This window comes from Pseudomonas sp. LB3P25 (genome assembly GCF_054897985.1).
Genome location: NZ_CM142711.1, coordinates 1668987 through 1726657 on the forward strand (window position 1 = coordinate 1668987; position 57671 = coordinate 1726657).

53 protein-coding genes, 1 tRNA gene and 1 pseudogene (2 of these 55 cut by a window edge) are annotated in these 57671 nt (G+C 59.6%); 37 read left to right on the top strand and 18 right to left on the bottom strand.

From position 1 onward, the window contains the following. From aspS to nadA, 16 genes are all read left to right on the top strand, one after another. On the top strand, positions 1-1348 hold the 3' portion of the coding sequence (gene aspS, locus ACYZTW_RS07225; protein WP_462004317.1) for an aspartate--tRNA ligase. Its footprint begins 428 nt before the window's first position; the window shows 1348 of its 1776 coding nt (coding positions 429-1776); the start codon falls outside the window, past its left edge; it ends in the stop codon at positions 1346-1348. 124 nt (positions 1349-1472) lie between these two features. Continuing rightward, on the top strand, positions 1473-2219 hold the full coding sequence (locus ACYZTW_RS07230; protein ID WP_462004318.1) for a YebC/PmpR family DNA-binding transcriptional regulator: 747 nt from the start codon (positions 1473-1475) through the stop codon (positions 2217-2219). A 227-nt stretch (positions 2220-2446) separates the two neighbouring features. After that, positions 2447-2971, top strand: coding sequence for a crossover junction endodeoxyribonuclease RuvC (ruvC, locus tag ACYZTW_RS07235; RefSeq protein ID WP_008147379.1), 525 nt, complete (start codon positions 2447-2449; stop codon positions 2969-2971). A gap of 116 nt (positions 2972-3087) precedes the next feature. Further along, positions 3088-3705: a Holliday junction branch migration protein RuvA gene (ruvA, locus tag ACYZTW_RS07240; RefSeq protein WP_007897033.1), complete on the top strand. Its 618-nt coding sequence runs from the start codon at positions 3088-3090 to the stop codon at positions 3703-3705. Further along, positions 3706-4767, top strand: a complete 1062-nt coding sequence (gene ruvB / locus ACYZTW_RS07245) for a Holliday junction branch migration DNA helicase RuvB (RefSeq protein ID WP_461955385.1) — start codon at positions 3706-3708, stop codon at positions 4765-4767. 127 nt (positions 4768-4894) lie between these two features. Further along, positions 4895-5362, top strand: coding sequence for a tol-pal system-associated acyl-CoA thioesterase (gene ybgC / locus ACYZTW_RS07250; protein ID WP_348127405.1), 468 nt, complete (start codon positions 4895-4897; stop codon positions 5360-5362). Beyond that, positions 5352-6047 (top strand): protein TolQ, encoded by a 696-nt coding sequence (gene tolQ, locus ACYZTW_RS07255; RefSeq protein WP_462004319.1) that lies wholly within the window; start codon positions 5352-5354, stop codon positions 6045-6047. Before ybgC ends, tolQ begins: the two co-directional genes overlap by 11 nt. A 23-nt stretch (positions 6048-6070) precedes the next feature. After that, positions 6071-6523 (top strand): protein TolR, encoded by a 453-nt coding sequence (tolR, locus tag ACYZTW_RS07260; protein WP_161807482.1) that lies wholly within the window; start codon positions 6071-6073, stop codon positions 6521-6523. Then, positions 6523-7602 carry a cell envelope integrity protein TolA gene (tolA, locus tag ACYZTW_RS07265; protein WP_462004320.1) on the top strand — a complete coding sequence of 360 codons (1080 nt, stop codon included), beginning with the start codon at positions 6523-6525 and terminating at the stop codon, positions 7600-7602. The genes tolR and tolA overlap by 1 nt, the downstream gene beginning before the upstream one ends. Next, complete coding sequence (gene tolB / locus ACYZTW_RS07270) at positions 7599-8900, top strand: Tol-Pal system beta propeller repeat protein TolB (protein ID WP_462004321.1); 1302 nt, start codon at positions 7599-7601, stop codon at positions 8898-8900. The genes tolA and tolB overlap by 4 nt, the downstream gene beginning before the upstream one ends. A gap of 52 nt (positions 8901-8952) precedes the next feature. Then, positions 8953-9450, top strand: coding sequence for a peptidoglycan-associated lipoprotein Pal (gene pal / locus ACYZTW_RS07275; protein WP_003178634.1), 498 nt, complete (start codon positions 8953-8955; stop codon positions 9448-9450). Between the two features lie 6 nt (positions 9451-9456). Beyond that, the gene (ybgF, locus tag ACYZTW_RS07280; RefSeq protein WP_462004322.1) at positions 9457-10296 is read left to right on the top strand and encodes a tol-pal system protein YbgF; all 840 of its coding nucleotides are present in this window, start codon (positions 9457-9459) and stop codon (positions 10294-10296) included. Positions 10297-10462: 166 nt separating this feature from the next. Beyond that, the gene (queE, locus tag ACYZTW_RS07285; protein ID WP_462004323.1) at positions 10463-11110 is read left to right on the top strand and encodes a 7-carboxy-7-deazaguanine synthase QueE; all 648 of its coding nucleotides are present in this window, start codon (positions 10463-10465) and stop codon (positions 11108-11110) included. Position 11111: 1 nt separating this feature from the next. After that, the gene (gene queC, locus ACYZTW_RS07290; RefSeq protein ID WP_462004324.1) at positions 11112-11804 is read left to right on the top strand and encodes a 7-cyano-7-deazaguanine synthase QueC; all 693 of its coding nucleotides are present in this window, start codon (positions 11112-11114) and stop codon (positions 11802-11804) included. Between the two features lie 63 nt (positions 11805-11867). After that, positions 11868-11943 (top strand) — tRNA-Lys (locus ACYZTW_RS07295). A 272-nt stretch (positions 11944-12215) separates the two neighbouring features. Continuing rightward, positions 12216-13274, top strand: coding sequence for a quinolinate synthase NadA (nadA, locus tag ACYZTW_RS07300; RefSeq protein ID WP_462004325.1), 1059 nt, complete (start codon positions 12216-12218; stop codon positions 13272-13274). A gap of 131 nt (positions 13275-13405) precedes the next feature. Here the strand turns inward: nadA and ACYZTW_RS07305 are convergent, their stop codons facing one another. The 8 genes from ACYZTW_RS07305 to ACYZTW_RS07340 form a co-directional block, all read right to left on the bottom strand. Beyond that, the gene (locus ACYZTW_RS07305; protein ID WP_462004326.1) at positions 13406-13894 is read right to left on the bottom strand and encodes an RDD family protein; all 489 of its coding nucleotides are present in this window, start codon (positions 13892-13894) and stop codon (positions 13406-13408) included. A 96-nt stretch (positions 13895-13990) separates the two neighbouring features. Next, entirely contained in the window at positions 13991-14203 is a 213-nt protein-coding gene (locus ACYZTW_RS07310) for a cold-shock protein (protein ID WP_003175786.1), read from the bottom strand. Positions 14204-14606: 403 nt separating this feature from the next. Next, positions 14607-15731 (bottom strand): glycine cleavage system aminomethyltransferase GcvT, encoded by a 1125-nt coding sequence (gene gcvT / locus ACYZTW_RS07315; RefSeq protein ID WP_462004327.1) that lies wholly within the window; start codon positions 15729-15731, stop codon positions 14607-14609. Between the two features lie 38 nt (positions 15732-15769). Next, positions 15770-17146: an L-serine ammonia-lyase gene (locus tag ACYZTW_RS07320; protein ID WP_462004328.1), complete on the bottom strand. Its 1377-nt coding sequence runs from the start codon at positions 17144-17146 to the stop codon at positions 15770-15772. Between the two features lie 201 nt (positions 17147-17347). Continuing rightward, the gene (gene gcvP, locus ACYZTW_RS07325) at positions 17348-20200 is read right to left on the bottom strand and encodes an aminomethyl-transferring glycine dehydrogenase (protein WP_462004329.1); all 2853 of its coding nucleotides are present in this window, start codon (positions 20198-20200) and stop codon (positions 17348-17350) included. Between the two features lie 11 nt (positions 20201-20211). Then, the gene (gene gcvH, locus ACYZTW_RS07330) at positions 20212-20595 is read right to left on the bottom strand and encodes a glycine cleavage system protein GcvH (RefSeq protein WP_462004330.1); all 384 of its coding nucleotides are present in this window, start codon (positions 20593-20595) and stop codon (positions 20212-20214) included. A 435-nt stretch (positions 20596-21030) separates the two neighbouring features. Next, positions 21031-22539: a sigma-54-dependent transcriptional regulator gene (locus ACYZTW_RS07335; RefSeq protein ID WP_462004331.1), complete on the bottom strand. Its 1509-nt coding sequence runs from the start codon at positions 22537-22539 to the stop codon at positions 21031-21033. Between the two features lie 273 nt (positions 22540-22812). Further along, positions 22813-23178, bottom strand: a complete 366-nt coding sequence (locus ACYZTW_RS07340; RefSeq protein WP_462004332.1) for a DUF5064 family protein — start codon at positions 23176-23178, stop codon at positions 22813-22815. Positions 23179-23368: 190 nt separating this feature from the next. On the opposite strand from ACYZTW_RS07340, the gene ACYZTW_RS07345 reads away from it, so the two are divergent. Then, positions 23369-24232, top strand: coding sequence for a DNA-3-methyladenine glycosylase family protein (locus ACYZTW_RS07345; protein WP_462004333.1), 864 nt, complete (start codon positions 23369-23371; stop codon positions 24230-24232). Between the two features lie 221 nt (positions 24233-24453). On the opposite strand, the gene ACYZTW_RS07350 is transcribed toward ACYZTW_RS07345, so the two are convergent. The 5 genes and pseudogenes from ACYZTW_RS07350 to gap form a co-directional block, all read right to left on the bottom strand. Beyond that, positions 24454-25785 (bottom strand): CoA transferase, encoded by a 1332-nt coding sequence (locus ACYZTW_RS07350; protein ID WP_462004334.1) that lies wholly within the window; start codon positions 25783-25785, stop codon positions 24454-24456. Between the two features lie 129 nt (positions 25786-25914). After that, positions 25915-26670 carry a methyl-accepting chemotaxis protein gene (locus ACYZTW_RS07355; RefSeq protein WP_462005717.1) on the bottom strand — a complete coding sequence of 252 codons (756 nt, stop codon included), beginning with the start codon at positions 26668-26670 and terminating at the stop codon, positions 25915-25917. Positions 26671-26772: 102 nt separating this feature from the next. Beyond that, positions 26773-28365: pseudogene (locus tag ACYZTW_RS07360) on the bottom strand (methyl-accepting chemotaxis protein); the annotation flags it as partial. A gap of 28 nt (positions 28366-28393) precedes the next feature. Then, complete coding sequence (locus ACYZTW_RS07365) at positions 28394-28858, bottom strand: methylglyoxal synthase (RefSeq protein ID WP_462004335.1); 465 nt, start codon at positions 28856-28858, stop codon at positions 28394-28396. 215 nt (positions 28859-29073) lie between these two features. Continuing rightward, positions 29074-30075 (bottom strand): type I glyceraldehyde-3-phosphate dehydrogenase, encoded by a 1002-nt coding sequence (gap, locus tag ACYZTW_RS07370; RefSeq protein WP_140676771.1) that lies wholly within the window; start codon positions 30073-30075, stop codon positions 29074-29076. Between the two features lie 220 nt (positions 30076-30295). Between gap and edd the strand changes: the two genes are divergently transcribed. The 11 genes from edd to ACYZTW_RS07425 all read left to right on the top strand — a co-directional run bounded on the left by edd (position 30296) and on the right by ACYZTW_RS07425 (position 43905). Beyond that, positions 30296-32122 carry a phosphogluconate dehydratase gene (edd, locus tag ACYZTW_RS07375; protein ID WP_046049478.1) on the top strand — a complete coding sequence of 609 codons (1827 nt, stop codon included), beginning with the start codon at positions 30296-30298 and terminating at the stop codon, positions 32120-32122. Further along, on the top strand, positions 32119-33069 hold the full coding sequence (locus tag ACYZTW_RS07380) for a glucokinase (RefSeq protein ID WP_462004336.1): 951 nt from the start codon (positions 32119-32121) through the stop codon (positions 33067-33069). Before edd ends, ACYZTW_RS07380 begins: the two co-directional genes overlap by 4 nt. Before the next feature lie 156 nt (positions 33070-33225). Next, positions 33226-33957 (top strand): response regulator, encoded by a 732-nt coding sequence (locus tag ACYZTW_RS07385; protein WP_092278869.1) that lies wholly within the window; start codon positions 33226-33228, stop codon positions 33955-33957. Then, the gene (locus tag ACYZTW_RS07390) at positions 33947-35416 is read left to right on the top strand and encodes an ATP-binding protein (protein WP_462004337.1); all 1470 of its coding nucleotides are present in this window, start codon (positions 33947-33949) and stop codon (positions 35414-35416) included. Before ACYZTW_RS07385 ends, ACYZTW_RS07390 begins: the two co-directional genes overlap by 11 nt. 228 nt (positions 35417-35644) lie before the next feature. Then, on the top strand, positions 35645-36904 hold the full coding sequence (locus ACYZTW_RS07395) for a D-mannose isomerase (protein WP_462004338.1): 1260 nt from the start codon (positions 35645-35647) through the stop codon (positions 36902-36904). Between the two features lie 117 nt (positions 36905-37021). Then, positions 37022-38329, top strand: a complete 1308-nt coding sequence (locus tag ACYZTW_RS07400; RefSeq protein ID WP_462004339.1) for an ABC transporter substrate-binding protein — start codon at positions 37022-37024, stop codon at positions 38327-38329. Positions 38330-38485: 156 nt separating this feature from the next. Then, the gene (locus ACYZTW_RS07405; protein WP_007902369.1) at positions 38486-39394 is read left to right on the top strand and encodes a carbohydrate ABC transporter permease; all 909 of its coding nucleotides are present in this window, start codon (positions 38486-38488) and stop codon (positions 39392-39394) included. Further along, positions 39387-40232, top strand: coding sequence for a carbohydrate ABC transporter permease (locus ACYZTW_RS07410; RefSeq protein ID WP_462004340.1), 846 nt, complete (start codon positions 39387-39389; stop codon positions 40230-40232). Before ACYZTW_RS07405 ends, ACYZTW_RS07410 begins: the two co-directional genes overlap by 8 nt. Before the next feature lie 4 nt (positions 40233-40236). Continuing rightward, a complete protein-coding gene (locus tag ACYZTW_RS07415) occupies positions 40237-41397 on the top strand; it encodes an ABC transporter ATP-binding protein (RefSeq protein ID WP_462004341.1) in 1161 nt (386 codons plus the stop codon). A 190-nt stretch (positions 41398-41587) separates the two neighbouring features. Then, positions 41588-42934: a carbohydrate porin gene (locus ACYZTW_RS07420; protein WP_462004342.1), complete on the top strand. Its 1347-nt coding sequence runs from the start codon at positions 41588-41590 to the stop codon at positions 42932-42934. 116 nt (positions 42935-43050) lie between these two features. Then, the gene (locus ACYZTW_RS07425) at positions 43051-43905 is read left to right on the top strand and encodes a D-hexose-6-phosphate mutarotase (protein ID WP_462004343.1); all 855 of its coding nucleotides are present in this window, start codon (positions 43051-43053) and stop codon (positions 43903-43905) included. Between the two features lie 192 nt (positions 43906-44097). On the opposite strand, the gene ACYZTW_RS07430 is transcribed toward ACYZTW_RS07425, so the two are convergent. Beyond that, positions 44098-44958 carry a MurR/RpiR family transcriptional regulator gene (locus ACYZTW_RS07430; protein WP_177318169.1) on the bottom strand — a complete coding sequence of 287 codons (861 nt, stop codon included), beginning with the start codon at positions 44956-44958 and terminating at the stop codon, positions 44098-44100. 242 nt (positions 44959-45200) lie between these two features. On the opposite strand from ACYZTW_RS07430, the gene zwf reads away from it, so the two are divergent. From zwf to ACYZTW_RS07450, 4 genes are all read left to right on the top strand, one after another. Continuing rightward, positions 45201-46670, top strand: coding sequence for a glucose-6-phosphate dehydrogenase (zwf, locus tag ACYZTW_RS07435; protein WP_134417595.1), 1470 nt, complete (start codon positions 45201-45203; stop codon positions 46668-46670). Next, the gene (gene pgl / locus ACYZTW_RS07440; RefSeq protein ID WP_462004344.1) at positions 46657-47370 is read left to right on the top strand and encodes a 6-phosphogluconolactonase; all 714 of its coding nucleotides are present in this window, start codon (positions 46657-46659) and stop codon (positions 47368-47370) included. Before zwf ends, pgl begins: the two co-directional genes overlap by 14 nt. Before the next feature lie 17 nt (positions 47371-47387). Next, on the top strand, positions 47388-48053 hold the full coding sequence (locus ACYZTW_RS07445) for a bifunctional 4-hydroxy-2-oxoglutarate aldolase/2-dehydro-3-deoxy-phosphogluconate aldolase (protein WP_347804636.1): 666 nt from the start codon (positions 47388-47390) through the stop codon (positions 48051-48053). 339 nt (positions 48054-48392) lie between these two features. After that, the gene (locus ACYZTW_RS07450) at positions 48393-49118 is read left to right on the top strand and encodes an intradiol ring-cleavage dioxygenase (RefSeq protein ID WP_462004345.1); all 726 of its coding nucleotides are present in this window, start codon (positions 48393-48395) and stop codon (positions 49116-49118) included. Between the two features lie 2 nt (positions 49119-49120). On the opposite strand, the gene ACYZTW_RS07455 is transcribed toward ACYZTW_RS07450, so the two are convergent. Continuing rightward, positions 49121-50302, bottom strand: coding sequence for an aminotransferase class V-fold PLP-dependent enzyme (locus ACYZTW_RS07455; protein ID WP_462004346.1), 1182 nt, complete (start codon positions 50300-50302; stop codon positions 49121-49123). Positions 50303-50319: 17 nt separating this feature from the next. After that, positions 50320-50556 carry a DUF3820 family protein gene (locus tag ACYZTW_RS07460; protein ID WP_007949456.1) on the bottom strand — a complete coding sequence of 79 codons (237 nt, stop codon included), beginning with the start codon at positions 50554-50556 and terminating at the stop codon, positions 50320-50322. Between the two features lie 203 nt (positions 50557-50759). Here ACYZTW_RS07460 and ACYZTW_RS07465 point away from each other — a divergent pair, with 203 nt between their 5' ends. The 4 genes from ACYZTW_RS07465 (at position 50760) to ACYZTW_RS07480 (ending at position 54447) form a co-directional block, all read left to right on the top strand. Beyond that, positions 50760-51227: a ferritin-like domain-containing protein gene (locus tag ACYZTW_RS07465; protein WP_462004347.1), complete on the top strand. Its 468-nt coding sequence runs from the start codon at positions 50760-50762 to the stop codon at positions 51225-51227. Between the two features lie 158 nt (positions 51228-51385). After that, positions 51386-53374, top strand: coding sequence for an FUSC family protein (locus tag ACYZTW_RS07470; RefSeq protein ID WP_462004348.1), 1989 nt, complete (start codon positions 51386-51388; stop codon positions 53372-53374). Then, on the top strand, positions 53361-53567 hold the full coding sequence (locus tag ACYZTW_RS07475) for a DUF1656 domain-containing protein (RefSeq protein WP_462004349.1): 207 nt from the start codon (positions 53361-53363) through the stop codon (positions 53565-53567). The genes ACYZTW_RS07470 and ACYZTW_RS07475 overlap by 14 nt, the downstream gene beginning before the upstream one ends. A gap of 10 nt (positions 53568-53577) precedes the next feature. Further along, entirely contained in the window at positions 53578-54447 is an 870-nt protein-coding gene (locus tag ACYZTW_RS07480; RefSeq protein WP_462004350.1) for an efflux RND transporter periplasmic adaptor subunit, read from the top strand. Between the two features lie 233 nt (positions 54448-54680). Here the strand turns inward: ACYZTW_RS07480 and ACYZTW_RS07485 are convergent, their stop codons facing one another. Continuing rightward, the gene (locus tag ACYZTW_RS07485; protein WP_046049496.1) at positions 54681-55151 is read right to left on the bottom strand and encodes a MaoC family dehydratase; all 471 of its coding nucleotides are present in this window, start codon (positions 55149-55151) and stop codon (positions 54681-54683) included. 40 nt (positions 55152-55191) lie between these two features. Further along, positions 55192-56136, bottom strand: a complete 945-nt coding sequence (locus ACYZTW_RS07490) for a lysophospholipase (RefSeq protein ID WP_462004351.1) — start codon at positions 56134-56136, stop codon at positions 55192-55194. 241 nt (positions 56137-56377) lie between these two features. On the opposite strand from ACYZTW_RS07490, the gene fadD2 reads away from it, so the two are divergent. Continuing rightward, positions 56378-57671, top strand: partial view of a long-chain-fatty-acid--CoA ligase FadD2 gene (fadD2, locus tag ACYZTW_RS07495; RefSeq protein WP_462004352.1) — the 5' portion only. Its footprint extends 395 nt past the window's final position; the window shows 1294 of its 1689 coding nt (coding positions 1-1294); it begins with the start codon at positions 56378-56380; the stop codon falls past the right edge of the window.

The following is a 57671-nucleotide window of genomic DNA, read 5'->3' on the forward strand; positions in this document are numbered from 1 at the left end:
GCGTTCGCGCATGACCACCAGCATCCGCCGTTACCTGGACGAGAACGGCTTCCTCGATGTCGAGACGCCGATCCTGACCCGCGCTACCCCGGAAGGTGCTCGCGATTACCTGGTGCCGAGCCGTACTCACGCAGGTAGCTTCTTCGCCTTGCCGCAATCGCCGCAACTGTTCAAACAACTGTTGATGGTTGCCGGCTTCGATCGCTACTACCAGATCGCCAAGTGCTTCCGCGACGAAGACCTGCGTGCCGACCGTCAGCCTGAATTCACTCAGATCGACATCGAAACCAGCTTCCTCGATGAAAAAGACATCATCGGCATCACCGAAGGCATGATCCGCAACCTGTTCAAGGAAGTGCTGGACCTGGAATTCGGTGAATTCCCGCACATGACCTTCGAAGAAGCCATGCGCCGTTACGGTTCCGACAAGCCGGACCTGCGTAACCCGCTGGAACTGGTGGACGTTGCCGACCAACTGAAAGAAGTCGACTTCAAGGTGTTCAGCGGCCCTGCCAACGACCCGAAATGCCGCGTTGCCGCTCTGCGTGTTCCAGGCGCGGCGAGCATGCCGCGCAAGCAGATCGACGACTACACCAAGTTCGTCGGCATCTACGGTGCCAAGGGCCTGGCGTACATCAAGGTCAACGAGCGCGCCAAAGGCGTTGAAGGTCTGCAATCGCCGATCGTCAAGAACATCCCTGAAGCCAACCTCAATGTGATCCTTGATCGCGTTGGCGCGGTTGACGGTGACATCGTGTTCTTCGGTGCCGATAAAGCCAAGATCGTCAGCGAAGCCTTGGGCGCGCTGCGGATCAAGGTCGGTAACGATCTGAACCTGCTGACCTGCGAGTGGGCACCGATGTGGGTTGTCGACTTCCCGATGTTCGAAGAGAACGACGACGGCAGCTTCACTGCGTTGCACCACCCGTTCACCGCGCCGAAGTGCACCCCGGAAGAACTGGAAGCCAACCCGGCGACCGCTCTCTCTCGTGCCTACGACATGGTACTGAACGGCACCGAGCTGGGTGGCGGTTCGATCCGTATCCACCGCAAGGAAATGCAACAGTCGGTATTCCGTCTGCTGGGTATCAGTGAAGCGGAACAGGAAGAGAAGTTCGGCTTCCTGCTCGACGCCCTGAAATACGGCGCACCGCCGCACGGTGGCCTGGCCTTCGGTCTGGACCGTCTGGTGATGCTGATGACCGGCGCCCAGTCGATCCGTGAAGTGATCGCCTTCCCGAAAACCCAGAGCGCCGCTTGCGTCATGACTCAGGCCCCGGGTGTGGTAGATGCCAAGGCATTGCGCGAACTGCACATTCGTCTGCGCGAAACGCCTAAAGCTGAGTAAGGCTGACCAGAAGGGCGCATCTTCGGATGCGCCCTTTCCTTTATAGAATGGTCGAGATTTTTATTTGCCGGCTGGCGCGTCATGGCGCGGCGGGCAATGTTTCAAAGAGAATTCGGAGCGAGATATGGCGGGTCATTCCAAGTGGGCGAACATCAAGCACCGCAAAGAACGTCAGGATGCCAAGAAGGGCAAGATTTTCACCAAGTGGATTCGTGAACTGACCGTTGCTGCCCGTCAGGGCGGCGCTGATCCGGGTTCCAACCCGCGTTTGCGTCTGGCGCTGGACAAGGCCCTCGGCGCGAACATGAGTCGCGACATCATCGATCGCGCGGTCGCCCGCGGCGCCGGTGCTGCCGACACCGACGACATGGTCGAACTGAGCTACGAAGGTTACGGCCCGGGCGGCGTGGCGGTGATGGTCGAGTGCATGACCGACAACCGCAATCGCACCGCAGCCGCTGTTCGCCATGCGTTCAGCAAGTGCGGCGGCAACCTTGGTACGGACGGTTCGGTGGCCTATCTGTTCGAGCGCAAGGGGCAGATTTCCTTCGCTCCGGGCGTCGATGAAGACGCGCTGATGGAAGCGGCGATGGAAGCCGATGCCGATGACGTGGTGACCCACGAAGACGGTTCCATCGACGTGTTCACCTCGTTCGCCGGTTTCTACTCAGTGCGTAATGCCCTGGAAGCGGCTGGTTTCAAAGGTGATGACGCGGAAATCGTGATGCTGCCCACCACCAGTGCCGAACTGGACCTGGAAGGCGCCGAGAAGGTTCTCAAATTGATCGACATGCTTGAAGACCTGGATGACGTGCAGAACGTCTATTCCAACGCGGACATTCCTGAGTCGGTAGCCGCGCAGCTCGGTTAAGGGCGACTAAGATTCAATGTGGGAGCGAGCAGTGGCGAGGGGATTCATCCCCGTTCGGCTGCGAAGCAGTCGCAGACCCAGTGAATACGGTTTTTCTGAAATCTTCGTATTCACAGGTTCAGGGCCGCTTCGCGACCCAACGGGGATGAATCCCCTCGCCACAGTTCGCTCCCACATTTGTTATTCGCTGTATTGAATATCGTGCTCTTACCAAACCCGCAGGCGTTATGACTTTAATTCTAGGTATCGACCCCGGTTCGCGCATTACCGGTTATGGCGTGGTGCGTGATACCGGGCGTGGTTGCGTGTACGTGGCGTCGGGCTGCATTCGCACAGGTTCCGGCGAGCTGCATGAACGCCTGCAAATCGTCTATCGCGGCGTGCGCGAAGTCATCCAGACCTACGGCCCGGTGACCATGGGGATCGAAAAGGTCTTCATGGCGCGCAACGCCGACTCTGCATTGAAACTTGGCCAGGCCCGCGGTGCAGCCATCGTCGCCGGTGCTGAAGAAAGCCTGGAAATCGCTGAATACACCGCGACCCAGGTCAAGCAGGCGGTGACTGGGACCGGCGCGGCGAATAAAGAACAGGTGCAAATGATGGTCATGCACATGCTGAAACTGACCAGCAAGCCGCAAATCGATGCCTCGGACGCCCTGGCCATCGCCATTTGCCATGCTCACACCCGTTCCAGCCTGTTGCCTCATGGCCTGGGCACGGCACGCAGTCGTGGCGGGCGCCTGCGTCTCTGATAGCATCAGCAATCATTTTTTATGGAGCGAGGGTTTTGCGCCTGTGTCGTCGGCGCAAAACCCTTGCTCTGTCAGTCGCCAGCTGCTGAGCTGGCCAACGCTCAAGGATCTGAAACGTGATTGGACGCTTGCGCGGCACACTGGCTGAGAAACAGCCGCCGCACCTGATTCTGGATGTGAACGGTCTGGGGTATGAGCTGGAAGTGCCCATGACCACGCTTTATCGCTTGCCGTCGGTCGGTGAACCGCTGACCTTGCACACCCATTTGGTCGTACGCGAAGACGCGCAGTTACTCTATGGCTTCTTCGGCAAGCGCGAGCGAGACTTTTTTCGCGAGTTGATCCGTCTCAATGGTGTAGGGCCGAAATTGGCCCTGGCCCTGATGTCGAGCCTGGAAGTCGACGAACTGGTCCGCTGCGTGCAGTCCCAGGACACCTCGGCGCTGACCAAGGTGCCGGGCGTGGGCAAGAAGACTGCCGAGCGTTTGCTGGTGGAACTCAAGGATCGCTTCAAGGCCTGGGAAACCGTGCCGGCGATGTTCGCGTTGGTGCCAAACCAGCCGGGTGGGCCAGATGCGCCAGCTCCGGTCGCCACCGCCGAAAATGACGCGGTCAGCGCGCTGATCTCCCTGGGCTACAAGCCGCAGGAAGCCAGCAAGGCGATTTCCGCGATCAAGGAGAAAGGTTTGAGCAGTGAAGACATGATTCGTCGTGCCCTGAAGGGAATGATCTAAGTGATTGAAGCTGATCGTCTGATTACCGCCACACCTGGCCCTCGTGACCGCGAAGAAGTCCAGGATCGGGCGATTCGTCCCGTCAGTCTGGCTGAGTACATTGGCCAGCCGACTGTTCGCGAGCAAATGGAGTTGTTCATCCAGGCTGCCCGTGGGCGCAATGAATCCCTGGACCACACGCTGATTTTCGGTCCGCCGGGGCTGGGTAAAACTACCTTGGCCAACATCATCGCCCAGGAAATGGGGGTCTCGATCAAGAGCACCTCGGGCCCTGTGCTTGAACGCCCGGGTGATCTGGCTGCGCTGCTGACCAATCTTGAGCCGCACGACGTGCTGTTCATCGACGAAATCCATCGGCTCTCGCCAATCGTCGAAGAAGTGCTGTACCCGGCCATGGAAGATTTCCAGCTCGACATCATGATCGGCGAAGGGCCGGCCGCGCGCTCGATCAAGCTTGATCTGCCGCCGTTCACCCTGGTCGGTGCGACGACGCGGGCGGGGATGCTGACCAATCCACTGCGCGACCGTTTCGGGATCGTCCAGCGCCTGGAGTTTTACAACACCGCTGACCTGGCAACGATTGTCAGTCGTTCGGCTAACATCCTCGGCTTGCCCCTGGACCCGGAAGGCGCTTTCGAAATCGCCCGTCGTGCCCGTGGGACGCCGCGGATCGCCAACCGTTTGTTGCGCCGGGTTCGGGATTTCGCCGAAGTTCGCGCCAAGGGTCACATCACCAAACCGATTGCCGACCTGGCCTTGAACCTGCTGGATGTCGACGAACGTGGCTTCGATCACCAGGATCGACGTCTGTTGTTGACCATGATCGAGAAGTTCGATGGTGGGCCGGTCGGGGTCGATAGCCTCGCCGCAGCCATCAGTGAAGAGCGCCACACCATTGAAGACGTGCTGGAGCCGTACCTGATCCAGCAGGGCTACATCATGCGTACGCCGCGGGGGCGGGTGGTAACCCGGCATGCGTACCTGCACTTCGGCTTAAACATTCCGTCACGTATGGGCGAGATGCCCGTGGTAGACGAGTTCCTCGATGCCGTGGACGATTAATAACCTTTGCGCGCTGATTTATTCGGGGATTGTGCGGTCTCAGGACCGTACTTTCGCCAGAAAGCCGTGAATCAATGAAAAACAGTTGCCTGGCCGGATTGGCAACCTGAGGAGTAAGCACTAGAGTATGCGCGCGCAAAACGGGCTTGAGCCTTTCGCACTTCGTTGTCGCGTTTATTACGAGGACACCGATGCGGGCGGCATCGTGTATTACGTTAATTACCTCAAGTTTATGGAACGGGCCCGAACCGAGCGGCTCCGGGAGCTGGGCTTTGCCCAATCCCAGCTTGCAGGTGAGGACCTGTTGTTCGTCGTGCATTCCAGCGAAGCGCGTTACCACGCGCCGGCGCGACTGGACGACGAACTGCTGGTAAGCGCTGAAGTAATCGAATTGAACCGTGTCAGCCTGCGCTTCAAACAGCAGGTCAGGCGGGCTACGGATAATGTGCTGCTCTGCGAAGGGCAGTTTTTGGTGGCCTGTGTGCGCACTAACAGTTTGAAACCCCGGGCCATTCCCGAAGCTCTACGTGCGGCCTTTGCCGACGTGAGCGGCGCGGGTACACACTCAAAGCAGGAGATAAAGCGTGGAAGCTAACGTCGTCGACCATTCCTCCATGTGGAGCCTGGTCAGCAATGCCAGTATCGTGGTGCAACTGGTAATGCTGATCCTGGTAGCCGCATCGGTGACCTCATGGATCATGATCTTTCAGCGCAGCAACCTGCTGCGCGCTGGTCGACGTGCCCTGGAGAGCTTTGAAGAGCGCTTCTGGTCGGGTATCGACCTGTCCAAACTCTACCGTCAGGCCGGCAGCAACCCTGATCCGGATTCGGGCGTAGAGCAGATCTTCCGTGCCGGTTTCAAGGAGTTTTCCCGTCTGCGCCAGCAGCCAGGTGTTGACCCGGAAGCGGTCATGGAAGGCGTGGCCCGTGCCATGCGCGTCGCCATTTCCCGTGAAGAAGAAAAGCTCGAGCAGAGCCTGCCGTTCCTCGCGACCGTAGGTTCCGTCAGCCCCTACATTGGTCTGTTCGGTACCGTCTGGGGGATCATGAACTCCTTCCGTGGTCTGGCAGCTGCCCAGCAAGCGACCCTGGCCACTGTGGCTCCAGGTATCGCCGAGGCACTGATTGCAACCGCGATCGGTCTGTTCGCCGCCATCCCGGCCGTTATCGCTTACAACCGTTTTGCTGCTCGCAGCGAAACCCTGCTGAGCCGTTACTACACCTTCGCCGACGAATTCCAGGCGATCCTGCACCGCAAAGTGCACACCAGCGAAGAATAAGCAGGTAATTTCCAATGGCTTTAATCGCTCGAGCTCGCAAAAAGCGCAAGCCGGTTGCCGAGATGAACGTGGTGCCTTACATCGACGTGATGCTGGTACTGCTGGTCATCTTCATGGTGACCGCTCCGATGCTCAATCAGGGCGTGAAAGTTGATCTGCCCAAGGTTTCCAGCGAAGCCTTGCCGCAGGACAACAACACCCAGGTCCTGACCATTTCGATCAAGGCTGACAAGACCTACTACTGGAACCTTGGCAGCGAAGTCGACACCGAAAAACAGCAGGACAAGGCCATGACCTTGCCGCAGATGACCGACGCTGTGACCAAGATCATTCGCGCCGGTACAGAAGGCGGCAAGCGCACCCAGGTGTTCATCCGCGGTGACAAGACCGTTGATTACGGTTCCGTGATGGGCGCCATGGGCGGGTTGCAGAAAGCCGGGGTCGGTAATGTTGGCTTGATTACCGAGGCACCCTGATGCAGCAAATGCGAGAGCCGTCCGCCTCGGAAAGCTACTTCTGGCCTAGTGTCTGGGCGCTTGTCTTGCACGTGCTGGTTTTCGGCATGCTGTTTGTCAGTTTCGCCTTCACGCCCGAACTGCCGCCGGCCAAGCCAATTGTCCAGGCGACCTTGTACCAACTGAAATCGAAAAGTCAGGCGACCACCCAGACCAATCAGAAGATTGCGGGTGAGGCGAAGAAATCCGCCGCGCGCCAGACCGAAGTCGAACAGATGGAACAGAAGAAGATCGAGCAGGAAGCGATCAAAGCCGCGGAACAAAAGAAGGAAGATGCGGCTCAAAAAGCCGAGGAATCCAAGAAGGCCGACGAGACGAAGAAAGCGGAAGAGGCAAAAAAGGCTGATGAAGCCAAGAAAGCCGATGAAGCGAAGAAGACCGCCGAAGCCAAAAAGGCCGAAGAGAAACAATTGGCTGATATAGCCAAGAAGAAGTCTGAAGAAGAAGCCAAGAAAGCAGCTGAAGAAGAGGCCAAGAAAGCGGCCGCTGAAGAAGCGAAGAAAAAGATCGTCGAAGACGCGAAGAAGAAAGCCGCGGAAGACGCCAAGAAGAAATCTGAAGCTGAAGAGGCGAAAAAGAAAGTCGCCGAAGACGCGAAGAAGAAAGCTGCCGCCGATGCTGCGAAGAAAAAATCGCAGGAAGCGTCACGTAAATCCGCCGAAGACAAAAAGGCTCAGGCCCTGGCAGATTTGCTTTCCGACACGCCGCAGCGTCAGCAGGCCTTGGCGGATGAGCAGGGTGACGAAGTCGCCGGTAGTTTCGATGATCTGATCCGTGCTCGTGCAGCAGAAGGCTGGGCTCGTCCACCTTCGGCCCGCAAAGGCATGACAGTCGTGTTGCAAATCGGCATGTTGCCGGACGGTACGGTGACTTCGGTCAGCGTGGCCAAGTCCAGTGGCGATGGTCCGTTTGACGCTTCGGCTGTAGCGGCGGTGAAGAATATTGGACGTTTGACAGAAATGCAGGGAATGAAGCCGAGCGATTTCGCTCCGTATCGTTCATTCAAGATGACATTCACACCTGAGGATCTAGCCTTGTGAGAAACCTTCTTCGAGGAATGCTTGTCGTTATCTGCTGCCTGGCAGGGATAGCGGCAGCCGATGAAAAAAACATTCTGGTCACCAGCGGCAGTGATCGGGCCACCCCGATCGCAGTCGTTCCGTTCGGCAACCAGGGCGGCAGCGTGCTGCCGGACGACATGGCCGAAATCATCGGTAACGACCTGCGCAACTCGGGTTACTACTCGCCGATTCCAAAACAGAACATGATCAGCCAGCCAAGCCAGGCCAGCGAAATCATCTTCCGTGACTTCAAGGCGCTGGGCGCCCAGTACGTCATGGTCGGCAGCATTGCTCCAGCGGGCGGTCGCCTGCAGGTTCAATACGCACTGTTCAACGTCGCCACCGAGCAGCAAGTGTTGACCGGCAGCGTGTCAGGCAGCGTCGATCAACTGCGCGACATGTCGCACTACATCGCGGACCAGTCGTTCGAAAAACTCACCGGTATCAAAGGTGCGTTCTCGACACGTCTGCTGTACGTGACGGCCGAGCGTTTCTCCGAGAAGAACACGCGCTACACGCTGCAACGTTCGGACTATGACGGTGCCCGCGCTGTGACCCTGCTGCAATCGCGCGAGCCGATCCTGTCGCCGCGTTTCGCACCGGATGGCAAGCGCATCGCTTATGTCTCGTTCGAGCAGAAGCGTCCGCGTATTTTCATGCAGAACATCGACACCGGTCGCCGTGAGCAGATCACCAACTTCGAAGGCCTGAATGGCGCGCCAGCATGGTCGCCGGATGGTCAGCGTCTGGCGTTCGTGTTGTCGAAAGACGGTAACCCTGACATCTATGTGATGAGCCTGGGTTCGCGTCAGATCACTCGCGTCACCAACGGTCCTGGCATCAACACCGAACCGTTCTGGGGTAAAGATGGTTCGACCATCTACTTCACCTCGGACCGAGGCGGCAAGCCACAGATCTACAAAACCAGCGTCGGTGGTGGCGGTGCGGAGCGTGTGACCTTTATCGGTAACTACAACGCCAACCCTAAGCTTTCGGCTGACGAAAAGACCCTGGTGATGATCCACCGCCAGGATGGTTTCACTAATTTCAAGGTGGCGGCCCAGGATTTGCAGCGCGGAAGCGTAAAAATCCTCACTGATAGCACTCTGGACGAGTCGCCTACTGTTGCGCCCAACGGCACCATGGTAATCTACGCCACCCGCCAGCAGGGCCGGGGAGTCTTGATGCTCGTGTCCATTAATGGACGCGTAAGGCTCCCGCTTCCTACCGCACAAGGCGAAGTCAGAGAACCTTCCTGGTCCCCTTACCTGAACTGACGCGGCGCTACACGCTTTACTTAACACACTGGGGTTCATTAGGAGTTTCACGATGGAAATGCTGAAGTTTGGTAAATTTGCTGCGCTGGCTCTGGCCATGGCTGTAGCTGTAGGTTGCTCGTCCAAAGGCGGCGACAATGCCGGTGAAGGCGCTGTAGATCCAAACGCTGGTTACGGCGCAAACACTGGTGCAGTTGACGGCTCCCTGAGCGAAGAAGCTGCTCTGCGCGCAATCACCACTTTCTACTTCGAATACGACAGCTCGGACTTGAAGCCAGAAGCCATGCGCGCTCTGGACGTTCACGCCAAAGACCTGAAAGCAAACGGCGCTCGCGTTGTTCTGGAAGGCAACACCGACGAACGTGGTACTCGTGAGTACAACATGGCACTGGGCGAGCGTCGTGCGAAAGCCGTTCAGCGTTACCTGGTACTGCAAGGTGTTTCCCCAGCTCAGCTGGAACTGGTTTCCTACGGCGAAGAGCGTCCAGTTGCTACCGGCAACGACGAGCAGTCCTGGGCTCAAAACCGTCGCGTCGAACTGCGTAAGTAATTCGTCATGCGAACGTGCCGTCGTGCTGTAACTGTTTTGGCTCTCAGCCTCGCACCGCTTGCGGTGTGGGCTGCGGTTCCTGTGGTCGAGGACAACTCCGGCTATAACAATAGCAGGAGTAGTTATCCGCCTGCGGGTTACGGTACGAACGGCGCCTATGCCGGGGGAGGGGTTTCGGCCCCTGTCTCGGCACAGGGCGAGCTGTTCAACCAACTGCAATCGATGCAGGAGCAGATCTCGCGCCAACAAGGCATCATCGAAGTTCTGCAAAATGATGTAGCGCGCATGAAGCAAGAGAACCTGGAGCGATATCAGGATCTTGATCGGCGCATGGGAACCGGCGTTGCACCAGCCGCGACTCCTGATAATTCTTCCACCGGTGGCAATTTGAATGCCCCCGGTGCAGCAGCAGGCGCAGGTGCCGGAGCGGCAGCCGCTCAAGCACCTGCCGCGGGCAGCGAACCGGCTGATCCGGCGAAGGAAAAACTGTATTACGATGCAGCCTTCGACCTGATCAAAGCCAAGGATTTCGACAAGGCCAGCCAGGCTTTTACCGCATTCCTGCGCAAGTACCCGAACAGCCAGTACGCGGGCAATGCTCAGTACTGGTTGGGCGAAGTGAACCTGGCCAAAGGCGATCTGCAAGGGGCAGGTCAGGCATTTGCCAAGGTTTCGCAGCTGTACCCAAAGCACCCTAAAGTGCCTGATTCGCTGTACAAGCTGGCTGATGTAGAACGCCGCCTCGGTCACACCGACAAGGTCAAAGGCATTCTGCAACAGGTTGTGTCGCAATACCCGGGCACTTCCGCTGCTCAGCTGGCTCAGCGTGATCTGCAGAAAATGTAAGGCTGCTTGACCTGTTTCGAAGAAACCCGCGCTTGTCGCGGGTTTTTTCGTTAGAATTCACGCCCTTTTTATGAAACACGCTTTTTGGGATCTGCGCGGTGGCGGGGTTCCTTGAAGTGCCTGACGGAGGCGGACAGCCTGTTTAGCTGTTATGCCCGTGGCGACTATGCAAGACACATTGAGAATCACCGAAGTTTTCTACTCGTTGCAGGGTGAAACGCGGACTGCCGGGCTGCCCACTGTTTTTGTGCGCCTGACCGGTTGCCCATTGCGTTGCCAATACTGCGACAGCGCCTACGCGTTCACGGGCGGCACCCTTCGCACGCTCGACGACATCCTGGAGCAAGTGGCCGGTTTTCGTCCGCGTTACGTCTGTGTCACCGGCGGCGAGCCGCTGGCACAACCCAACGCAGTCCCATTGCTCAAGCAGTTGTGTGACGCTGGTTACGAAGTGTCGCTGGAAACCAGCGGTGCCTTGGATATCTCGGCGGTCGATCCACGGGTCAGTCGTGTCGTCGACCTGAAAACCCCGGGTTCGAAAGAAGTCCACCGCAACCGCTACGAGAACATCGAACTGCTCACGCGCAACGATCAGGTGAAGTTTGTCATCTGCTCGCGGGAAGACTACGACTGGGCCGTGTCCAAGCTGATTCAGTACGGTCTGGATCAGCGTGCCGGCGAAGTTCTGTTTTCGCCCAGTCACCATGACCTGAACGCTCGGGACCTGGCTGACTGGGTGGTGGCGGACAACCTGCCAGTGCGTCTGCAATTGCAATTGCATAAATATCTTTGGAATGACGAGCCGGGGCGCTGAAATGACTGAACAACTGAACACTGTCGAAAAACGTGCGGTCATCCTGCTGTCCGGCGGCCTGGACTCGGCGACCGTCGTGGCGATGGCTCGTGCTGAAGGTTACAGCTGCTACACCATGAGCTTCGATTACGGCCAGCGCCATCGTGCCGAACTGCATGCCGCCGAGCGCGTTGCGCGGGATCTCGGTGTGGTCGAGCACAAGGTGATCGGTCTTGACCTGAACGGCATCGGCGGTTCGGCGCTGACCGACAGCAGCATCGACGTGCCGGAGTCGCCGAGTGAAGGCATCCCGGTAACTTACGTGCCAGCGCGCAACACGGTGTTCCTGTCTTTGGCGCTGGGTTGGGCTGAAGTGCTCGGTGCGCGTGACATCTTTATCGGCGTGAACGCGGTGGACTACTCCGGTTACCCGGATTGCCGTCCCGAGTTCGTCGAAGCTTTCGAGCGCATGGCCAATCTGGCAACGAAGGCCGGTGTAGAAGGCAATGGCTTCCGTATTCAGGCGCCACTGCAGAACCTGAGCAAAGCGCAAATTGTCCAGGCAGGCGTGAAGCTGGGTGTTGATTACGGGCTGACTGTTTCCTGCTATCAGGCCGACGATAATGGTCGTGCATGCGGCAAATGCGACAGCTGCCGCCTGCGTGCAGAAGGCTTTGCGGCAGCCGGAATCAGCGACCCAACACCGTATTTTTGATTTATTTCAAATTAGGTGTTGAATAGTCCTTAAAAATCAGTATTATACGCGCCACCACACAGCGGGTCGTTAGCTCAGTTGGTAGAGCAGTTGGCTTTTAACCAATTGGTCGTAGGTTCGAATCCCACACGACCCACCATTTTTGTAGCAGTTTTAAAAGTCTGGAAGGCCCACGCAAGTGAGGATTTCCGGATTTTTTTTTGCCTGCGATTTGGGCTCGCCCAGTTCCGGGCTGCAACCCGTGACGCAGGTCAGAATCATCTTTTGCATCCACGGGATATTCTGTAGCCTTGCGCCACTTCAACGCTATCCGTGCCTGATGAATACTCACTCTCCCGGCGGTACCCTGAAGGGTCCGGAGCCGGGTGTATACTCGACTTTCGCGCGAAAGCGCCTGCAGGTCTTGCGAACATGACGCAGATTTCCGAACGCCTTCTGGTTCAAGCCCACCTCGACGCCAAGCAGCCCAAGCCGCTGACTGTCGAGGAAGAGGCCTATTACCGTGCCGCCATCGCTGCCGAGCTCAAGGCTCAGGACGCGGTGCTGGTTGCTCACTTCTATTGCGATCCGGTGATTCAGGCCCTGGCCGAAGAAACCGGTGGTTGCGTCTCCGACTCGCTGGAGATGGCCCGCTTCGGTAGCGCTCACCCGGCCAAGACCGTTGTGGTCGCCGGTGTGAAGTTCATGGGCGAGACCGCCAAAATCCTCAACCCTGAAAAGCGCATCCTGATGCCGACCCTGGAAGCGACCTGCTCGCTGGACCTGGGTTGCCCGGTGGACGAGTTCTCGGCGTTCTGTGATCAGCACCCGGAGCGCACCGTGGTGGTGTATGCCAACACGTCGGCGGCGGTCAAAGCCCGGGCAGATTGGGTGGTGACTTCAAGCTGCGCGCTGGAGATCGTCGAAAGCCTGATGGATAACGGCGAAACCATCATTTGGGGCCCGGACAAACACCTGGGCACCTACATCCAGCGCCAGACCGGGGCGGACATGCTGCTGTGGGACGGTGCCTGTATCGTTCACGAAGAGTTCAAGTCCAAACAACTTGAAGACATGAAGGTGCTGTACCCGGACGCGGCGATTCTGGTGCATCCGGAGTCGCCGACGTCGGTGATCGAGTTGGCAGATGCCGTCGGCTCCACCAGTCAGTTGATTGCGGCAGCGCAGAGCCTGCCAAACAAGACCTTTATCGTCGCCACCGATCGCGGCATCTTCTACAAGATGCAGCAGCTGTGCCCGGACAAGGTCTTCATCGAAGCGCCAACGGCCGGTAACGGCGCAACATGCCGTAGTTGCGCACATTGCCCATGGATGGCGATGAATACCCTTGAGCGCACGCTGAAGAGCTTGAAGGAGGGGACTAACGAGATCTTTGTCGATCCCGCGCTGATTCCTCAGGCGATTCGCCCGCTCAAGCGCATGCTCGACTTCACGCAGGCAGCGCGGATGAAATTGGCCGGCAACGCTTAGCTGTCAGCCAAGTCTCAAAAACTGTGGGAGCGAGCCTGCTCGCGAAGAGGGAGTGCCTGTCGACATTAATGTTGCTGGTACACCGCCTTCGCGAGCAGGCTCGCTCCCACAGTGATTTTTGCTCTCCGCAACTATTTGGTTTTCTTTGGTATCCGCACGAGCTGGGTATTGGAGTAGATGTCATGCCAGCTGCGTTTCTGTTTGTCGAACAGGGACCAGAAGAAACCCAGTCCGACACACAGCCAGGACGCGATCGACACCACAAAGCGCAGCAACGCCTGCCACAGACTGATGGATGAACCGTCGGCGTTTTGCACGCGTATGCACCAGACCTGCATGCCCAGGGTCTGGCCGGACCAGGTCCAGAATTTGGCGAAGAAACCGAACAGCACGAAAACCAGCACCGTCGACAGCAATGGATCGCCATCCAGTGCGCCGGCCTCGGTCAGGCTGCGCATTTTTTCTTCGCCGATGACCGCCATCTGGATCATCTTATAAATGCCGCTGGTGACGATCAGGAGGGCGGTGCACAGCAAGAAGTCATAGAACATCGCTGCCAGGCGACGACCCAGGCTCACGGCGGGAAAGTCGCCCTGGGGTTTGAGCAGGTGTTTCGACATGGCAGCCTCTTGACGGAAAAAAGAAGCCATTTTACGGATTTACGCGCACAAAAAAGCCCCTGATGTCAGCATCAGGGGCTTTTTCGTAACAGAAGATCAGGCTTCTGCTTGTACTTCGTCAGCCTGCATGCCTTTCTGGCCTTGCACAGCAACGAACGTCACTTTCTGGCCTTCTTTCAGGCTCTTGAAGCCGTTGCCCTGAATAGCGCGGAAATGCACGAACAGATCCGGACCGCTTTCTGGAGTGATAAAACCAAAACCTTTCTCGTCGTTAAACCACTTGACGGTACCGCTCTGACGTTGGGACATTTCTTATTTCCTTTGACGCAAAAATTAGTGACAGCCTCCTTCTTGTGAAAGAGTACTGGGGCTGGTTGCAGGAGAGTAAGAAGACGTCGAACGGGATGTAGCTAACTTGTAGGCTACTGCCCAGGTCACGATTCCAAGCGACCCATGCAAACACAGTGAACAAACTCTACGCCAACTACGGGAGAAAAAACAAGCCCTGTGGAGGGCCCGGATTTACTCGCGTCGGGGCGTTTCTTTCGTAACTAGTGCCGGCTTATGCGATCGTCGTGTTCAATTGTTTTCGATCGTTATAAGCAACGTTCATAAACGAAGCTTGCAGGGAAAGTGACGCACTGTTTTATGGCGGTTGCGTTACACATTAGTGCGCTGTTAACGCAACCGCGTTACTTATAGAAACAGTCAATCAACCGCGGTAGTAGCGTTGTGGAACAAATGGCATTTTGCTTACAAGCAAAGGCACCTTTTTCCCACGAACAATCGCCCATACCGGCGTATCGAGAGCGATGTAAGCGCTGTCGACGTAACCCATCGCCAAAGGGCCGCCCAAAGTCGGACCGAAGCCGCCACTGCAAACCGCACCAATGATGTCACCTGCTTCATTGACGATCTCGGCACCTTCGCGCACCGGCGTGCGTTCCTGAGGCAACAGACCAACGCGCTTGCGGCTGACACCGGCTTGTTGCTGTCCGAACACGGTTTCAGCGCCAGGGAAGCCGCCGGCACGTGCGCCATCAGCGCGACGAGGCTTGGAGATGGCCCACAGCAGGCTTGCTTCGATCGGGGTGGTCTCGGTGTTCATGTCGTGGCCGTAGAGGCACAGACCGGCTTCCAGGCGCAGTGAGTCGCGAGCGCCAAGACCGATGGCCGCCACTTCAGGTTCGGCCAGCAGGGCGCGAGCCAGGGCTTCGGCGTTGGCGGCCGGCACGGAGATTTCGTAACCGTCTTCACCGGTATAGCCCGAACGGCTGACAAAGCAGTCCACGCCCAACAGTTTCACGCGGGCGAACTGCATGAAGGTCATCTTCGCGACTTCAGGCGCCAGGCGCGCGAGCACGGTGACGGCGGCCGGACCTTGCAGCGCCAGCAGCGCGCGTTCTTCAAACAGCGGCTCGATCGTGCACTGGTCGCCGATGTGCTTGCGCAGATGCGCCAGGTCTTGGTCCTTGCAGGCGGCGTTGACCACCAGGAACAGTTCGTCGTTACCCAGGTTGGCAACCATCAGGTCGTCGAGGATGCCGCCGGTCTCATTGGTGAACATCGCGTAGCGCTGCATGCCCACCGGCAGGTCGATGATGTCCACCGGCACCAGGGTTTCCAGCGCCTTGGCGGCATTGGCGCCGGTCAGGCGGATCTGGCCCATGTGCGAGACATCGAACAGCCCGGCCTGATCACGGGTGTGCTGGTGTTCTTTCATCACGCCGAGCGGGTATTGCACCGGCATGTCGTAGCCGGCAAACGGCACCATGCGGGCGCCGAGTTCGATATGCAGTGCGTGCAGCGGGGTTTTCGACAGTTGTTCGGTGGACATATTCAGCTCCTGAAAAAGTGTGCAAATGCGCGTGAGCATCAGCACTCGATAATGTTGACCGCCAAACCGCCACGGGCGGTTTCCTTGTATTTGCTTTTCATGTCGGCACCGGTCTGGCGCATGGTGCGGATGACCTTGTCGAGGGAGACGAAGTGTTGACCGTCGCCGCGCAGGGCCATGCGCACCGCATTGATGGCCTTGACCGAGCCCATGGCGTTGCGCTCGATACAAGGCACTTGCACTAGCCCGCCAATCGGGTCGCAGGTCAGACCGAGGTTGTGTTCCATGCCGATTTCCGCGGCGTTTTCCACTTGCTGCACGGTGCCGCCGAGGACTTCGCACAGGGCACCGGCCGCCATGGAGCACGCCACGCCGACCTCACCCTGACAGCCGACTTCAGCGCCGGAGATCGAGGCGTTTTCTTTATAGAGAATGCCGATCGCGGCCGCGGTCAGCAGAAAACGCACGACGCCGTCTTCGTTGGCCCCTGGGATGAAGCGCATGTAGTAATGCAAAACAGCGGGAACGATCCCTGCCGCGCCGTTCGTAGGCGCAGTCACCACGCGCCCGCCGTTGGCGTTTTCTTCGTTGACCGCCAGTGCGTAGAGGTTGACCCAGTCCAGCACCGACAGCGGATCTCGCAGGGACGATTCCGGGTTCTTGCACAGTTGCCGATGCAGCGCGGCCGCACGGCGCTTGACCTTCAAACCGCCGGGCAGGATGCCTTCATTGCGGCAACCGGCAGCGACGCAGTCCTGCATCACTTGCCAGATTTTCAGCAGACCGGCACGGGTTTCCGCTTCCGGGCGCCAGGCACTTTCGTTGGTCAGCATCACCTGGCTGATGGACAAGCCGTAGGTGGCACAGTGACCGAGCAAGTCCTTGGCGCTTTTGAACGGGAAGGTCAGTGGTGTGGCGTCTTCGACGATGCGGTCGGCGCCGGCGGCGTCTTCATCGACCACAAAACCACCGCCGACCGAATAGTACTCGCGGCTGCGGATTTGCAGGCCGGCAGCGTCGAAGGCGCGAAAGATCATGCCGTTGGGGTGATAGGCCAAGGGTTTGCGGATCATCGCCAAATGTTCTTTCTCGTTGAACGCAATGCTGTGTTCGCCGAGCAGGTTCAATCGACCGCTGCCACGAATCTCTTGCAGACGGGCGGCGACGGTTTCGGTGTTCACGGTATCCGGGTGTTCGCCTTCCAGGCCCAGCAACACAGCCTTGTCGCTGCCGTGGCCTTTACCAGTGGCGCCGAGTGATCCGTAGAGCTCGACTTTGACGCAGGTGGTTGCAGTCAGCAGCCCTTCACGGCGCAAACCTTCGGCGAAACGTGCCGCAGCACGCATCGGGCCGACGGTGTGGGAGCTGGAGGGGCCGATGCCAATCTTGAACAGGTCGAACACGCTTAAAGACATGGTTGTTCTCCGGTTTCTTGTTATAGGAATGGCGGAATCTGGTGCTGGGCGCAGATCCCCTGTGGGAGCGAGCCTGCTCGCGAAAGCGGTGGATCAGTCGCCATCAATGTTGCCTGACACACTGCTTTCGCGAGCAGGCTCGCTCCCACAATGGAATATGCGGTGTTCTTGAGTGGGGCGGATTAACCGCCCCACACTGTTTTAAGCGTAGCTTTCGATCGACGGGCAAGCGCAGATCAGGTTGCGGTCGCCAAACACGTTGTCGACCCGACCGACCGGTGGCCAGTACTTGCCTTCGATCAGCGACGCAACCGGATACACCGCTTGCTCACGGCTGTACGGGTGCGTCCACTCGCCGACGATTTCCGCTGCGGTGTGCGGCGCGTTTTTCAGCGGGTTGTCGTCCTTGTCCAGCGTGCCGTTTTCCACCGCGCGGATTTCTTCGCGGATGCGGATCATGGCGTCGCAGAAGCGGTCCAGTTCTTCCTTGGATTCGCTTTCGGTCGGCTCGATCATCAAGGTGCCGGCGACCGGGAACGACATGGTCGGGGCGTGGAAGCCGAAGTCGATCAGGCGCTTGGCGACGTCATCGACGCTGATGCCGCTGCTGTCTTTCAGCGGACGCAAATCGAGGATGCATTCGTGCGCCACCAGGCCGTTGCTGCCGGTGTACAGCACCGGGTAGTGCTCTTCGAGGCGACGGGAAATGTAGTTGGCATTGAGGATCGCCAATTGCGACGCACGCTTCAGACCGGCGCCACCCATCATCCGAATGTACATCCAGGTGATCGGCAAAATGCTCGCGCTGCCGAACGGTGCGGCGCAGACCGCGCCTTCCTTGCGCTCCATCTGCGCGTGGCCTGGCAGGAATGGGGTCAGGTGCGACTTGACGCCAATCGGGCCGACGCCCGGGCCGCCACCGCCGTGTGGAATGCAGAAGGTTTTGTGCAGGTTCAGGTGCGACACGTCGCCGCCGAACTTGCCCGGCGCACAGAGACCGACCATGGCGTTCATGTTGGCGCCGTCGATGTACACCTGGCCGCCGTTGTCATGAATGATCCCGCAGATTTCGCGGATGCCTTCTTCGAACACGCCGTGGGTCGACGGATAGGTGATCATCAGCGCGGCGAGGTGTTCGCGGTGCTCGATGGCCTTGGCGCGCAGGTCTTCGATGTCGACGTTGCCGCGGGCATCGCAGGCGGTCACGACCACGCGCATGCCGGCCATGTTGGCGGTGGCCGGGTTGGTGCCGTGGGCCGAGGACGGGATCAGGCAGATGTCGCGACGGTCTTCGCCACGGCTCTGGTGATAGGCGCGAATCGCGAGCAGGCCGGCGTATTCACCTTGCGAACCGGCGTTCGGTTGCAGCGAGATCGCGTCGTACCCGGTTGCGGCGCAGAGCATCGCTTCCAGCTCGTCGGTCAGTTGCTGATAACCGGCGCTTTGCTCGGCCGGGGCGAACGGGTGCAGAGCACCGAATTCGGCCCAGGTCACCGGGATCATTTCGCTGGCGGCGTTGAGTTTCATGGTGCAGGAGCCCAGCGGGATCATGGTGCGGTCCAGCGCCAGGTCCTTGTCGGCGAGCTTGCGCAGGTAGCGCATCAACTCGGTTTCCGAGTGATAACGGTTGAACACCGGGTGGCTGAGGATCGGTGACTGGCGCACCAGTGCCGCTGGAATGGTCGCTTGAACCGAAGCGGCGAGGGCGGCGAAGTCCGGCAGGGTTTTGCCGTCGGCCAGCAGCGCCCACAGGGTTTCCACGTCAGCTTGCGAGGTGGTTTCGTCGAGGGACAGACCCAGGCGTTCGGCATCCACGACGCGCAGGTTGATCTGCTGGGCGTGAGCCTTGTCGTGCAGCTTGGCGGTGTTAGCGCCGGTCTTGATCGTCAGGGTGTCGAAGAAGTTTTCTTGCTCGACGCTCAGGCCCAATGCGCTCAAGCCTTTGGCGAGGATCGCGGTCAGGTGATGCACGCGGTTGGCGATCTGCGTCAGGCCTTTCGGGCCGTGGTACACGGCGTACATGCTGGCGATGTTGGCCAGCAGCACTTGGGCGGTGCAGATGTTGCTGGTGGCTTTCTCGCGGCGGATATGTTGCTCGCGGGTCTGCATGGCCAGGCGCAGGGCCGGCTTGCCGAAACGGTCCACGGAAACGCCGACCAGACGACCCGGCATGTCGCGCTTGAACGCATCACGGGTGGAGAAGTAGGCCGCGTGCGGACCGCCGAAGCCCAGCGGTACGCCAAAGCGTTGAGCGCTGCCGATGGCCACGTCGGCGCCGAACTCGCCCGGCGGAGTCAGCACGGTCAGGGCCAGCAGGTCAGCGGCGACCGCGACCAGCGCATTCGCCGCGTGGAAGCGCTCGGTCAGTTCGCGGTAGTCGAACACGTCACCATTGCTGGCCGGGTATTGCAGCAGCGCGCCGAAGAACGGCGTCACGTCAGTCAATTCGCGTTCGTCGCCGACTACCACGTCGATGCCCAACGGCTCGGCACGGGTGCGCAGCACGTCGAGGGTCTGTGGGTGGCAATGAGCCGAGGCGAAGAAGGCGTGGCTGCCTTTGTTCTTGCTCAGGCGTTTGCAGAAGGTCATGGCTTCGGCAGCAGCGGTGGCTTCGTCGAGCAGCGAGGCGTTGGCGATCGGCAGGCCGGTCAGGTCGCTGATCAGGGTCTGGAAGTTCAGCAGCGCTTCGAGACGACCTTGGGAAATTTCTGGTTGGTACGGGGTGTAAGCGGTGTACCAGGCCGGGTTTTCCAGCAGGTTGCGCAGGATTGGCGATGGCGTGTGAGTGCCGTAGTAGCCCTGACCGATGTAGGTCTTGAACAGCTGGTTTTTGCCGGCGATGGATTTGATCAGCGCCAGGGCATCCGCTTCACTCAGGCCGTCTTCCAGGCCGAGAACGCTGGTGCCCTTGATGCTGTCGGGAATGACGCTGGCGCTCAGGGCTTCCAGGGAATCAAAGCCCAGGCTGTTGAGCATGGCTTGCTCATCGCCGGCACGCGGGCCGATGTGGCGCGCGATGAATTCGTTGGCGGTGCCGAGATTAATTTGAGTCATGTCAGCGCTCCTCAGGCTTCAGCGTTGGCTTTGATCAGACGGTCGTAAGCGTCTTGATCCAGCAGTTGGCCGACAGCCGAGGTATCGGTTGGCTGGAAGCGGAAGAACCAGCCTTCGCCCAGCGGATCTTCGTTGACCAGTTCAGGGCTGCTGTCCAGCGCCGGGTTCACTTCCAGCACTTCGCCGTCGAGTGGCATGTACACGCCGCTGGCGGCTTTTACCGATTCCACGGTGGCGGCTTCAGCGCCTTTGTCGTAGGACTGCAGCTCAGGCAGTTGTACGAAAACCACGTCGCCCAGTGCGTTCTGCGCAAAAGCGGTGATGCCGACTGTGACGGTGCCGTCAGCTTCGGTGCGCAGCCATTCGTGATCTTCAGTAAAACGCAACTCGCTCATGGAAACTCCTAAGGGGGCCAGACTTGTCTGGTGGACGCGATTGAATGCTGGGGCAATGCCCTGATTTATGAGTGGTTACTTAGCAAAATTGCGGCCAATGTTTTTTATCACTTAGAAATCAATGAGTTAGTTGGTTTTACAGAAGGCTGAAATGACCTGGCTGTAGCGAAATCGCTACATCAGGGGCTGAAGAAAAAAGCTGAGGTGGATCAAAGCCTTGCACAGCGGTGATCAGGAGAGGGTGTAGCGATATCGTTCCACTGTAGCGCTTTCAGTACAGATGGAGGTCGTTTTCAGACGCAAAACTTGTGGGAGCGAGCCTGCTCGCGATAGCGGTGTGTCCGTCGACATCAATATCGACTGACACACCGCTATCGCGAGCAGGCTCGCTCCCACAAGTGGTTTTGTGTCGGTAACGAGATCGTATTTCCAGCCTTACGGCTTGTTGGGAATCCCGTACTTACGCAACCGATGGGCAATCGCGGTGTGGGAGGTTTGCAGGCGGCTGGCCAGTTGGCGGGTCGAGGGGTAGCTGACGTAGAGCTTTTCCAGCAGGGTTTTCTCGAACTCTTCCATGGCCTGTTCGAGGCTGTCGACCTCGCTATCGCTCTGGCGCGCCACGGAGGTGCCGGCGATGTCGAGGTCGCCGATGTCCACCAGACTGCTTTCGCAAATTGCAGCGGCGCGGAAGATCACGTTCTGCAATTGCCGCACATTGCCCGGCCAGCGATTGCCCAGCAGCGCCGGATAAGTGCCCGGCGCCAGGCGACAGACCGGGCGCTGGATCTGCGCGCAGGCCTGCTGCATGAAGTAGCGGGCCAGCAGCAGGATGTCCTGGCCGCGTTCGCGCAGGGGCGGGACTTCGACGTTCAGCACGTTGAGGCGATAGAAGAGGTCTTCGCGGAACGAACCTTCGCTGACCATTTTTTCCAGGTCGCGGTGCGTGGCGCTGAGGATCCGCACATTGACCTTCACCTCACGATCCCCACCCACCCGGCGGAAGCTGCCATCGTTCAAGAAGCGCAGCAATTTCGCCTGCAAATACGGCGACATCTCGCCGATCTCATCGAGAAACACCGTGCCCTGGTTGGCCAGTTCCATCAGCCCCGGTTTGCCGCCCCGTTGCGCGCCGGTAAAGGCGCCGGGGGCGTAGCCGAACAGTTCGCTTTCGGCGAGGTTCTCCGGCAATGCCGCGCAGTTCAGCGCCAAAAATGGCGAACTGTGCCGAGCGCTGATGGCGTGGCAGGCACGCGCCACCAGTTCTTTGCCGGTGCCGGTTTCGCCCTGGATCAGCAACGGCGCATCGAGGGCCGCAACGCGCTGGGCGCGGGCCTTGAGCGTCCGAATCGCCGGAGACTCCCCGAGCAGCGCATCGAAACCTTCGGCATGGTCGTGGTGCAGCGCCGAGAGGCGTTCGCCGATACGGTTCGGTTGATACAGGGTCAGCAGGGCGCCGGCGTCGGTAATCGGTGTGGCGTCCAGCAGCAACGTCTGGCCGTTAACGGTGACTTCCCGCAGCGGCAGGCGGAAGCCGTTTTCCAGCAAGGCTTCGAGCAATGCCGGGTCGGCGAACAGGTCGGCGATGCTTTCGCCGTCAGGCTCGCGACCGTACAAGGCAATCAGTGCCGGGTTGGCCAACAGCACCTTGCCGGCACTGTCCAGCGCCAGGACCGGGTCGGTCATGGCCGCGAGCAACGCATCAAGCTGCAGGTGCCGACGCTGGCCGGGAAGAATGTCGACCACCGTCACCGCTTGCACGCCGCGCACGCTGAACAACGCATCGCGCAGCTCTTCGAGGACTTCCGGGCTCAGGGTCGGGGCGTCGATGTAGACGTTGGGCGGGACCATTTCCACCGCATCCAGATTGAGATTGCGCCCACCGAGCAGGGCCAGGACTTCCTGGGTAATGCCGACGCGGTCGATGAAGCTGACGTGGATACGCATGGGGCGTTTTTGGGGTCTGGAGTGCGGAGAGGGTGGCAAGTATGCCTTGGAGGAGGGCTGGGGTGAAATCTTGAGATTTATGGTGGATTCAAAAGCCACCCCTCACCCCAGCCCTCTCCCCAGTGGGGAGAGGGGGAAAGGGGGCAGATATCTGTCGCTTTCAAAATCTGAGTTCGACTCGATATCTCAGGTCGATGCAATTCGAAAGAGCAACTCGGTCAGTCCCCTCGCCCCTCGCCCCTCGGGGAGAGGGTTAGGGTGAGGGGGTGGCCTTCAGATTCGATCCAGATGCTCGGGTTTGACCGGGTCGCCGGATTTGACGTGGAGCTGCGCCCGCACATCTTCAAACATGGCGTCATACTCCTTGTGTACCGAGCCGATACTGGCCTCTTTGGGCATCCCGTACTTCTGTGCGATGCGCGTGGCATGCCGGGCGAAGTCGAATGCCTGATCTTTGGCCAGGAAGAATTCTTCCTTCAACTCCTTGTCCCCAACTGTGCCATGCATCTTGAAGAGCATACCTTCGCCTTCTTTGGGGTCCTGACTGACTTCATAGTCGATGCTCAGGCTGTAACTGTAATCATCCTTGTTCAGCGCATGGCGCTCGATATGCAGGTGACCGGGCTCGAACATAGCCATTTAGCGTCTCTCCTTCAAAAAGGCATTGAATCAGGGCAGACCTCAGGCCTGCCCTCGGAGTTTCTTTTATTGATAGCTTATCCGGGTGTCGCCGTGTCCGAGAGTGGACCGATCACCGCGACTTTTCCAGTCTGTCGGGCGAACTTGGTTCATCCTGGCCAGCGTGGGCTCATCGGCAATTGGAGGCGTTATGAAGGTGCTGCTGGAATACCCCGCGCCCTATGACTGGTCGGCGATGCTGGGGTTCTTGTCGGCGCGGGCGATAGCTGGAATGGAAGCGGTGGTTGAGGGCATTTACTCGCGCAGCATCGGGTTGAACGGTGTTCATGGCGCGCTTTCGATCAAGCCCGCAGCGACGGATGCACTTGAAGTGACGCTGGATTTTCCTGATTCAACGGCGGTGCCAGAGATCATCGTTCGGCTGCGGCGGATGTTTGATCTGGATGCGGACCTGGCAACGATTCATCGGCAGCTGGCGGTTGATCCCTTGATGGCGCGGTTGATTGCCGAACGTCCGGGGTTGCGGGTGCCGGGGGCGTGGGATGGCCTGGAGTTGGCGATTCGTGCGGTGTTGGGGCAGCAGATTAGCGTGGGCGCGGCGATTAAATTGGCGGGGAAACTGGTGGCGCGGTATGGCGAGCCGCTGGCTTCATCGCTGCCCGGCGTGACCCATGTGTTTCCTTCGGCCGCCGTTTTGGCGTCAGTGGATCTGGCAACGTTGGGGATGCCGAAAAGCCGTGGTCGGACCCTGTCGGGTGTGGCTCAGGTATTGCTCGATGATCCTTTACTGTTTGAGCCGGATCGTGAGGGCGGCGTTGCGCGGCTACTGGCGTTGCACGGGATTGGTGACTGGACGGCGCAATACATTGCCTTGCGGCAGTTGCGCGATCTGGATGCGTTTCCGAGCGGGGATGTGGGGTTGATCAATGCGCTGGCGGCGCTAGAAGGTGAGGCGGTGACGGCTCGGCAGGTGTTGCAGCGAGCTGAAGCCTGGAGACCTTATCGAGGCTATGCGGCGCAGGTGCTTTGGGCTTCTTTGAGTCGGGGTGATTGAGGTGTTCGGCTTGAGATCCACCCCCTCACCCTAACCCTCTCCCCAGGGGGTAGAGGGGACTGACCGAGGTGATTCGTAGAAATTCTGCGACCTGAATTACCGAGCCGAACTCAGGTTTGAAAAGCATGAAGATCGGCCCCCTTTCCCCCTCTCCCCTATGGGGCGGTCCGACGTTTCGGGAGGGCTGGGGTGAGGGGGTGGATCTCAAGTCGAACACCCTCTCAAGCCCACTGCGCACGATGCGCGCCCAACTCAGAAGCCGGACGCGTCCATTGCAGCGGCGTCCCCGTCATCTTCAGTGGCACCTGCAACCGATGCGCCGGTCCCCAGGGCGTCTGCTCAACCAACAGCCCTTGATCGTTGTCATCCTCCGCCCGCAACGGCTCATCTGTCCCCGGACCGTTTTCAATCAACAACTTCGCCGTACGCGCCAACGACAACCGCGCCGATCCCCCTCGCCCCAACAATCTAATTGCACTGGCCGCCATCAAATACCCGGTGGCGTGATCGAGCGCTTGCAAGGGCAATGGCGTCGGCTTGTCTGCGCGTTTCCACTGCATGCCGGCATCGGCGATCCCGCTGCTCATTTGCACCAGGCTGTCGAAGCCGCGGCGGTTCTGCCACGGGCCGCTCCAACCGTAAGCATTGAGGCTGACGTCGATCAGGCCGGGCGCCAGTTTCTGGCGTTCGGCGACGCCGTAACCCAGGCGTTCCAGTGCATCGGCGCGGTAGCCGTGGAGCAGAATGTCGGCGTCCTTGAGCAGGCTTTCGAACACTGCGCGATCAGTCTTGTCGTGCAGGTCCAGGCGTGCGCAGCGTTTGCCCAGGGTGACTTCCGGCACCACGCCCGGTTCGTTCCAGGTCGGTGGGTCGATTCGCAAAACGTCGGCGCCGAGGCCTGCCAGGAATCGGCTGGCGATCGGGCCGGCGAGTACTCGGGTCAAATCCAGCACCTTGATCCCGGCCAGCGGTTGCGCCACCGAGCCTTGCCATGGTTTCGCGTTCTGGCGGCTGTTGTCAGCAAACTGAATCAGCGGTTCGGCGTTCACGGCCTGACCTTGGGGATGCGCCTGCCATTGCGCCCAGCTACGCATCTCGGCGGCGCAGCCACCGGCCTCGACCACGGCCAGCTCCAGATCGCTTTTGGCCCATTGAGCAACCTTGCTCGCCATTGCTGCACGGTCGGCACAGGTGCCCAGAACGGTTTCGGCAGCGGCGCGGTGGTGGGGCGCGTTGGTGTGCAGACGGATCCAGCCATCCTTTGTGGCGTAGTCACCGGCGACCGGGTCCCATAACGGCGGGACGCTCCAGCCGACCGGGCGGATCGAAGTGGCAAACCAGAAAGAGGCCAGGCGGCGGTCGACCTCAAGGCTGGGTAAGCGACCGGTTTGTTGCTGCAGCCATTCGCTGACAGCCTGGCCGGCAGCGGCAATGCTGGCGCACGCCAGGTCGGTGACGGCAAACGCCGAGGGCAGGGCGCCGCTCGACGTGAATGGAATCGGCGTGTGAGGCAAGCCGAGTGCGGCTTGAATGGACGTGAGTAAATCAGTCATCGAAGGCCCTCCGGGAGAGAGGGCAGCATAGATCAAAAGATCAAAAGATCGCAGCCTTCGGCAGGTCCTACAGGGATCGGTGTAGGAGCTGCCGAAGGTTCGGGCCGCGTTCGGACGATCTTTTGAGGGTTACACCCGAAACTGATCCATCAATTTCATCTGGTGGGAGGTCAACGAATTGAGATGGCTGCTGATCTGCGCCGATTCAGTGGCCTGGCCGGTCAGGGTTTCGGTGACTGTGCGGATCGCCGAGACGTTGCGGTTGACCTCTTCGGCCACGGCGCTTTGCTGTTCGGCGGCGCTGGCGATTTGCAGGTTCATGTCGCTGATGACCGTCACCGCGTCGCTGATTTTGCTCAAGGCCTGGACGGCTTGCTGGATCTGCCCGGCGTTGCTGTGGGCCTGGGTCTGGCTCGAATGCATGGTAGCAACCACGCCGCGAGTGCCGGTCTGGATGCGTTCGATGACAATGCGGATTTCTTCCACCGAATCCTGGGTGCGTTTGGCCAGGTTGCGCACTTCATCGGCGACCACCGCAAATCCGCGCCCGCTCTCGCCGGCACGCGCCGCTTCAATCGCCGCGTTGAGCGCCAGCAGGTTGGTTTGTTCGGCGATGCTGCGGATCACTTCCAGCACCGAACCGATCTGCTCGCTGTTGACCGCCAATGCTTCGACTTCCGTCACCGCCTTGCTGACTTCGTCGGCCAGTTGATTGATGTCGCGGGTGCTGCGTTCAATGATCTGCATGCCGTCGCGGGCCGACTGGTCGGCGCCCTTGGCCGCATTCGCCGCGCTAGAGGCACTGTTGGCGACGTCGTGGGCGGTGGCGCTCATTTCGTTGGACGCGGTGGCGACCTGGTCGATTTCGCGGAACTGCACCTGCATGCCTTCGCTGGTCTGGCGGGCGATTTCCGAAGACTGATCGGCGGTGCCGCGCGCATCGGTGATGCTTTGTTTGATCTGCGCGATGGTGGGTTGCAGCTTGTCGAGGAAGCGGTTGAACCAGCTCACCAGTTCGCCCAGTTCGTCTTTCTTGCTGTAGTGCAGACGTTGAGTCAGGTCGCCGTCGCCGCTGGCAATCGCCTTGAGCTTCTCGGCCACGCTGTTGATCGGCCGGGTCACACCGGAGGCCGTGAGCCAGATCAGCAACAGTCCGACCAGGCCGGCAATCACCGCCACCAAAACGGCTTTGAGGGTGCCGCTTTGCTGGGCGTCATCGAGTACGGCTTGCAACTTCACCGAGTCGGCCAGCAACACGTGTTTCGGCAGGTCGATCACCACGCCCCAGGCTTTGGACTCGGCAATCGGACTGACCGGGTACACCGCGCGGATCAGGTCGCCCTGTTCGAGAATCTTCGGCGTGCCAGCGCTGAGCAGTTGCAGGACGTCCTTGCCGTCCGCGCCCAGGGTGTCGCCGATGCTTTTGCCGACCTTGCTCGCGTCCACGCTGTAACCGGCGAGTACGCCGCTGCCGGAGACAATCAACATGTGCCCGGCGCTGTTGAACAGGTCACGTTGGGAGTCGACAGCCGCCGCTTGCAGCGCGTCGAGGGCAATGTCCACACCGACCACACCGATGGATTTGCCATCCACCAGCAGCGGTACGGAAATGGTGGTCATCAGCATTTCCTTGCCAGCGACGGTGTCGGCATACGGGTCCAGCAGGCAGGTACGTTTGCTGTCGCGAGGGCAGGTGTACCAGCTGTTATAGGGTGTGCCGCTGAGGCTCAAGGTGGTTTTGGTCATGTCGTCTTCGACCATGATCGTGTTGATCCCGATACCGCCGGCACGGCTCCAGTAGCTGGCGAAACGACCGGCTTCGTTGGACTGGCGAGCCGCATCGTTGGCGAATTCGCTGTCCTTGCCGTCCAGGCCATTGGGTTCGAATGCCAGCCAGACACCGAGTACTTTGCTGTTGCGCTCGAAGGCGGTTTTCAGGCTCTGGTTCAACTCTTCACGCAGGGCACCGGCTTCAAGGGAGCGCTTGCTCGCCATGTTGCGCATGTCCTTGATCTGATCGGCCAGGGCGGTCACCACCAGCAGACTTTCGCCGAAGGTCTTCTGCACCCGCACCGCTTGCTCGGCGGCTTTGGCCTGGAGCAGGTTCTGCACGCTGGCGGTGAGCATCTTGCTGCTGGAGGCACTGACCAGTTCATCGTTCTGATCGGTCTGGTAGATGTTCATGCCGACGATCAAGACGACCACGCCCAGCAGGCACAGACCGGACAGCAGGACGATTTTCAGGCGGATGGAGAGAGAGTCGAACATAGGACGAACTCGCGAATGGATGAGGTGTTGGCTGTGAGTCGGGATCGACCCGGTTCGCCAAGTCCATTCAGCGCCATTTAATGCACATCGGCGTGGGCGCAGGTTGCATGAACGCGAAGCCGACGAATGGTAGGAGGTGAACGTTTGCGCAGGAAAATGCCCTGAAAAGGACAGAAATTCGGGAAATTGTCGGCAACGATCCCGGCCGCGTGGCAGGGTGAGGCAGGAGACTCGACCGGCAAGTCCTCCTGCAGGAGCAAGCGCCCACAGGAGGGCGCATTTAGTCAGGCAAGCTTCGGGGGGGGCTGGCATAAGCCTGTTCCAGCAACAGGCTGAAGCTTTAGGCGCGGCCCAACAGATAGGTCGCGTAATCGGGGATCCGATGTTCGTGCGCCTGCTCCATCATCGGGCTGCTGAGCAGGTAGTCGGCGCTGCATTCGTTGCAGGCCACCGGGATGTTCCAAACCGCCGCGACGCGCAATAACGCCTTGATGTCCGGGTCGTGCGGCTGTGGTTCGAACGGGTCCCAGAAGAACACCAACATGTCGACCCGCTGCTCGGCGATTCGCGCACCGAGTTGCTGGTCGCCACCCAACGGACCGCTGATCATGCTCTCCACTGGCAAATCCAGGCGTTGTTGCAACAACAACCCGGTGGTGCCGGTGGCGACCAGTTCATGCTGTGCCAGCCTGTCTTTCTGCCGCTCGGCCCAGTCCAGCAAAAACACCTTGCAGTGGTCATGGGCGACCAAGGCAATACGCTTGCGCGCTGCCAGGGTCTTTTGCGTAAAGCTGATACCGATCATCGGTTGCTGCTCCCGGCGTCATACACCGACATGGCGTGACGCTTTATTCGGCTTTGCAAACACCGGATAGGAGCTGCCGAAGGCGGCGATCTTTTGATCTTGGCTGCCATGAGGCCAATGAAGATCAAGATCAAAAGATCGCCGCCTTCGGCAGCTCCTACATGTCCGTGCGTCGACACGTAATGAAGTCGCGTCAACACAGAGTGAGGCGTGGCTTATTCGGCGTTGCAGAGCGCCAGGCAGTTATCGAGCATGCGGTTGGAGAAACCCCATTCGTTGTCGTACCAGGCCAGCACCTTGAGCAGCTTGCCGCTGGACTTGGTGTGGTTGGCGTCAAAGATCGACGACAGCGGGTTGTGGTTGAAGTCGCTGGAGACCAGCGGCAGGGTGTTGTAACCGAGAATCTTCGAGTGCTGGCTGGCTTCCTTCAGCAGCGCGTTCACCTCATCGGCCGACGCTTCGCGTTTGAGTTGCACGGTCAGGTCCACCAGCGACACGTTGATCACCGGCACGCGCACTGACATGCCGGTCAGTTTGCCCGCCAGTTCCGGCAGCACCAGACCGACCGCTTCAGCCGCGCCGGTTTTGCTCGGGATCATGTTCTGGGTGGCCGAACGCGCACGATACGGGTCGACATGATAGACATCGGTCAGGTGCTGATCGTTGGTGTAGGCGTGAATAGTGGTCATCAGACCGCTTTCGATACCCAGCTCGCGGTGCAACACCTGGGCCACCGGGGCCAGGCAGTTGGTGGTGCACGACGCGTTGGAAATAATCTGGTGCGATTGGCGCAGAATGTCGTGGTTAACGCCATACACCACAGTGGCGTCGGCGCCTTTGGCCGGGGCCGAGATGATCACTTTGCGTGCGCCGGCCGTAATATGCGCGGCGGCTTTGTCGCGGTCGGTGAACAAACCGGTGCATTCGAATACGACGTCGATCTTCTCGGCAGCCCAAGGCAGTTCGGCCGGGTTGCGAATGGCGCTGACAGAAATACGGTCGCCGTTGACAGTCAGGCTTTCCAGATCGTGCTGCACATCGGCGTCGAACGTGCCGTGAACAGTGTCGTACTTGAGCAGATGAGCGTTCATCGCGCTGTCGCCCAGGTCATTGATGGCAACGATCTGCAGATCCTGGCGATAACCTTGGGTATACAGTGCGCGCAGGACGTTACGGCCAATTCGGCCAAAACCATTGATTGCGATTCGAAGAGTCATTTAACAGGGCCGCCGTCGTTTTGTTGTTGGAATTACAAGATTATTCGCATAAAAATAGAAAACAAGCCTTTTTAATGGCAATATTTTGTTCAATCTACAACGAGTGACCTGAATCAACTGGTCCGACCGATCAAGAAAACCGTCTGTCATCCCATCGACAACGGCTCTTGTTCAGCATAGACAATCAGGTCGCCACATCCGTTAGCCTGGAGTTCTAAACATGCATCCCCGCGTCCTTGAGGTCACCGAACGGCTTATCGCCCGCAGCCGCGCCACGCGTGAGGCTTACCTTGCACTGATTCGTGGTGCTGCCAGCGACGGTCCCATGCGCGGCAAGCTGCAATGCGCCAACTTCGCCCACGGCGTGGCCGGTTGCGGCACCGACGACAAGAACAGTCTGCGGATGATGAACTCCGCGAACATTGCGATTGTTTCGTCCTATAACGACATGCTCTCGGCGCATCAGCCGTACGAAGTCTTTCCTGAACAGATCAAAAAAGCCCTGCGTGAAATCGGCTCCGTCGGCCAGTTCGCCGGTGGCACCCCGGCCATGTGCGATGGCGTGACCCAGGGCGAGCCGGGCATGGAGCTGAGCCTGCCGAGCCGCGAAGTGATTGCGCTGTCCACCGCCGTGGCGCTGTCCCACAACATGTTCGACGGCGCGCTGATGCTCGGCATCTGCGACAAGATCGTCCCGGGCCTGATGATGGGCGCGCTGCGTTTCGGTCATCTGCCGACGATCTTCGTCCCGGGCGGACCGATGGTCTCGGGCATTTCCAACAAGCAGAAAGCCGACGTGCGCCAACGCTACGCGGAAGGCAAGGCCAGCCGTGAAGAGCTGCTGGAATCGGAGATGAAGTCCTACCACAGCCCCGGTACCTGCACCTTTTACGGCACCGCCAACACCAACCAGTTGTTGATGGAAGTCATGGGCCTGCACTTGCCGGGCGCCTCTTTCGTCAACCCGAACACCCCGTTGCGTGATGCCCTGACCCGCGAAGCGGCGCATCAAGTCACACGTCTGACCAAACAGAGCGGCGACTTCATGCCGATCGGCGAAATCGTCGACGAACGTTCGCTGGTCAACTCGATTGTCGCGTTGCACGCCACCGGCGGCTCGACCAACCACACGCTGCACATGCCGGCGATCGCCATGGCGGCGGGCATTCAATTGACCTGGCAGGACATGGCCGACCTCTCTGAGGTGGTGCCGACCCTCAGCCACGTCTACCCGAACGGCAAAGCCGACATCAACCACTTCCAGGCCGCGGGCGGCATGTCGTTCCTGATCCGCGAACTGCTGGAAGCCGGGCTGCTGCACGAAAACGTCAACACGGTGCTGGGCCACGGCTTGAGCCGCTACACCATGGAACCGTTCCTCGAAAACGGCGAACTGGTCTGGCGCGAAGGCCCGATCGAAAGCCTCGACGAAACCATCCTGCGTCCGGTCGCTCGTGCGTTCTCGCCAGAGGGCGGCTTGCGGGTTATGGAAGGCAATCTCGGGCGTGGTGTGATGAAGGTTTCCGCCGTCGCGTTGGAAAACCAGGTCGTCGAAGCACCGGCCATGGTGTTCCAGGATCAGCAGGATCTGGCCGATGCATTCAAGGCCGGTTTGCTGGAAAAGGATTTCGTCGCGGTGATGCGCTTCCAGGGCCCGCGTTCCAACGGCATGCCGGAGCTGCACAAGATGACGCCGTTCCTCGGCGTGCTGCAGGATCGCGGGTTCAAAGTCGCGCTGGTCACCGACGGGCGCATGTCCGGTGCGTCGGGGAAAATCCCGGCGGCGATTCACGTCAGTCCTGAAGCGTATGTGGGCGGCGCTTTGGCGCGCGTCCAAGAGGGCGATATCATCCGCGTCGATGGCGTCAAAGGCACCCTGGAGCTTAAGGTGGACGCCGACGAATTCGCAGCGCGCGAACCTGCCAAAGGCCTGTTGGGCAATAACATCGGCAGCGGTCGCGAACTGTTTGGTTTTATGCGCATGGCCTTCAGCTCGGCGGAGCAGGGCGCCAGCGCCTTTACTTCTGCCCTGGAGACGCTTAATTGAAACTGGCTTTGGTCGGTGATATCGGTGGGACCAACGCACGTTTCGCGTTGTGGAAAAACCAGCAGCTGGAATCGATCCAGGTGCTGGCAACGGCCGACCACGCCAGCCCGGAAGAGGCGATTGCCCTCTACCTGAGCGGGCTTGGCCTGGCGCCAGGTTCGATCGGTTCGGTGTGCCTGTCGGTGGCCGGTCCCGTGAGCGGCGATGAATTCAAGTTCACCAACAATCACTGGCGGCTGAGCCGCAAGGGTTTCTGCCAGACCTTGCAGGTGGATCAACTGTTGCTGGTCAACGACTTCTCGGCCATGGCGCTGGGCATGACCCGTTTGCAGCCGGACGAGTTTCGGGTGGTCTGCGAAGGCACGCCGGAACCGTTGCGGCCGGCGGTGGTGATCGGTCCGGGGACTGGCCTGGGCGTTGGCACGTTGCTGGATCTCGGTGAAGGTCGTTTCGCCGCGTTGCCGGGGGAGGGCGGTCACGTCGATTTGCCGCTGAGCAGCCCACGGGAAACTCAGTTGTGGCAGCACATCTTCAATGAGATCGGGCATGTCAGCGCTGAAACGGCGTTGAGCGGCAGCGGCTTGCCTCGGGTTTATCGGGCGATTTGTGCGGTGGACGGTCATGAACCCGTACTGGATTCCCCCGAGTCGATTACTGCGGCCGGTCTGGCGGGCGATCCGATTGCCCTGGAAGTGCTTGAGCAGTTCTGCTGCTGGCTGGGTCGTGTGGCCGGCAACAACGTGCTGACCACGGGCGGGCGTGGTGGCGTGTACATCGTGGGCGGAGTGATTCCGCGGTTCGCCGATTTCTTCATCGAAAGCGGCTTTTCCCGGTGCTTTGCCGACAAAGGCTGCATGAGCGATTACTTCAAAGGCATCCCGGTGTGGCTGGTGACGGCGCCGTATTCCGGCCTTGTCGGTGCGGGTGTGGCGCTCGACCAGGCTTAAGACCGAGTCGCCTCATTCGCGAGCAGGCTCGCTCCCACAGGATCGCTTAAAACTTGTGGGAGCGAGCCTGCTCGCGAATGGGCCCGCACAGACACCAATGATTTACGCACGATCAGGCATAATCCGCCCAATTCAAACAACAAGGATGCCGCCCCTGTGAGCTCAGTCAACAAGTCGATTTTGTTGGTCGATGACGATCAAGAGATACGCGAGTTGCTGGACACCTACCTGACCCGCGCCGGTTTCCAGGTTCGCACCACGCCCGACGGTGCAGGCTTTCGTCAGGCGATGAACGACGCACCGAGCGATCTGGTGATCCTCGACGTCATGCTGCCGGACGAAGACGGTTTCAGTCTGTGTCGCTGGATCCGTCAGCACCCGCGTCAGGCGCAGGTGCCGATCATCATGCTCACTGCCAGCTCCGACGAGGCCGACCGTGTCATCGGCCTGGAGTTGGGCGCCGACGACTACCTCGGCAAACCCTTCAGCCCGCGTGAATTGCAGGCGCGCATCAAAGCCTTGTTGCGTCGCGCGCAGTTCGGGCAGGAGCGTTCCGGCAGTGAAGTGCTGGCCTTCGATGACTGGCGGCTGGACATGGTCAGCCATCGGCTGTTCCACACCGACGGCGAAGAAGTGATTCTCTCCGGCGCTGACTTCGCGCTGCTGAAACTGTTCCTCGATCACCCTCAGGAAATTCTCGACCGCGACACCATCGGCAACGCCACCCGTGGCCGCGATTTGATGCCGCTGGATCGCATCGTTGACATGGCTGTCAGCCGTTTGCGCCAGCGCCTGCGCGACACCGAAAAACCGCCGCGGCTGATCCGTACCGTGCGCGGCAGCGGCTACCAACTGGCCGCCAATGTGGTTGCCAGCAATGGCCACTGAGTTTTTCCGCAAGCTCGCCGCACGGATTCCCGTGCCGCGTTCGCTGCTCGGGCGGATGTTGCTCCTGACGCTGTTGGCAGTGTTGTTCGCCCAGACGCTGTCGAGCGTGATCTGGGTCTCGCAACTGCGCGCAACCCAACTGGAAGGCCTGGTCACCAGCGCCCGTAGCCTCGCTCATTCGATGACGGCCAGCGTCAGTTACTTCCGCTCTCTGCCGGTAGCGTTTCGGCCATTGGTACTCGACCAGTTGCGCAGCATGGGTGGCACCCGTTTTGTGGTGACGCTCAACGACAAGCCCTTGGGCATGGAAGTGCTGCCGATCACCCCGCGCAAAGAGGCCGTGCTCAAAGCGGTGGACGAAGTGCTGCGCCAGTCGTTGGGCCAGGACATTGATATCTCGGTGACATTCGTCAGCCCCGAAGACCTGCGGATCTTCAACGGCGGCCTGAAACTCGATGAATTGCCGCGCTCCTGGGCGCATTACGCGCTGACCCTGGAACCGGTGAACCCGCCGGTATTGGTCACGCAAATCCAGATGGCGCCGGGCGAGTGGCTGTACATCGCCTCACTGTTGCCCGAGCCCTACACCAGTCTTGAAGAGCAAGGACTGCCGGCGCAGCAAGTCTGGTTCATCGTGCTCACCAGCGGCTTTTTGCTGTTGTTCATTGGTCTGCTGGTGCACTGGCAGAGCCGGCCGCTCAAGCGTTTGGCGCGGGCAGCACGCGACATGTCCCTCGGCGCGGAAGTCGAGCCCGTGGCGGAGGGGGGCGGCAGTGAAGTGGTCGAGGTCGGCCGCGCCTTCAATGCGATGCGCGAACGCATCAGCCGTTACCTGACCGAGCGCAGCCAGTTGTTTAGTGCGATTTCTCATGACCTGCGCACGCCGATTACCCGCTTGCGGTTGCGGGTTGAGTTGCTCGAAGACGAAACGCTGCAAGCCAAGTTCGGCCGTGATCTGGATGAGCTGGAGCTGCTGGTCAAAGGTGCGCTGCAATGCGTGAAAGACACCGACATCCACGAAAACATCGAACCGGTGGACCTCAACCACGTGCTTGATTGTCTGGTGGAACCGTATCTGGCGCCCAACGGCAATGGTCGCGTCACCCAGCAAGGGCGTGCGCTGGCGGCGTATCCGGGGAAGCCGCTAGCGCTCAAGCGTTGCATCGGTAACCTGATCGACAATGCCTTGAAGTATGGGCAGAAAGCGCATTTGCACATTGATGACGACCAGAGTGCGTTCATCCTGCATGTGGACGATGAAGGGCCAGGCGTGCCGGAACAGCGGATGGAGCAGGTGTTCGAACCGCACTTCCGCCTGGCCGGGCAGCAGCAGGGGTATGGGTTAGGGTTGGGGATTGCGCGAAATATTGCACATAGCCATGGGGGTGAGGTCAGCCTGCAGAATTTGCGTGAGGGTGGGTTGAGGGTGACGTTGCAATTGCCCCGCAGTGTTGACTAGGAATACCGCGTTATCGTTCTTCGCGAGCAGGCTCGCTCCCACAGGGGGCTGCGTCGTACACAAATCCAATGTGGGAGCGAGCCTGCTCGCGAAGGCGTCAGACCATTCAACACTTTTTCCTCCAGTCCAATGTCACAGCCCTGTGACAAAACCTGCCCCCTTCGTTACAAGCCCGCCACCGCCCGTTGTTTAGACTCCCCCCAGTCATAACAACAAAAAAGGCACCCCATGGACACCTTCCAACCCGCCTTCAGCAGTTGGCTGAACGCACCCGCTCATCAGCACTGGCTCGCCGCCGAAGGCCTGCGCCTGCTGGCGTTTGCCAAGGCTTCGAAGCTCGCCGAAGGTTTCGGCAATCTTGATGAAAAGGGTCACCTCCCGGCCAACGCCCAAGCCGAAACCATGAACACCGCGCGCATGACCCATAGCTTCGCCATGGCGCACATCCAGGGGCTGCCGGGTTTCGCCGAGCTGGTGGATCACGGTGTCAAGGCACTCAGCGGCCCATTGCGTGACGCCGAACACGGTGGCTGGTTCGCGGCCCCCGAACACCGCGATGGCAACACCGGCAAGGCGGCTTATCTGCACGCCTTTGTCGCGCTGGCCGCCAGTTCTGCGGTCGTCGCTCAGCGTCCCGGCGCGCAGGCCTTGCTCGACGATGCCATCCACATCATCGACGCGCATTTCTGGTGCGAGGAGGAGGGCGCGATGCGCGAATCCTTCAACCGCGACTGGAGTGAAGAGGAACGCTATCGCGGCGCCAACAGCAACATGCACGCCACCGAAGCCTTTCTTGCATTGGCCGATGTCACCGACGACAACCGCTGGCTGTTCCGCGCCCAGCGCATCGTCGAGCGCGTCATCCACAATCACGCCGCTGCCAACGATTACCTGGTGGTCGAGCATTTCGACCGCGACTGGCAACCCTTGCGCGAATACAACCACGACAACCCGGCCGATGGTTTTCGCCCCTACGGCACCACGCCGGGTCACGGTTTCGAATGGGCCCGGCTGATGCTACATCTCGAAGCGGCGCGGGTTAAAGCCGGGATGCTCACGCCGGGCTGGCTCGCCACCGACGCGCAAAAACTCTTCGACTACAATTGCCATCACGGCTGGGACATCGACGGGGCGCCGGGGATTGTCTACACCCTAGACTGGGACAATCGCGCCGTGGTTCGCCATCGCCTGCACTGGACCCATTGCGAGGCCAGCGCCGCCGCCAGTGCGCTGCTTAAACGCACAGGCGATGCGCAATACGAAAGTTGGTACCGACTTTTTTGGGAATTCTGCGACAGCCATTTCATCGACCGCGAAAGCGGCAGCTGGCACCACGAACTCGATCCGCAGAACCGCCCGAGCGCCGATATCTGGGCCGGTAAACCCGACCTTTACCACGCCTGGCAAGCCGTATTGATCCCGCGTCTGCCTCTGGCGCCGAGTATGGCGACTGCCTTGGCACAGTTATCCCAGAGCGCTCCTGTGTAACCATGCGGTGACATTCGAGCGTCCCTTCGTTACCTGCGAAGGGACAACTCCTGTTTAAAATCCTATGCAGCGCAAGCACCAGACTTGCATGCATAACAACAAGAAAGGTACTACTAGATGAATGCGATTTCTCGCCTCGCTACTGTCATTTCTCTCGCCTCACTGCTTCCTCTGTCTGCATTCCCGCTGAGTACGCTTGCCGCCGATTCCAAAGGTTCGGTGGAAGTCGTTCACTGGTGGACCTCTGGTGGTGAAAAGGCAGCGGTCGATGTTCTGAAGGCCCAAGTCGAAAAAGACGGCTTCACCTGGAAGGACGGCGCAGTCGCCGGTGGCGGCGGTTCCACTGCCATGACCGTACTTAAAAGCCGCGCCGTCGCCGGTAACCCGCCGGGCGTTGCACAGATCAAAGGTCCGGACATCCAGGAGTGGGGCAGCACTGGCCTGCTCAGCACCGATACCCTGAAAGAGGTTTCCAAGTCCGAAGGCTGGGATGGCCTGCTGTCGAAGAAAGTCTCCGACACCGTCAAGTACGAAGGTGACTACGTCGCCGTGCCGGTGAACATTCACCGCGTCAACTGGCTGTGGATCAACCCGGAAGTCTTCAAGAAAGCCGGGATCGAAAAAGCCCCTACTACCCTCGAAGAATTCTATGCCGCCGGCGACAAGCTCAAAGCCGCAGGCTTCATCGCGCTTGCCCACGGTGGACAGCCTTGGCAGGACAGCACCGTGTTTGAAGACGTGGTGCTCTCGGTCATGGGCGCCGACGGTTACAAGAAAGCGCTGGTAGACCTGGATCAGAAAACCCTTTCCGGGCCTGAGATGGCCAAGTCGTTCACCGAGCTTAAAAAACTCACGGGCTACATGGACCCGAACCGCGCCGGTCGTGACTGGAACATCGCGGCTGCCGACGTCATCAACGGCAAGGCCGGTATGCAGATGATGGGCGACTGGGCCAAGAGCGAATGGACCGCTGCCAAGAAAGTAGCGGGCAAGGACTACCAGTGCGTGCCATTCCCGGGCACCGAAAAAGCCTTCACCTACAACATCGATTCCCTGGCCGTGTTCAAGCTCAAAGCGGATCGCAAAGGCGACATCGCCGCTCAGCAAGACCTGGCCAAGGTCGCTCTGGGTAAAGACTTCCAGAAAGTCTTCAGCATCAACAAAGGCTCGATCCCTGTGCGTACCGACATGCTTAACGACATGAGCGGTCTGGGCTTCGATTCCTGCGCTCAAGCGGCGGCCAAGGACTTCCTGGCTGACGAGAAGACGGGTGGCCTGCAACCGAGCATGGCGCACAACATGGCCACTTCCCTGGCCGTGCAGGGTGCGATCTTCGACGTGGTGACCAACTTCATGAACGACAAGGATGCTGACCCGGCCAAGGCCAGCGCCCAACTGGCATCGGCCGTCAAAGCCGCCCAGTAATCTCCGGCACTCGGTAATCCCTGTGGGAGCGAGCCTGCTCGCGAAAGCGGTCTGACATTCAGAAATGATGTCGGCTGAGAAATCGCCTTCGCGAGCAGGCTCGCTCCCACAAGGGATCCGTGCCGATATCAATTCCTCTTCACCTGGATTATCCCGATGAGCTCTGTGGCGGTTTTCAGCAAAGCCTCACCGTTCGACGCACTGCAGCGCTGGCTCCCCAAACTGGTTTTGGCGCCAAGCATGCTGATCGTCCTGGTTGGTTTTTACGGTTACATCATCTGGACATTCGTTCTGTCCTTCACCAATTCCAGCTTCATGCCGAGCTACAAGTGGGTCGGCCTGCAGCAATACATCCGTCTGATGGACAACGATCGCTGGTGGGTCGCGAGCAAAAACCTCGCGGTCTTCGGCGGCATGTTCATCGGCATCAGCCTGGTGCTGGGGGTGTTCCTGGCGGTGCTGCTGGATCAGCGCATTCGCAAGGAAGGCTTCATCCGCACCGTTTACCTGTACCCGATGGCGCTCTCGATGATCGTGACCGGTACGGCGTGGAAATGGCTGCTCAACCCAGGCCTGGGCCTGGACAAAATGCTGCGTGACTGGGGCTGGGAAGGCTTCCGTCTCGACTGGCTGGTGGATCAGGATCGCGTGGTGTATTGCCTGGTGATCGCCGCCGTGTGGCAAGCCTCCGGGTTTGTGATGGCGATGTTCCTGGCCGGTCTGCGTGGTGTCGATCAATCGATCATCCGTGCCGCGCAAGTCGACGGTGCGAGCCTGCCGACCATCTACCTGAAGATCGTGTTGCCGAGCCTGCGCCCGGTGTTCTTCAGCGCCTTCATGATTCTCGCGCACATCGCGATCAAGAGCTTCGACCTGGTGGCGGCAATGACGGCTGGCGGCCCTGGCTACTCGTCCGACCTGCCCGCGATGTTCATGTATTCCTTCACCTTCAGCCGTGGCCAGATGGGCATTGGTTCGGCGAGCGCCATGATGATGCTCGGCGCGATCCTGGCGATTCTGGTGCCGTACCTATACTCCGAATTGCGAGGCAAACGCCATGAGTAATCAACTCGGAAAACCGGCGGTCAGCTTCAGTCGCATCGCGATCTACGCAACCTTGTTGCTGGCCGCCGCGATCTATTTGATCCCGCTGGTGGTGATGCTGTTGACCAGTTTCAAATCCCCGGAAGACATCCGCACCGGCAACCTGCTGAGCTGGCCGCAAGTGATTGACGGCATCGGCTGGATCAAAGCCTGGGACGTTGTGGGTGGCTACTTCTGGAACTCGGTGAAAATTACCGTGCCGGCGGTTCTGATCTCTACCTTCATCGGTGCCATGAACGGTTACGTGCTGTCGATGTGGCGCTTCCGGGGTTCGCAACTGTTCTTCGGTCTGCTGCTGTTTGGCTGCTTCCTGCCGTTCCAGACCGTGCTGCTGCCAGCCTCGTTTACCGTCGGCAAACTCGGCCTGGCCAACACCACCACCGGTTTGGTGCTGGTGCACATCGTCTACGGCCTGGCGTTCACTACACTGTTCTTCCGCAACTACTACGTGAGCATTCCGGATGCGCTGGTCAAGGCTGCACGGCTTGATGGCGCAGGCTTCTTCACGATTTTCTGGAAGATCCTGCTGCCGATGTCGATCCCGATCGTGATGGTCTGCCTGATCTGGCAGTTCACCCAAATCTGGAATGACTTCCTGTTCGGCGTGGTCTTCGCCAGTGGCGATGCCCAGCCAATTACCGTGGCCCTGAACAACCTGGTCAACACCAGCACCGGGGCCAAGGAATACAACGTTGATATGGCCGCCGCGATGATCGCCGGGCTGCCGACACTGCTGGTCTACATATTCGCTGGCAAGTATTTCCTGCGTGGGCTGACGTCCGGCGCGGTCAAGGGGTAGAACCATGGCAACTCTCGAATTACGCAACGTCAACAAGACCTACGGCAGCGGTTTGCCGGACACCCTGAAAAACATCGAACTGAAGATCGATGACGGTGAGTTCCTGATCCTGGTCGGCCCCTCGGGCTGCGGTAAATCCACGCTGATGAACTGCATCGCCGGTCTGGAAAACATCAGCGGCGGCGCAATCCTGGTGGACGACGCCGACATCAGCGGCATGAGCCCCAAAGATCGCGACATCGCCATGGTGTTCCAGTCCTACGCGCTGTACCCGACCATGAGCGTGCGCGACAACATCGCCTTCGGCCTGAAGATTCGCAAAATGCCGGCGGCCGAAATCGAGGAAGAAGTCGCTCGCGTGGCCAAGCTGCTGCAGATCGAACACTTGCTCAGCCGCAAACCCGGTCAGCTCTCCGGTGGTCAGCAACAGCGTGTGGCAATGGGCCGTGCCTTGGCGCGGCGGCCGAAGATTTACCTGTTCGACGAACCGCTGTCCAACCTCGACGCCAAGCTGCGCGTCGAGATGCGCACCGAAATGAAACTGATGCACCAGCGCCTGAAAACCACCACGGTCTACGTGACCCACGACCAGATTGAAGCCATGACCCTGGGCGACAAAGTGGCGGTGATGAAGGACGGGATCATTCAGCAATTCGGCACGCCGAAAGAGATCTACAACAACCCGGCCAACCTGTTCGTGGCGAGCTTCATCGGTTCGCCGCCGATGAACTTCATCCCGCTGCGGTTGCAGCGCAAGGACGGTCGCCTGGTGGCGCTGCTCGACAGCGGTCAGGCGCGCTGTGAATTGCCGTTGGGCATGCAGGACGCCGGTCTTGAAGACCGCGAAGTGATCCTCGGCATGCGTCCTGAGCAGATTGTTTTGGCGGGCAGCGAGCCGAATGGTTTGCCGATCATTCGTGCCGAAGTCCAGGTCACCGAGCCGACCGGTCCCGACACCCTGGTGTTCGTCAATCTCAACGAAACCAAAGTCTGCTGCCGTCTGGCGCCGGATGTCGCGCCCGCGGTGGGCGAGACCCTGACCCTGCAATTCGACCCATCGAAAGTGCTGCTGTTCGATGCCAAGACCGGTGAGCGCCTGGGGGTGGCCGGTCAACCAAAAGCCGAGACGCACAGCGCCAATGTGGCTCAATTCAAAGGTCGCTGAAGATCAAAAATGTGGGAGCGAGCTTTGTGGCGAGGGGATTTATCCCCGTTGGGTCGCGAAGCGGCCCTAAAAAAGGGGACTGCTGCGCAGTCCAACGGGGATAAATCCCCTCGCCACTAAGCTCGCTCCCACAGGGGATGTCACCGCGTTAGATAAAAACAGTTAATAACAATAAAACGAGGATGTAGGGATGAAGAAGAACAACAACGCTCAGCTTATCTGCCAGTTGTCGGCAATTGCGGCAATGATGCTGGCCGGTAGTGTGCACGCGGCTGACGCGTTCAGCGCCGATTCCGAGTGGATGACCGGTGATTGGGGTGGCGAGCGGACCAAGCTGATCGAGCAGGGTATCGACATCAAGATGGACTACGTCGGTGAAGTGGGCGGCAACCTCCACGGCGGGTTTAATGATGACAAGACCGCGCGTTACGCCGACCAGTTTGGCCTGGGCGTGGCGCTGGACCTGCAAAAGCTGTGGGGCTGGGATAACACCCAGGCCAAGATCCAGTTCACCAACCGTAACGGTCAGAACATCTCCAATGACCGTGTCGGCGACCCGCGTGCCGGCACCTTGAGTTCGTCACAGGAAGTCTACGGCCGTGGCCATATGGTCCGTCTGACCCAATTGTGGATCAAGCACCAGTTCCTCGACGGTAAACTGGACGTCAAAGCCGGTTACTTCGGCGAAGGCGAGGACTTCAACACCTTCCCTTGCGAGTTCCAGAACCTGGCATTCTGCGGTTCCCAAGCGGGTAACTGGGCCACCAACATCTGGTACAACTGGCCGGTCATGCAGGCTGCGGTCCGCGTGAAGTACAACATCTCGCCTGAGTTCTATGCGCAGATCGGCGCGTACAACCAGAACACGTCGCAACTGGAGCACGGTAACGGCTTCAAGCTCAGCGGCAGTGGCACCAACGGCACCGTCCTGCCGGTCGAACTGGTCTGGTTGCCTAACCCTGGCAACCTGCCGGGCGAATACCGTGTCGGTTACTACAAAAGCACGGCCAATGCCGATGACGTCCGTAAGGATGCCGACGGCAATGATGCAGCCACCAGCGGTAACGCCTATCGCAGCCACGATAGCAAACACGGTTACTGGTTCGTGGCGCAGCAACAGCTGACCGACCATAACGGTGACAAGAGCCGCGGTCTGAACGTTGCAGCCAACGCCACTTTCCACGACAAGGACACCAACTTCGTCGACAACTACCAGTCGCTGATGTTTGTGTACAAGGGCCCGTTCGATGCACGTCCAAAGGATGACATGGGTATCGGTTTTGCCCGTATCCATGTCAACGATGACGTGAAGAAAAACGCCGAGTTGGTCAACGCCTCCAATGGTGTTACCGAGTACGAGGATCCACTGTTCTCGCCGCTGCGTACCACCGAGTACAACTACGAGATCAACTACGGCTTCCACGTTACCAACTGGCTGACCGTGCGTCCTAACCTGCAATACATCACTCACCCGGGCGGTGTGGATGAAGTCGACAACGCTCTGGTGGCTGGCCTGAAAATTCAGTCGGTGTTCTAACGCTGTTGCGATAAGCTCCTCTCTATGTGCGCATTTTTGCGGACAGCCTTGGCTGTCCGCTTTTTTTTGGGGGGCGGCGCACCCCGGGTGACAGTTGATTTTCAGGGCCGTGGCACATGCATGAGCATCCGCTACAACGCTTCTTCAAATCCTTACGCGAACGTCCGGTGTTTGCGTGGGAGCGCTATCAGAAGCGCGACGTGCTGGTGATCGACCATCCGCTGTGTCAGGCGGTGTTCAGTCGGCAGGGTGCGCAGTTGCTGCACTTCCAGCCAAAGGGTCAGAAACCCTGGCTCTGGTGCGCTGCGAAGTGGCCGCAGGTCGGTGCGATACGTGGTGGCGTTCCGGTGTGCTGGCCGTGGTATGGCCGTCATCCGAGCGAAAACGCCTGGCCGTCCCATGGTTGGGCACGGCTGATCGACTGGAAGCTTCTGGACAGCAGCACTGATGACGATGGCGTGCGTTTGCACTGGCAACTTCAGTTGTGCGACTGGCAAGTGGACCTGCACGCGCACTTGGGCGAGCGCATGGATTTACGCCTGAGTACCGAGCATCAGGACAGCCTGCCGTGCCAATTGAGTCAGGCGTTGCATGCGTATTGGCGTATTGGTGACGTCGGTGAGGTAGCGCTGTCTGGCCTCGACGGGGCGCAGGGTTACGATCAGTTGAACCGTCAGATTTGTCATCAGGAAGGCGAGTTGCGGGTGGAGGGTGGCTGTCAGCGGGTGTTCCAGCATGACGGCGAATTACAGATCAAGGACCACGCCTGGCAGCGTGAATTGTGCATCGATACCGGTGACGATGCGGACACGGTGGTTTGGCATCCGGGCACGCGGCCGTTGCTGGGGGTGAGCTGGAATGAGATTTCGGAGTTTGTGTGTGTTGAAGCCGCGAGTGGCGGGACCGATAGCCTGAGCCTGGCGCCGGGGGAGAGGGCGCATTTGAGTTTGCAGGCAAGGGTTGGGGCCTAGGTGTGTCAGGGAGATTGCTCCCTCACCCTAGCCCTCTCCCGGAGGGAGAGGGGACTGACCGCGTTGATTGTTCAATCTACGTCGACCTGAAACTCTGAGTTGAACTCAGGTTTTGAAGAGCATGAAGATCTGCTCCCTTTCCCCCTCTCCCCTCTGGGGAGAGGGCTGGGGTGAGGGGTGGTTCTAAAGGTACTAGTTAAATTCATCCCCAATCGGATACCGACTCGCATTCAAGCTTTCCTTGATCTTGCGCAAATGCGGCTGGAAATCCACGCCTCGGCGCAAGGTCATGCCGGTGGCGAGCACGTCCAGCACGGTCAGCTGAATGATCCGCGACGTCATCGGCATATAGATGTCGGTGTCTTCCGGCAGCGGAATGTTCAGGCTCAAGGTGCTGGCCTTGGCCAGTGGCGAGCCCTCGGCCGTCAGGCCCAGTACCGAAGCGCCATTTTCCCGGGCAATACGCGCCACTTCCACCAGTTCGCGGGTGCGGCCGGTGTAGGAAATGATCACGAACAACTCGCCGGTGTGCGCCACCGACGCAATCATGCGCTGCATCAGCACGTCGGCATGTGCGGTGACTGCCAGGTTGAAGCGGAAGAACTTGTGCTGCGCATCCAGTGCCACCGGGGCCGAGGCGCCGAGGCCGAAGAAGTGGATCTGCCGGGCCTGGATCAACAGGTCGACGGCACGGCTGATCAGGTTCGGGTCAAGCGCCTGCAACGCACTGTCCAAAGAGGCGATGGCGCTGCCGAAAATCTTTTTGGTATACGCTTCCGGATTGTCGTCGGCCTCGACCGCACGGCTGACATACGCCGCGCCACTGGCCAGGCTCTGGGCCAATTGAAGCTTGAGTTCCGGGTAGCCGCTGACGCCAAACGAACGGCAGAAACGGTTGACCGTCGGCTCGCTGACCTTTGAGGCCTGGGCGAGGGCGGCGATGCTGAACCGGGTGGCCTGCTGTGGGTTGAGCAGGATCACTTCGGCGACTTTGCGTTCTGCCTTGTTCAGGTCTTCAAGGCGATTCTGGATCTGTTCCAGTAAATTTCGCACGCGGTCCATATGGTTTCCTTGGTTCGCCTACAAGAGTGCTCTGCGATGCAAACAAGCGTGTTGCTATGCAAATTGGGCCTTTGATGTGGCCCCAAGCGGTGGCCTATCCTACTGATGGCTCCGACCGTCCACCACTCGGAATCTGTATTTCGCGAAAATGTTGTGGTTATTACTACATTTTCCCTTGAGTGATGCCTTGAAAAAAGGTATTTGTAGCTTAACTTGATAAAAGAACAAACATCATGCCTTCGATTACGGTTGAACCGTGCACCTTTGCCTTGTTTGGCGCCCTTGGCGATCTGGCCCTGCGCAAGCTATTTCCTGCCCTTTATCAGCTCGATGGCGCAGGCCTCTTGCACGAGGACACGCGAATTATCGCGCTGGCCCGTGAGCCTGGCAGCGAGCAGCAGCATTTGGCGTTCATCGCCTCCGAGCTGCGCCGCTACGTCGTCGCCAAAGAGCTGGACGAAGCCGTGGTCGAACGCTTTCTGGCCCGCCTGAGTTACCTGCACGTCGACTTCCTCAAGGCTGACGATTACGTCGCCCTGGCCGAAATGGCCGGCAGCGCCCAGCGGGTGATTGCCTACTTCGCGACACCGGCCGCCGTTTACGGCGCGATCTGCGAGAACCTGGCGAAAGTCGGTTTGACCGAAAACACTCGCGTGGTGCTGGAAAAACCCATCGGTTCGGACCTGGAATCCTCGCGCAAAGTGAACGACGCCGTGGCGCAGTTCTTCCCGGAGAACCGCACCTACCGCATCGACCACTACCTGGGCAAAGAAACCGTCCAGAACCTGATCGCCCTGCGTTTCGCCAACAGCCTGTTCGAAACCCAGTGGAACCAGAATTATATCTCCCACGTGGAAATCACCGTGGCCGAGAAGGTCGGGATCGAAGGTCGCTGGGGTTACTTCGACAAGGCCGGCCAGCTGCGGGACATGATCCAGAATCACCTCCTGCAACTGCTCTGCCTGATCGCCATGGACCCGCCGGCCGACCTGTCCGCCGACAGCATCCGTGACGAGAAAGTCAAAGTGCTCAAGGCGCTGGCGCCGATCAGCCCGGAAGGCCTGACCACTCAGGTGGTGCGCGGTCAGTACATCGCGGGTTACAGCGAAGGAAAATCGGTCCCCGGTTACCTGGAAGAGCCGAATTCCAACACCCAGAGCGACACCGAAACCTTCGTTGCGCTGCGTGCCGATATCCGCAACTGGCGTTGGGCCGGTGTGCCGTTTTACCTGCGTACCGGCAAGCGCATGCCGCAAAAGCTGTCGCAGATCGTCATCCACTTCAAGGAACCGTCCCACTACATCTTCGCTCCCGAGCAACGCCTGCAGATCAGCAACAAGCTGATTATCCGCCTGCAACCGGACGAAGGCATTTCCTTGCGCGTGATGACCAAAGAACAAGGCCTGGACAAGGGCATGCAGCTGCGCAGCGGTCCGTTGCAGCTGAATTTTTCCGACACTTATCGCAGCGCACGGATTCCCGATGCCTACGAGCGGTTATTGCTGGAAGTAATGCGCGGCAATCAGAATCTGTTTGTCCGTAAAGATGAAATCGAAGCCGCGTGGAAGTGGTGTGACCAGTTGATCGCCGGGTGGAAAAAATCCGGTGATGCGCCCAAGCCGTACGCGGCCGGGTCCTGGGGACCGATGAGCTCCATTGCTCTGATCACGCGGGATGGGAGGTCGTGGTATGGCGATATCTGAATTGAAACTGCCTCAGGGCGTCAGCGCCCATGAGTTCAAAAGCCCGGTGCTGCTGGCCGAAGGCCTGGCGCTGAATGTGGCCAAGCAACTGAGTGACGCGATCGACGCGCGCGGCACCGCGACCTTGGTGGTTTCCGGTGGACGCAGCCCGGTGGCGTTTTTCCAGCACCTGGCCAAGCAGACGCTGGACTGGTCCAAGGTTGTCGTCACCCTGGCCGACGAGCGCTGGGTACCGGTTGAACACACCGACAGCAATGCCGGTCTGCTCAAGCGTTACCTGTTGCAAGGTCCGGCGGCCAAGGCTCAGTTCCTGAGTCTGTACAGCGCCACCGCGAACCTTGAGCTGGCGGCCGAGCAGGCCGATCGCTTGCTCGCGGAATTGCCGCCGATCGACGTGCTGATACTCGGCATGGGCGACGACGGTCACACCGCCTCGCTGTTCCCCAACAGCCCGAACCTGGTCGATGCCTTGAAAGTCGACGGCAGCCGTCGCTGCTGGCCGATGCTGGCGCCGACCGTGCCACACCAGCGCCTGACCATGAGCCGCGCGCTTCTGGCCTCGGCCAAGACCACCGTTCTATCGATTTCCGGTCAGTCCAAGCTGACCACCTTGAGTGCCGCATTGGCCGGTGACGATGTCGCCGCCATGCCGATTCGCGCGTTTCTGCAACCTACGTTAGAGATTTACTGGTGCCCATGAGCCAAGGAACAGCCGCTATGACAACCCCATCCCCGACCGTTTCCATGGCGGACAAAGTTGCCCTGATCGACAGCCTCTGCGCCAAGGCGCGGATCCTGCCGGTGATCACCATCGCTCGCGAACAGGACATTCTGCCGCTGGCCGACGCCCTCGCGGCCGGTGGCCTGACAGCCCTGGAAGTGACCCTGCGTTCACAGTTCGGCCTCAAGGCTATCCAGATTCTGCGCGAGCAACGCCCGGAACTGGTGACCGGTGCCGGCACTGTGCTGGATCGCAACATGCTGGCGGCTGCCGAAGCGGCCGGTTCACAGTTCATCGTCACGCCGGGCATCACCCGTGACCTGCTTGAAGCCAGCGTCAACAGCCCGATTCCGCTGTTGCCAGGCATCAGCAACGCCTCCGGCATCATGGAAGGCTATAGCCTGGGTTATCGCCGCTTCAAGCTGTTCCCGGCGGAAGTCAGCGGCGGTGTCGCGGCCATCAAGGCCCTGGGCGGCCCGTTCGGCGAAGTGAAATTCTGCCCGACTGGCGGCGTCAGCCCGGCCAACATCAAGAGCTACATGGCGTTGAAAAACGTGATGTGCGTGGGCGGTAGCTGGATGCTTGATCCGGAGTGGATCAAGAACGGCGACTGGGCCCGCATTCAGGAATGCACCGCCGAGGCACTGGCGCTGCTGGACTGATCGGCTTTACCAAACACTTCGTTGTGTGTTCTACGGCTTTACGGTGCGCTTGGTCGGTGCACCGTTTTTTTTTGCCCGATGAAAACCCTTTTGGCTGTCGACTCGCTCTTTGTAGCAGCTGCCGAGCTTGCGAGGCTGCGTTCGGCTGCGAAGCAGTCGTGAATCCGGCTTACGCGGTCTGCCTGACGTACCGCAATCTCTGGTTTTACGACTACTACGCAGCCGAACGCAACCTCGCAAGCTCGGCAGCTGCGGATCGACATCATGCGATACATAGTTACCGCGTCTCGCTGCTCGGCCAGCGTTAACCTGCGTTCATCTTATGGAAGAGAGAACGTCATGGACGACAACAACCCGGTTTCATCCTCACCAACGGTTTACCTGCTTTCACCCGAACAGATCGCCGGTCCTTATTTCCGAAATCCGAAATTGATCAGACGAAACATCAGCGAAGGGATGGATGGCATCCCCTTGGTGCTGAGGCTGGCGATTGTCGATGCCATGACGGGGCAGCCGGTGACAGACGCCCTGGTGGATATCTGGCATTGCAACGCACGCGGGGCGTATTCGGGCTGGAGCAAGGTCAATCCGGACAAGGCAGTCGACGTTGGCGACATAGGCTCGATCCCGCGTACCGACGACGACACCTACCTGCGTGGCGGGCAGTTCACGGACAAGAACGGCATCGTGCGGTTTACCACGATCTATCCGGGGTTCTACGCCGGCCGTGCCCTGCACATTCACGTCGTGGTACGCATTATGGAAGGCAACAATTATCTGGAAGAGCGGCATGTCGCCTGGGTCGGTCAGCTCTATTTTCCCGAGGTGGCCTCGCGCTCGGTGCTCAACGCCAGGGAGTACCGCGGTCGAGCCGTTTCGCCGCTGACCAACGATCAAGACTTTTTCTATGAAAACATGGGCGGCGAAGCCTCGACCTTGAACATTCACACCCTGGGTCGAGACTCGAATGAAGACGGCTACTTCGGGCACATGACCATCGGTATCGACACATTCGCGGTGTCGACGCAGATCAAACCCGAGGATTTCGACAAGTACACCGTATGACGTCAGCGCAGTTCGGTCAGCGCCCGGGCCAGCAAATCCATGTCTGCAGCCGTGGAAGTGAGCCCCGGCGTTATGCGAATGCACGGACCACTCGCGGCACCACTGCGCGCCACGGTAAACAGGTTGTAGTCCTTGAGCAGCCGCTCGACCATCGCCTGTTGATCGACATGCCGGGTAAAGCGCATCGAGGTGATGCCGCAATACAGTCGCGGGTCGTCCGGGGTCATGACGTCGATCCCCGGCAACTCGCGTACCGCGCTCACCCAGCGGTTGCGCAGGTAATTGAGCCGAGCGCCCTTGGCGGCGGAACCGCCCATGGCCCGATGTTCCTCGAACACCAGTGGCAGGGTCAGCAGCGCCGGGATGTTGGGCGTGCTGTACGGCATGCGGGCGCGAATGTCGGTAACCGGGAAATGCATCTCGCCCATGTCCGGGTCGATGTCGACCAGGCGTTCGGGGGCGATGTAAATGAAACCCAGGGTCAGCGGCGCACCGATCCATTTGTGCAGGTTGTAGCCAGCAAAGGCGATGCCCAGTGCATCGAGATTGAACTCGAGCTGGCCGAGCGCATGGGCGCCGTCGAGGATCACTTCGATGCCATGTTCCCTGGCGGATGCGGCAATGGCCTGCACCGGCATCACCAGACCGGTGCGATGGGTGACGTGGGTCAGGGCCATCAGTTTGAGTCGCGGATAACGCACGAAGGCTTCGCGGTAAGTGGCCAGCAAACTGTCGAAACTGGCGGGATGCGGGTGTTCGATCTCGATCACCTCGACCCCGCGATGACGTGCCAGCCAGCGCATGGCCCCTTTGACTGTGTCGTATTCCAGATCGCAGATCAGCACCTGATCGCCCGGCGTCAGACGGTTGTAGTTGCGGATCATCGATTGCAAACCGTCCGATGCGTTGCGGGTGAGGGCGACGGTGTCGGCGGGTACGCCCATCAGCTCGGCGAGCTGTTTGCGAATCTCCAGGCTTTCGCCCTGTTCGAAGCGTTGGCGCACATGCACCGAGTTGCTGCGGTTGATGAGTTCGATGTTGCGCTGATACTCCTCGACCACCGTGCGCGACATGCGCCCGAAGTACCCGTTTTCGAGGTTGACCGGGCCGGGTTCAACCGCGTATCGGTCGGCAAAGGTTCGCCAGAAGGCTTCATCACGGGCGCGGCGGGTGTTATCGGGCATGGGCTACTCGGTCAGGATCAATGGCGGGGGGCAGGTTTGCCATGTTTGGCGCGTAGCGGTTCGAGCAGCTCCGACAGGCCGTTGTGATCGATTTCCTGCATCAAGGCCAGCAAGCCGCCGAGTTCGCCATGGGGGAAACCTTCCCGAGCGAACCAGTTCAGGTATTGGCCGGGGAGGTCGGCAATGATCCGGCCCTTGTATTTGCCGAAGGGCATTTCACGGGTAATCAACAGTTCGAGCTTTTCAGGGTTCATCAATCAGTCGTCTTGATTCAAACAGTCTGGAAAATACAGGCATTCTGCATGCAGGCCAAATGACAGATCATGCAAAAAAAGCGGATACAGATTTCTCGTTAAACGATAAGTGATTGAAATATAAAGGATAAGTTGTCAATTCAAAGCTGGCATGCAGGGTGCAGTAGCTATTGCATCTTTCATCAACCCGTGAGGAATTGAAAATGACCGACATGAATAAAGAAGCCATCTCTGTACTCAACGACCTGATTGAAACCAGTAAAGACGGTCAGGAAGGGTTCAAGACTTGCGCTGAAGACATCAAACATCCAGAACTGAAATCGCTGTTCATGCAGCGTTCCGCCGACTGCGCCACTGCGGCTTCCGAACTGCAAGCGCAGGTGCGTGCGCAGGGCGGCGATCCAGAAACCTCCACCAGCGTCAGCGGTGACTTGCACCGTCGTTGGGTCGACGTGAAAGCGATGTTCACCGGCAAGGATGAAGAGGCCGTGCTGAACGAAGCCGAACGGGGTGAAGACCATGCACTGAAGGCTTACAAAGAAGCCATCGAAAAAATCAACAAATACAACCTGGTGGGCATTCGTGACCTGGTTGAGCGTCAGTACCACGGCGTGCAACGCAATCACGATCAGGTAAAAGCCCTGCGTAACCAGGCTCGCGCACGCTCGTAAGCGTTCGTTGTCTGTCAAAAACGCCAGCCAGTCTGGCGTTTTTTTGTGTCTGGGAATTAGCACTGGACGGCTTATAGTTAGCTAGCTAATAATTTGTTTTTCAAGTGACTGAATCGAACCCGACTATCGTTAAATCGCCTTTTCCAAGAGTTCTTTACGTGCCCATCACCTTGCAGGCTTTGTTTGCGCCTGACCGCCGCGCCTTACAGTTCGCGATCAAAACGTTGATCGGCGGCGGCCTGGCGCTGTGGCTGGCATTGCGCTGGGGCCTGGAGCAGCCGGCCTGGGCGTTGATGACGGCGTTCATCGTCGCCCAGCCCTTGTCCGGGATGGTGGTGCAGAAGGGCCTGGCGCGGTTGCTGGGTACTCTGGTCGGGACGATCATGTCAGTGGTGTTCATGGGGTTGTTTGCCCAGACGCCTTGGCTGTTTTTGTTGGCCTTGGCGTTATGGCTGGGTCTGTGTACGGCGAGTTCGACATTGCTGCGCAGCGCCTGGTCCTATTCATTCGTGTTGGCCGGTTACACGGTGGCGATCATCGCGCTGCCGGCCATTACTCATCCGCTGACGGTGTTCGATCAAGCCGTGGCTCGCTGCACCGAAATCTGCCTGGGCATTCTTTGCGCCACCGCCGCCAGTGCGCTGCTCTGGCCGATGCGGGTCGAACGGCAATTGGCGGATCAGGCGCGGGCAGCCTGGCAAAGCGGGATGAACGCCGCGCATGCGACCCTGGCCGGGGATGGTCAGGCGCGTAAAGGCTTGCTGGAAATCCTCGGGAGAATCGTCGCCGTCGATGCCCAGCGCGAGCATGCCTGGTTTGAAGGTGGCCTGGGTCGGCAACGGGCGCGGGCGATCAGCGGCTTGAGCCAAAAGCTGTTGATGTTGCTGCGCATCGCCCGTTCGGTGCGCCGTCAGTGGAAGCAATTGGAACCCCAGGAAGCCGAGCAACTGTTGCCCTGGATGACCGAAGTCCAAGAGGCGCTCGCCGGCTCCGATACCGCCACCCTCCAGGCCTTGCGGCCTCGGTTGCTCGACGCCTCCCACGGTCCGGACATCAGTTCTGCACAAAGTTATTGCCTGGTCCGTTTCACCTTGCTGATCGATACGGCCATGGCGGCGACGGCGGCGTTGAGAGCCGTTGAGGAGGGCAAGGAAACGGTCGATCCACCGAGAACCCTGACCCCGCACCGCGACCTGTCATTGGCGCTGATTTTCGGTACCCGAAGCGCGCTGGCCTTTCTGGTGGTCTCGTGCTTTTGGCTGGCGACGGCCTGGCCTGCCGCTTCGGGTGCGTTGGTGTTGACGTGTGTGGTTTGCAGTCTGTTCGCCAGCCGCGAGAACGGTGCGCAAATCGGCATGAGTTTTCTGCGCGGGATCCTGTTGGCGATTCCCGCGGCGTTTTTCGTCGGACAGATTCTGCTGCCGCAATGGAGTGGTTTTGCGTTGCTTTGCATGGGCATGGGCGTGCCGTTGTTTCTCGGTGCATTGGGCATGGCCAAACCGCAGATCGGCGCCACGGCCACCTCATTTTGCCTGCACTTCATTGTGTTGGTATCGCCGCTCAACACGATGAAGTTCGACGTCGCCACCTTTTTCAACAGCGCTCAGGCCATGTTGGTAGGGGTCGGTGCCGCGGTGCTGGCGTTCCATTTGTTGATCCTGCGCGACCCGACGTGGCATGGCCGACGTTTGCTGACGGCAACCCTCGACGATCTGGTGCGCCTGACCCGGCGCAATCTGCGCGGTGCCGAAAGCTGGTTTGGCGGACGCATGGCCGACCGCTTGCTGCAATTGGCGCGGCACTATCCCGAGTTGCCGGAACCGGCGCGCAGTCGCTGGGACGATGGCTTGCTCGGCCTGGACATCGGCGACGAACTGCTGCATTTGCGTTTGAGTCTGGCGGTGGCGCAGGCACCGGTCAGTGCGCCTCAGCGGCTTTATCTCGAGCAGCTGGAAAAAATCCTCGAGCAAGGCCCGACCGGCAGTCGCGCCGAGGCGTTGGCGCAGCCGAGCGAAGAGTTCTTGAAGACCTTGTATGCGTTGCCCCCCAGCGATGCGGTGAAACTGGCCCAAGGCGCGGTGCTGCAATTGCAAAGCAGCTGGCGCGCCTGGTGCCGTCAACAGGAGCAAAGCCATGGGCTTGCGTGAGTGGTCGGTGGGTGGCGTGCTGCTCAGTCCGTTTCTGATTTATGTGTTGCTGGCGCTGCTCGTGACCGGGGCCTTGCGCATGCTCTTGCGCCTGACACCGTTGGGCCGCTGGATCTGGCACGAAGCATTGTTTGATTGCGCCTTGTACGTCTGTGTATTGACCTTGATCACCGTCGTCCTCGGACCTTTATAAGGAGTTGAAAATGCGTACACCCGTACGTGTCGCGGTCACCCTGATTCTGGTAGCGGTGGCGATTTTTGCCGGCTTCCATTTGTGGCAGTACTACATGCTCACGCCCTGGACTCGGGACGCGCGGATCCGCGCTGACGTGGTGGTGATTGCGCCGGACGTCTCGGGTTGGGTGCGTGAACTCAAGGCTTTTGATAACCAGCAGGTAAAGGCCGGCGACTTATTGCTGAGCATCGACCGCGATCGTTTCGAAGCCGCGCTGGAAAAGGCGCAAGCGGTGGTGCAAACCCGTCAACAACAGCTCAATTTGCGTGACCGCGAAGCCAGCCGCCGCGCTGCCCTTGGTCCACAGGCAATCAGCGCCGAACTGCGTGAGAACGCGCAAATCAACGCCGGCATCGCCCGTGGCGAACTGCGCGAAGCTCAGGCGGAAGCGAAGGTCGCCGAACTCAACCTCGCCCGTAGTCAGGTCCATGCGCCCCGCAGCGGCCACATCACTAACCTGCGTCTGGCCGAAGGCAACTACGTGAATGCCGGGCAATCGGTAATGGCGTTGATCGACGATTCGACTTTTTATGTGCAGGCGTATTTCGAAGAAACCAAGCTGCCGCGGATTCGCGTCGGCGATCCGGTGAAGGTCTGGTTGATGAGCGCGGGGGAGGCATTGCAGGGGCATGTGGAAAGCATCAGCCGTGGGATTACCGATCGCAATACCACGCCGGATGGGCAGTTGCTGGCGGAGGTGGAGCCGACGTTTAACTGGGTGAGGTTGGCGCAGCGGATTCCGGTACGGATCAAGATTGATCAGTTGCCGGAGGGGATGAGTTTGAGTTCGGGGATGACGGCAAGTGTGCAGGTTGGGGAGGGTGAGCGGTCGCGGTGAGTTTTAGATCGATGCCTGATTTAAGAACCACCCCTCACCCCAGCCCTCTCCCCAGTGGGGAGAGGGGGAAAGGGGGCCGATCGGGGGCTTTTCAGAGCCTGAGTTCGACTCGAACTCTCAGGTCGATGTAACCCGAAAGTACACCTCGGTAGGTCCCCTCTACCCCTTGGGGCGGTCCGACGTTTCGGGAGGGTTAGGGTGAGGGGTGGATTCAGCTGACACCCCTCCCCGAATCAGCCGATGCTGATTGCCGGCAGCTTAGGCAACGTCACCGTCTGCTGCTTACGCGGCGCCAGAATCTCCGCCTCGCCATCCACCACCAACTCATCACGCTGGTTAAACACGCGAGTGGCAATCCGCACACGAAACTTCGGCAGCTTTTCGAGAATCTCCAGACGCACGGTCAAGGTGTCGCCAATCTTCACCGGTTTCTGAAAGCTCATCTGCTGACCGATATAAATAGTCCCCGGCCCAGGCAACTCGCAGGCAACGGCAGCGCTGATCAGCGCACCGCTGAACATGCCGTGAGCGATGCGCTCCTTGAACATGGTGCCAGCGGCGAATTCAGCGTCCAGGTGCACCGGGTTGTGATCGCCGGACATCGCGGCGAACAACTGAATGTCGCGCTCTTCGACCGTCTTGCTGTAGCTGGCGGTCTGGCCGACTTCAAGGGCTTCGTAAGGGGTGTTGGTAACCTGGGTCATCTGTTTCAATTCCTGTCACGAATAAATAAATTCAAAAAAACTATTCCGATCTGGGTGGCCGACGGTGGCTCAGCGCCTGGGCGATCCAGCTCAACACGTCATTGATCACTTCATCGCGGTTGCTCTCGTTGAACAGTTCATGCCGTGCCTGCGGGTAAATAGTCAGTTGCAGGCTCTGGCTGCCGGCCGCGCGCAGCGCTTGGGCCAGATCTTTCAGACGTTTGCCTTCGCTCACCGGATCACATTCACCGCCAATGACCAGCAACGGCAGGCCCGGATCAATCTGAGCGAGATTGGACGCTTTGCTGATTTGCTGCAACCCACCGAGTAAATCGATCCACAGTTGATTGGTGCAGCGAAAGCCGCAGAGCGGGTCGTTGGCGTACAGGTCGACCTCCGCCGGGTCGCGGCTGAGCCAGTCGAACTGGGTGCGTACCGGTTTGAATTTCTTGTTGAACGAACCGAACGACAGCCATTCGATCAGCGCGCTGCGACCCTTCGGGCCCTGGCGCAAGCGTTCTAACCGCGCAATCTGCCGCGCCGCGCGATAGAGCGCCACCGGTTGGAAGTTCGACCCGCTGAGAACGGCCCCATGCAGGCTGGCGCTGTGGTGCAGCAGATAGGCCTGGGCGATATAGCTGCCCATGCTATGACCTAGCAGCACGATGGGTATGCCGGAATGCTGTTGGCCGATGTGCTGGTTGAGGCTCGCCAGGTCGCCGACCACCTTGCACCAACCGTCATCGTCGGCGAAATGGCCGAGTGTGCCGTTTTCGGCAGTTTTGCCATGTCCACGCAGGTCCAGCGCGTACACACCGTAGGCCTGATCACAGAGTTTTTCCGCGAGACGCGCGTAGCGGCCACTGTGTTCCGCCATGCCGTGGGCCAACAGGATCACCGCTTTTAAAGGCGCGGCGGGCAGCCACTGGTTGACGAAGAGGCGACTGCGGTCACTCGCGGTCAGCCAGAAAGTGTCGTGGATCATGGCGGTTCCTTTGCTCGGGGTCGAAACATTGTATAGCGCATCCCGTCGCTGGCGTCTGATCAGGCCACGCCGTGGCAGCAAGATTCACACGATCAATGTCGACCGTGCGCATATTTGCCTGATTCGCCATAGCTGCTAGTGTCCGTGAAGCTCCGCTTTTCGCTTTTTGTTTTTCGCTTTTGTTTTACAGGAAGGACAGAAAAGCGGCCCCGGATAGGTTCAGGTAAAGAGGACAAGAACAATGCAACCTGATTTCTGGAATGACAAACGCCCGGCCGGCGTGCCCCTGGACATCGATCAAGGGGCCTACAAGTCGGTGATCGAGGTGTTCGAGCGTTCCTGCAAGAAATTTGCTGACCGCCCGGCATTCAGCAACATGGGCGTCACCCTGACCTACGCCGAACTGGAACGCTACAGCGCAGCGTTCGCCGGTTACCTGCAAACCCACACCGACCTTGTGCCCGGGGATCGCATTGCGGTGCAGATGCCCAACGTCCTGCATTACCCGATTGCCGTGTTCGGTGCCTTGCGCGCCGGGCTGATCGTGGTCAACACCAACCCGCTGTACACCGCGCGGGAGATGCGTCATCAGTTCAAGGACTCCGGTGCCCGGGCGCTGGTTTACCTGAACATGTTTGGGCAGAAAGTCCAGGAAGTGCTGCCCGACACCGACATCCAGTACCTGATCGAAGCGAAGATGGGGGACCTGATGCCCGCCGCCAAGGGCTGGCTGGTCAATACCCTGGTGAGCAAGGTCAAGAAGATGGTCCCGGCGTATTCCCTGCCGCAGGCCATATCCTTCAAGAGCGCGCTACGTCTGGGCCGGGGGCTGGGCATCAAACCGCTGAACGCCGGCCTCGACGACATCGCCGTGCTGCAATACACCGGCGGCACCACTGGCTTGGCCAAGGGCGCGATGCTGACCCACGGCAACCTGGTGGCGAACATGCAACAGGCGCGAGCGTGTCTGGGACAATTCGGCAAAGACGGCCAGCCGTTGCTGCGCGAAGGGCAGGAGGTGATGATCGCGCCGCTGCCGCTGTACCACATCTATGCCTTCACGGCGAATTGCATGTGCATGATGGTGACCGGCAACCATAACGTGCTGATTACCAATCCACGGGACATCAAAGGCTTCATCAAGGAGCTGAAGAACTGGCGGTTCTCGGCGTTGCTGGGGCTCAACACGCTGTTCGTCGCGCTGATGGATCACCCGGACTTTAAGACTCTGGATTTCTCCAGCCTCAAACTCACCAACTCCGGCGGCACCGCGCTGGTCAAGGCCACCGCCGAGCGCTGGGAACAGCTCACCGGTTGCCGCATCACCGAAGGTTATGGCCTGACCGAAACCTCGCCGGTGGCCTGCACCAACCCGTACGGCGACAAATCGCGGATCGGCACGGTCGGCCTGCCGGTGCCGGGCACCACGCTGAAGGTCATCAACGATGAAGGCATCGAGCAGCCACTGGGCGAGCGCGGCGAACTGTGCATCAAAGGCCCGCAGATCATGAAGGGCTACTGGCAGAAACCCGAAG

Coding starts and splice junctions, on each gene's coding strand:
- queC (WP_462004324.1), top strand. CDS start 11,112: ATGACTGAACAACTGAACACTGTCGAAAAACGTGCGGTCATCCTGCTG.
- ACYZTW_RS07420 (WP_462004342.1), top strand. CDS start 41,588: ATGAAGAAGAACAACAACGCTCAGCTTATCTGCCAGTTGTCGGCAATT.
- zwf (WP_134417595.1), top strand. CDS start 45,201: ATGCCTTCGATTACGGTTGAACCGTGCACCTTTGCCTTGTTTGGCGCC.
- gcvH (WP_462004330.1), bottom strand. CDS start 20,595: ATGAGCGAGTTGCGTTTTACTGAAGATCACGAATGGCTGCGCACCGAA.
- ACYZTW_RS07335 (WP_462004331.1), bottom strand. CDS start 22,539: ATGCGTATCCACGTCAGCTTCATCGACCGCGTCGGCATTACCCAGGAA.
- ACYZTW_RS07425 (WP_462004343.1), top strand. CDS start 43,051: ATGCATGAGCATCCGCTACAACGCTTCTTCAAATCCTTACGCGAACGT.
- ACYZTW_RS07230 (WP_462004318.1), top strand. CDS start 1,473: ATGGCGGGTCATTCCAAGTGGGCGAACATCAAGCACCGCAAAGAACGT.
- ACYZTW_RS07455 (WP_462004346.1), bottom strand. CDS start 50,302: ATGCCCGATAACACCCGCCGCGCCCGTGATGAAGCCTTCTGGCGAACC.
- ACYZTW_RS07475 (WP_462004349.1), top strand. CDS start 53,361: ATGGGCTTGCGTGAGTGGTCGGTGGGTGGCGTGCTGCTCAGTCCGTTT.
- ACYZTW_RS07350 (WP_462004334.1), bottom strand. CDS start 25,785: ATGACTGATTTACTCACGTCCATTCAAGCCGCACTCGGCTTGCCTCAC.
- ACYZTW_RS07340 (WP_462004332.1), bottom strand. CDS start 23,178: ATGGCTATGTTCGAGCCCGGTCACCTGCATATCGAGCGCCATGCGCTG.
- ACYZTW_RS07405 (WP_007902369.1), top strand. CDS start 38,486: ATGAGCTCTGTGGCGGTTTTCAGCAAAGCCTCACCGTTCGACGCACTG.
- ACYZTW_RS07400 (WP_462004339.1), top strand. CDS start 37,022: ATGAATGCGATTTCTCGCCTCGCTACTGTCATTTCTCTCGCCTCACTG.
- queE (WP_462004323.1), top strand. CDS start 10,463: ATGCAAGACACATTGAGAATCACCGAAGTTTTCTACTCGTTGCAGGGT.
- nadA (WP_462004325.1), top strand. CDS start 12,216: ATGACGCAGATTTCCGAACGCCTTCTGGTTCAAGCCCACCTCGACGCC.
- ACYZTW_RS07395 (WP_462004338.1), top strand. CDS start 35,645: ATGGACACCTTCCAACCCGCCTTCAGCAGTTGGCTGAACGCACCCGCT.
- ACYZTW_RS07485 (WP_046049496.1), bottom strand. CDS start 55,151: ATGACCCAGGTTACCAACACCCCTTACGAAGCCCTTGAAGTCGGCCAG.
- ACYZTW_RS07355 (WP_462005717.1), bottom strand. CDS start 26,670: ATGCAGGTGCAGTTCCGCGAAATCGACCAGGTCGCCACCGCGTCCAAC.
- ACYZTW_RS07415 (WP_462004341.1), top strand. CDS start 40,237: ATGGCAACTCTCGAATTACGCAACGTCAACAAGACCTACGGCAGCGGT.
- ybgC (WP_348127405.1), top strand. CDS start 4,895: ATGCGCGCGCAAAACGGGCTTGAGCCTTTCGCACTTCGTTGTCGCGTT.
- tolA (WP_462004320.1), top strand. CDS start 6,523: ATGCAGCAAATGCGAGAGCCGTCCGCCTCGGAAAGCTACTTCTGGCCT.
- gcvT (WP_462004327.1), bottom strand. CDS start 15,731: ATGTCCACCGAACAACTGTCGAAAACCCCGCTGCACGCACTGCATATC.
- ACYZTW_RS07310 (WP_003175786.1), bottom strand. CDS start 14,203: ATGTCCCAACGTCAGAGCGGTACCGTCAAGTGGTTTAACGACGAGAAA.
- ACYZTW_RS07320 (WP_462004328.1), bottom strand. CDS start 17,146: ATGTCTTTAAGCGTGTTCGACCTGTTCAAGATTGGCATCGGCCCCTCC.
- ACYZTW_RS07365 (WP_462004335.1), bottom strand. CDS start 28,858: ATGATCGGTATCAGCTTTACGCAAAAGACCCTGGCAGCGCGCAAGCGT.
- gcvP (WP_462004329.1), bottom strand. CDS start 20,200: ATGACTCAAATTAATCTCGGCACCGCCAACGAATTCATCGCGCGCCAC.
- ACYZTW_RS07445 (WP_347804636.1), top strand. CDS start 47,388: ATGACAACCCCATCCCCGACCGTTTCCATGGCGGACAAAGTTGCCCTG.
- ruvC (WP_008147379.1), top strand. CDS start 2,447: ATGACTTTAATTCTAGGTATCGACCCCGGTTCGCGCATTACCGGTTAT.
- gap (WP_140676771.1), bottom strand. CDS start 30,075: ATGACTCTTCGAATCGCAATCAATGGTTTTGGCCGAATTGGCCGTAAC.
- edd (WP_046049478.1), top strand. CDS start 30,296: ATGCATCCCCGCGTCCTTGAGGTCACCGAACGGCTTATCGCCCGCAGC.
- ACYZTW_RS07345 (WP_462004333.1), top strand. CDS start 23,369: ATGAAGGTGCTGCTGGAATACCCCGCGCCCTATGACTGGTCGGCGATG.
- ACYZTW_RS07410 (WP_462004340.1), top strand. CDS start 39,387: ATGAGTAATCAACTCGGAAAACCGGCGGTCAGCTTCAGTCGCATCGCG.
- ACYZTW_RS07490 (WP_462004351.1), bottom strand. CDS start 56,136: ATGATCCACGACACTTTCTGGCTGACCGCGAGTGACCGCAGTCGCCTC.
- ybgF (WP_462004322.1), top strand. CDS start 9,457: ATGCGAACGTGCCGTCGTGCTGTAACTGTTTTGGCTCTCAGCCTCGCA.
- ACYZTW_RS07450 (WP_462004345.1), top strand. CDS start 48,393: ATGGACGACAACAACCCGGTTTCATCCTCACCAACGGTTTACCTGCTT.
- ACYZTW_RS07305 (WP_462004326.1), bottom strand. CDS start 13,894: ATGTCGAAACACCTGCTCAAACCCCAGGGCGACTTTCCCGCCGTGAGC.
- ACYZTW_RS07480 (WP_462004350.1), top strand. CDS start 53,578: ATGCGTACACCCGTACGTGTCGCGGTCACCCTGATTCTGGTAGCGGTG.
- ACYZTW_RS07465 (WP_462004347.1), top strand. CDS start 50,760: ATGACCGACATGAATAAAGAAGCCATCTCTGTACTCAACGACCTGATT.
- pal (WP_003178634.1), top strand. CDS start 8,953: ATGGAAATGCTGAAGTTTGGTAAATTTGCTGCGCTGGCTCTGGCCATG.
- ACYZTW_RS07390 (WP_462004337.1), top strand. CDS start 33,947: ATGGCCACTGAGTTTTTCCGCAAGCTCGCCGCACGGATTCCCGTGCCG.
- pgl (WP_462004344.1), top strand. CDS start 46,657: ATGGCGATATCTGAATTGAAACTGCCTCAGGGCGTCAGCGCCCATGAG.
- ACYZTW_RS07460 (WP_007949456.1), bottom strand. CDS start 50,556: ATGAACCCTGAAAAGCTCGAACTGTTGATTACCCGTGAAATGCCCTTC.